The 57,671-nt window shown below is 59.9% G+C and carries 49 protein-coding genes (1 of these 49 only partly in view); 18 read left to right on the top strand and 31 right to left on the bottom strand.

The window, feature by feature from the left end; all coding sequences use genetic code 11:
* Nucleotides 1–635, bottom strand: the 5' portion of a protein-coding gene (locus DWV32_RS00605) for a type III pantothenate kinase (RefSeq protein WP_117756879.1). It extends 217 nt beyond the left edge of the window; 635 of the gene's 852 nt are visible here — the first part of the coding sequence; its start codon is at nt 633–635; its stop codon lies off the left edge, out of view.
* A 192-nt stretch (nt 636–827) separates the two neighbouring features.
* Here DWV32_RS00605 and DWV32_RS00600 point away from each other — a divergent pair, with 192 nt between their 5' ends.
* A complete protein-coding gene (locus tag DWV32_RS00600) occupies nt 828–2,531 on the top strand; it encodes an OPT/YSL family transporter (RefSeq protein ID WP_117756878.1) in 1,704 nt (567 codons plus the stop codon).
* A 215-nt stretch (nt 2,532–2,746) separates the two neighbouring features.
* The gene (locus tag DWV32_RS00595) at nt 2,747–3,886 is read left to right on the top strand and encodes a DUF389 domain-containing protein (RefSeq protein ID WP_117756877.1); all 1,140 of its coding nucleotides are present in this window, start codon (nt 2,747–2,749) and stop codon (nt 3,884–3,886) included.
* 125 nt (nt 3,887–4,011) lie between these two features.
* Here DWV32_RS00595 and DWV32_RS00590 read toward each other — a convergent pair whose 3' ends face one another.
* The 11 genes from DWV32_RS00590 to DWV32_RS00540 all read right to left on the bottom strand — a co-directional run bounded on the left by DWV32_RS00590 (nt 4,012) and on the right by DWV32_RS00540 (nt 18,566).
* Nucleotides 4,012–4,461: a hypothetical protein gene (locus DWV32_RS00590; RefSeq protein ID WP_117637650.1), complete on the bottom strand. Its 450-nt coding sequence runs from the start codon at nt 4,459–4,461 to the stop codon at nt 4,012–4,014.
* 270 nt (nt 4,462–4,731) lie between these two features.
* The gene (locus tag DWV32_RS00585; RefSeq protein ID WP_117756876.1) at nt 4,732–5,691 is read right to left on the bottom strand and encodes a 3-hydroxyacyl-CoA dehydrogenase; all 960 of its coding nucleotides are present in this window, start codon (nt 5,689–5,691) and stop codon (nt 4,732–4,734) included.
* A gap of 415 nt (nt 5,692–6,106) precedes the next feature.
* On the bottom strand, nt 6,107–10,888 hold the full coding sequence (locus DWV32_RS00580) for a 2-hydroxyacyl-CoA dehydratase (protein ID WP_117756875.1): 4,782 nt from the start codon (nt 10,886–10,888) through the stop codon (nt 6,107–6,109).
* Between the two features lie 11 nt (nt 10,889–10,899).
* Nucleotides 10,900–11,610 carry a TetR/AcrR family transcriptional regulator gene (locus DWV32_RS00575; protein WP_117756874.1) on the bottom strand — a complete coding sequence of 237 codons (711 nt, stop codon included), beginning with the start codon at nt 11,608–11,610 and terminating at the stop codon, nt 10,900–10,902.
* A gap of 121 nt (nt 11,611–11,731) precedes the next feature.
* On the bottom strand, nt 11,732–12,589 hold the full coding sequence (locus tag DWV32_RS00570; RefSeq protein WP_117756920.1) for an HAD-IIB family hydrolase: 858 nt from the start codon (nt 12,587–12,589) through the stop codon (nt 11,732–11,734).
* Nucleotides 12,590–12,704: 115 nt separating this feature from the next.
* Entirely contained in the window at nt 12,705–13,967 is a 1,263-nt protein-coding gene (locus DWV32_RS00565; protein ID WP_117756873.1) for an MFS transporter, read from the bottom strand.
* A 100-nt stretch (nt 13,968–14,067) separates the two neighbouring features.
* The gene (locus DWV32_RS00560; protein ID WP_158549320.1) at nt 14,068–14,730 is read right to left on the bottom strand and encodes a TetR/AcrR family transcriptional regulator; all 663 of its coding nucleotides are present in this window, start codon (nt 14,728–14,730) and stop codon (nt 14,068–14,070) included.
* A gap of 74 nt (nt 14,731–14,804) precedes the next feature.
* On the bottom strand, nt 14,805–15,143 hold the full coding sequence (locus tag DWV32_RS00555; protein ID WP_117629936.1) for a P-II family nitrogen regulator: 339 nt from the start codon (nt 15,141–15,143) through the stop codon (nt 14,805–14,807).
* Between the two features lie 156 nt (nt 15,144–15,299).
* The gene (locus DWV32_RS00550; protein ID WP_117756871.1) at nt 15,300–16,577 is read right to left on the bottom strand and encodes an ammonium transporter; all 1,278 of its coding nucleotides are present in this window, start codon (nt 16,575–16,577) and stop codon (nt 15,300–15,302) included.
* Between the two features lie 429 nt (nt 16,578–17,006).
* The gene (locus DWV32_RS00545; RefSeq protein ID WP_233540367.1) at nt 17,007–18,026 is read right to left on the bottom strand and encodes a putative ABC transporter permease; all 1,020 of its coding nucleotides are present in this window, start codon (nt 18,024–18,026) and stop codon (nt 17,007–17,009) included.
* 3 nt (nt 18,027–18,029) lie between these two features.
* Nucleotides 18,030–18,566 carry an HD domain-containing protein gene (locus DWV32_RS00540; protein WP_117756870.1) on the bottom strand — a complete coding sequence of 179 codons (537 nt, stop codon included), beginning with the start codon at nt 18,564–18,566 and terminating at the stop codon, nt 18,030–18,032.
* 228 nt (nt 18,567–18,794) lie between these two features.
* Here DWV32_RS00540 and DWV32_RS00535 point away from each other — a divergent pair, with 228 nt between their 5' ends.
* The 6 genes from DWV32_RS00535 to DWV32_RS00510 all read left to right on the top strand — a co-directional run bounded on the left by DWV32_RS00535 (nt 18,795) and on the right by DWV32_RS00510 (nt 25,318).
* Nucleotides 18,795–20,576 carry a 1-deoxy-D-xylulose-5-phosphate synthase gene (locus DWV32_RS00535; protein ID WP_117756869.1) on the top strand — a complete coding sequence of 594 codons (1,782 nt, stop codon included), beginning with the start codon at nt 18,795–18,797 and terminating at the stop codon, nt 20,574–20,576.
* A 455-nt stretch (nt 20,577–21,031) separates the two neighbouring features.
* A complete protein-coding gene (locus tag DWV32_RS00530) occupies nt 21,032–22,027 on the top strand; it encodes a glutamate ABC transporter substrate-binding protein (protein ID WP_117637642.1) in 996 nt (331 codons plus the stop codon).
* Nucleotides 22,028–22,165: 138 nt separating this feature from the next.
* Complete coding sequence (locus DWV32_RS00525) at nt 22,166–22,825, top strand: amino acid ABC transporter permease (RefSeq protein ID WP_022094657.1); 660 nt, start codon at nt 22,166–22,168, stop codon at nt 22,823–22,825.
* Nucleotides 22,822–23,655, top strand: a complete 834-nt coding sequence (locus DWV32_RS00520) for an amino acid ABC transporter permease (protein WP_117629933.1) — start codon at nt 22,822–22,824, stop codon at nt 23,653–23,655. Before DWV32_RS00525 ends, DWV32_RS00520 begins: the two co-directional genes overlap by 4 nt.
* 36 nt (nt 23,656–23,691) lie before the next feature.
* Nucleotides 23,692–24,456: an amino acid ABC transporter ATP-binding protein gene (locus DWV32_RS00515; RefSeq protein ID WP_117736130.1), complete on the top strand. Its 765-nt coding sequence runs from the start codon at nt 23,692–23,694 to the stop codon at nt 24,454–24,456.
* A gap of 52 nt (nt 24,457–24,508) precedes the next feature.
* Nucleotides 24,509–25,318 (top strand): gamma-glutamyl-gamma-aminobutyrate hydrolase family protein, encoded by an 810-nt coding sequence (locus DWV32_RS00510; RefSeq protein WP_117637640.1) that lies wholly within the window; start codon nt 24,509–24,511, stop codon nt 25,316–25,318.
* A 111-nt stretch (nt 25,319–25,429) separates the two neighbouring features.
* Here the strand turns inward: DWV32_RS00510 and DWV32_RS00505 are convergent, their stop codons facing one another.
* From DWV32_RS00505 to DWV32_RS00470, 8 genes are all read right to left on the bottom strand, one after another.
* Nucleotides 25,430–26,248: a hypothetical protein gene (locus DWV32_RS00505; protein ID WP_117637639.1), complete on the bottom strand. Its 819-nt coding sequence runs from the start codon at nt 26,246–26,248 to the stop codon at nt 25,430–25,432.
* A complete protein-coding gene (locus DWV32_RS00500) occupies nt 26,232–27,056 on the bottom strand; it encodes a hypothetical protein (protein WP_117584142.1) in 825 nt (274 codons plus the stop codon). The genes DWV32_RS00505 and DWV32_RS00500 overlap by 17 nt, the downstream gene beginning before the upstream one ends.
* Nucleotides 27,053–27,814: an ABC transporter ATP-binding protein gene (locus DWV32_RS00495; RefSeq protein WP_117756868.1), complete on the bottom strand. Its 762-nt coding sequence runs from the start codon at nt 27,812–27,814 to the stop codon at nt 27,053–27,055. Before DWV32_RS00495 ends, DWV32_RS00500 begins: the two co-directional genes overlap by 4 nt.
* Nucleotides 27,815–27,958: 144 nt before the next feature.
* On the bottom strand, nt 27,959–28,288 hold the full coding sequence (locus tag DWV32_RS00490) for a helix-turn-helix transcriptional regulator (RefSeq protein ID WP_089572320.1): 330 nt from the start codon (nt 28,286–28,288) through the stop codon (nt 27,959–27,961).
* A gap of 8 nt (nt 28,289–28,296) precedes the next feature.
* Nucleotides 28,297–28,836, bottom strand: coding sequence for a hypothetical protein (locus tag DWV32_RS00485; RefSeq protein WP_147327752.1), 540 nt, complete (start codon nt 28,834–28,836; stop codon nt 28,297–28,299).
* A 251-nt stretch (nt 28,837–29,087) separates the two neighbouring features.
* Nucleotides 29,088–29,444, bottom strand: a complete 357-nt coding sequence (locus DWV32_RS00480) for an Hpt domain-containing protein (RefSeq protein ID WP_117584145.1) — start codon at nt 29,442–29,444, stop codon at nt 29,088–29,090.
* A gap of 24 nt (nt 29,445–29,468) precedes the next feature.
* Nucleotides 29,469–31,349, bottom strand: a complete 1,881-nt coding sequence (locus DWV32_RS00475) for a diguanylate cyclase (RefSeq protein WP_158565197.1) — start codon at nt 31,347–31,349, stop codon at nt 29,469–29,471.
* A gap of 211 nt (nt 31,350–31,560) precedes the next feature.
* Nucleotides 31,561–32,358 carry an alpha/beta fold hydrolase gene (locus DWV32_RS00470; protein ID WP_117637637.1) on the bottom strand — a complete coding sequence of 266 codons (798 nt, stop codon included), beginning with the start codon at nt 32,356–32,358 and terminating at the stop codon, nt 31,561–31,563.
* 225 nt (nt 32,359–32,583) lie between these two features.
* Between DWV32_RS00470 and DWV32_RS00465 the strand changes: the two genes are divergently transcribed.
* The 3 genes from DWV32_RS00465 (at nt 32,584) to DWV32_RS00455 (ending at nt 35,406) form a co-directional block, all read left to right on the top strand.
* The gene (locus tag DWV32_RS00465) at nt 32,584–33,360 is read left to right on the top strand and encodes a radical SAM protein (protein ID WP_117637636.1); all 777 of its coding nucleotides are present in this window, start codon (nt 32,584–32,586) and stop codon (nt 33,358–33,360) included.
* Nucleotides 33,361–33,452: 92 nt separating this feature from the next.
* Nucleotides 33,453–34,340: a type I methionyl aminopeptidase gene (gene map, locus DWV32_RS00460; protein ID WP_055286839.1), complete on the top strand. Its 888-nt coding sequence runs from the start codon at nt 33,453–33,455 to the stop codon at nt 34,338–34,340.
* 130 nt (nt 34,341–34,470) lie between these two features.
* Nucleotides 34,471–35,406: a D-2-hydroxyacid dehydrogenase gene (locus DWV32_RS00455; RefSeq protein WP_117756866.1), complete on the top strand. Its 936-nt coding sequence runs from the start codon at nt 34,471–34,473 to the stop codon at nt 35,404–35,406.
* A 179-nt stretch (nt 35,407–35,585) separates the two neighbouring features.
* Here DWV32_RS00455 and DWV32_RS00450 read toward each other — a convergent pair whose 3' ends face one another.
* From DWV32_RS00450 to DWV32_RS00435, 3 genes are all read right to left on the bottom strand, one after another.
* Nucleotides 35,586–36,077 carry a PIN domain-containing protein gene (locus tag DWV32_RS00450; protein ID WP_117648267.1) on the bottom strand — a complete coding sequence of 164 codons (492 nt, stop codon included), beginning with the start codon at nt 36,075–36,077 and terminating at the stop codon, nt 35,586–35,588.
* Nucleotides 36,070–36,450, bottom strand: a complete 381-nt coding sequence (locus DWV32_RS10180; RefSeq protein WP_158566021.1) for a hypothetical protein — start codon at nt 36,448–36,450, stop codon at nt 36,070–36,072. The genes DWV32_RS00450 and DWV32_RS10180 overlap by 8 nt, the downstream gene beginning before the upstream one ends.
* Nucleotides 36,451–36,664: 214 nt before the next feature.
* Complete coding sequence (locus tag DWV32_RS00435) at nt 36,665–38,050, bottom strand: M18 family aminopeptidase (protein ID WP_187361795.1); 1,386 nt, start codon at nt 38,048–38,050, stop codon at nt 36,665–36,667.
* A 161-nt stretch (nt 38,051–38,211) separates the two neighbouring features.
* Here DWV32_RS00435 and DWV32_RS00430 point away from each other — a divergent pair, with 161 nt between their 5' ends.
* From DWV32_RS00430 to DWV32_RS00420, 3 genes are all read left to right on the top strand, one after another.
* Nucleotides 38,212–39,297 (top strand): carcinine hydrolase/isopenicillin-N N-acyltransferase family protein, encoded by a 1,086-nt coding sequence (locus DWV32_RS00430; protein ID WP_117648268.1) that lies wholly within the window; start codon nt 38,212–38,214, stop codon nt 39,295–39,297.
* Nucleotides 39,298–39,436: 139 nt separating this feature from the next.
* Nucleotides 39,437–40,516 carry a 6-phosphofructokinase gene (locus tag DWV32_RS00425; RefSeq protein WP_117584154.1) on the top strand — a complete coding sequence of 360 codons (1,080 nt, stop codon included), beginning with the start codon at nt 39,437–39,439 and terminating at the stop codon, nt 40,514–40,516.
* A gap of 392 nt (nt 40,517–40,908) precedes the next feature.
* The gene (locus DWV32_RS00420) at nt 40,909–41,829 is read left to right on the top strand and encodes a helix-turn-helix domain-containing protein (RefSeq protein WP_117756865.1); all 921 of its coding nucleotides are present in this window, start codon (nt 40,909–40,911) and stop codon (nt 41,827–41,829) included.
* Nucleotides 41,830–42,313: 484 nt separating this feature from the next.
* Here DWV32_RS00420 and DWV32_RS00415 read toward each other — a convergent pair whose 3' ends face one another.
* Both DWV32_RS00415 and DWV32_RS00410 read right to left on the bottom strand, forming a co-directional pair.
* Nucleotides 42,314–45,079: an FtsX-like permease family protein gene (locus tag DWV32_RS00415; protein ID WP_233540366.1), complete on the bottom strand. Its 2,766-nt coding sequence runs from the start codon at nt 45,077–45,079 to the stop codon at nt 42,314–42,316.
* A 5-nt stretch (nt 45,080–45,084) separates the two neighbouring features.
* Nucleotides 45,085–45,786 carry an ABC transporter ATP-binding protein gene (locus DWV32_RS00410; RefSeq protein WP_117629924.1) on the bottom strand — a complete coding sequence of 234 codons (702 nt, stop codon included), beginning with the start codon at nt 45,784–45,786 and terminating at the stop codon, nt 45,085–45,087.
* A 271-nt stretch (nt 45,787–46,057) separates the two neighbouring features.
* On the opposite strand from DWV32_RS00410, the gene DWV32_RS00405 reads away from it, so the two are divergent.
* Together DWV32_RS00405 and DWV32_RS00400 are read left to right on the top strand one after the other, a co-directional pair.
* Complete coding sequence (locus tag DWV32_RS00405; RefSeq protein ID WP_117756864.1) at nt 46,058–46,696, top strand: GyrI-like domain-containing protein; 639 nt, start codon at nt 46,058–46,060, stop codon at nt 46,694–46,696.
* Between the two features lie 185 nt (nt 46,697–46,881).
* Nucleotides 46,882–48,126 carry a chloride channel protein gene (locus DWV32_RS00400; RefSeq protein ID WP_117756863.1) on the top strand — a complete coding sequence of 415 codons (1,245 nt, stop codon included), beginning with the start codon at nt 46,882–46,884 and terminating at the stop codon, nt 48,124–48,126.
* A 69-nt stretch (nt 48,127–48,195) separates the two neighbouring features.
* On the opposite strand, the gene DWV32_RS00395 is transcribed toward DWV32_RS00400, so the two are convergent.
* The 6 genes from DWV32_RS00395 to DWV32_RS00370 form a co-directional block, all read right to left on the bottom strand.
* Nucleotides 48,196–48,870: a TIGR00266 family protein gene (locus tag DWV32_RS00395; RefSeq protein WP_089572342.1), complete on the bottom strand. Its 675-nt coding sequence runs from the start codon at nt 48,868–48,870 to the stop codon at nt 48,196–48,198.
* Between the two features lie 166 nt (nt 48,871–49,036).
* Nucleotides 49,037–50,398, bottom strand: a complete 1,362-nt coding sequence (locus DWV32_RS00390) for a sensor histidine kinase KdpD (protein WP_117756862.1) — start codon at nt 50,396–50,398, stop codon at nt 49,037–49,039.
* 2 nt (nt 50,399–50,400) lie between these two features.
* Nucleotides 50,401–51,084, bottom strand: a complete 684-nt coding sequence (locus tag DWV32_RS00385) for a response regulator transcription factor (RefSeq protein ID WP_117756861.1) — start codon at nt 51,082–51,084, stop codon at nt 50,401–50,403.
* Between the two features lie 228 nt (nt 51,085–51,312).
* On the bottom strand, nt 51,313–51,891 hold the full coding sequence (locus DWV32_RS00380; RefSeq protein ID WP_233514485.1) for a methylated-DNA--[protein]-cysteine S-methyltransferase: 579 nt from the start codon (nt 51,889–51,891) through the stop codon (nt 51,313–51,315).
* 456 nt (nt 51,892–52,347) lie between these two features.
* Entirely contained in the window at nt 52,348–53,373 is a 1,026-nt protein-coding gene (locus DWV32_RS00375) for an aspartate-semialdehyde dehydrogenase (protein ID WP_117756859.1), read from the bottom strand.
* A gap of 173 nt (nt 53,374–53,546) precedes the next feature.
* Complete coding sequence (locus tag DWV32_RS00370; RefSeq protein WP_099432166.1) at nt 53,547–54,935, bottom strand: aspartate kinase; 1,389 nt, start codon at nt 54,933–54,935, stop codon at nt 53,547–53,549.
* Between the two features lie 104 nt (nt 54,936–55,039).
* Here DWV32_RS00370 and thrC point away from each other — a divergent pair, with 104 nt between their 5' ends.
* Nucleotides 55,040–56,557, top strand: coding sequence for a threonine synthase (thrC, locus tag DWV32_RS00365; RefSeq protein WP_117756858.1), 1,518 nt, complete (start codon nt 55,040–55,042; stop codon nt 56,555–56,557).
* Between the two features lie 201 nt (nt 56,558–56,758).
* A complete protein-coding gene (gene thrB, locus DWV32_RS00360; protein WP_117756857.1) occupies nt 56,759–57,640 on the top strand; it encodes a homoserine kinase in 882 nt (293 codons plus the stop codon).
* Nucleotides 57,641–57,671 lie beyond the last annotated feature (31 nt).

Genomic DNA, 57,671 nt, shown 5'->3' with positions numbered 1-57,671 from the left:
CCCAAAACCACACCCGAGCGCATGGCCTCGCGCGTGTTGCGTCCGATGACGTGCGTTGGCGCCGAGGGCTCAACCTGGGGTAGGCGCGCTGCTGCCGCCGAAAGCGAACGGGCGCCGAGGGCCAGGCCTGGCGCGATAACGCCGCCCACAAAGGTACCGTGCGCGTCGATGACCTCGATATTGGTCGTCGTGCCCAGGTCAATCACGATGCACGGCGAGCCGTAGACGGCGCGGGCCGCCACGGCATCGGCGATGCGGTCGGGACCGATCTCGGCCGGATCGTCGTAGTGCACGGGTATGCCGGTCTTAAGTCCCGGCCCCACGGTGAGCACGCGCCCCGTGCAGGTGCGGGAAAGTGCCGCCTTCCACGGGCGCTCGAGCGCCGGGACTACACAGCTCAGCACGGCCGCGGCGGGTGCAAGCACCCCGGGCACACCTGCATCGGCGGCGAGCGCGCCCATGACCTGTACAAGTCGCATGCGTGCCTCGTCGGCCGTAATGCTCGACGGCGTCGTGATCTCGCATGTCGCAAGCGGACATTCCTGCGCCGCGGCCGAATCCTCTGCAAACAGGCCAAAGCGAATGAACGTGTTGCCCACGTCGACCGTCAATATATATGCGCACCCATTAAGCATCGTCGGCGCTCCTTTCGTCTGCCCAGCAGTATATCGCCTACCTAAACCAGTCATCCCAAAATGACTAGCTTGCGGCTATACTGGTGCGCGGTCGTTTGCGAGCTCACGCGGCGGCCCTTGGTAACCCGACTTCCCGCGCCGTATCCGTAACGGCGCTCCCGGGGGAAGCGGATATACGCAAAGGAGTTCTATATGAGCAATCCCTCGAACCGCGCTTCGATGCGCGGGCAACTCACGCTGCGCGGCGTCGTCATAGGCGTCCTTGGCTGCGTGATCATCACGGCAAGCTCGGCCTACACGGCCCTCAAGATGGGTGCACTCCCCTGGCCGATCGTCTTCGCTGCCGTCATCTCGCTGTTCTTCCTGAAGCTCATGGGCAACGCCAGCCTCAACGAGGCAAACGTCACCCATACCATCATGTCCGCAGGCGCCATGGTCGCCGGCGGCCTGGCGTTTACCATCCCGGGCGCCTGGATGCTGGGCTATGCCGACCAGATCAGCTGGCTCGACATGTTTATCGTGGCACTCGTCGGCACCATCTTGGGCCTGCTGGCAACGGCGCTCATCCACCGCCACTTTATCGTGGACGCCGCGCTGGAGTTTCCCACCGGCAATGCCGCAGCTCAGACACTGCGCGCCACCGAGGCCGGCGGCAAGACCGGCAAGCAGCTCTTTGGCTCCATGGCCATCGCAGGCATCTACAGCGTGCTTCGCGACGCTCTGGGCGTGGTGCCCAGCATGCTGTGCACGCTCAATATCCCCGGCGTGACCTTTGCCATCTATAACTCGCCCATGCTGCTCTCCATCGGCTTTTTGGTTGGCTTCGCCCCGGTTGCCTTCTGGTTTGCCGGCGCGCTGCTAGGTAACTTTGGCATCATCGTGGGCGGCACCGCTGCCGGTCTATTCGACGTTGTGACTGCGCAAGGCATCGTCAAATCGCTCGGCATGGGCCTCATGATGGGCTTTGGCGTCGCCGTCGTCCTCAAGGACATCCTGCCGCAGGTCGCCGGCATCGTCCGCGGTCTTGCCGCCGACAGCTCCACCGACACCGACGAGCAGTCGCTCATCTCGGGCTCCCTTAAGCTCGACGCCGGCATCATCGGCCTGGGCGCTGCCGCCATCGCCGTGATCGTCGCCATCGCGCTCGACCTTGGTCCCGTCCCGGCCGTCATCGTGACGCTGTTCACCTTTGTCACTACCATTATGAGCGCACAGAGCTGCGGCCAGACGGGCATCGACCCCATGGAGATCTTTGGCCTCATCGTCATGCTCATCGTGGCTGCCTTCGCACAGATCGCTCAGGTCAAGCTGTTCTTTATCGCCGGCATCGTAGCCGTGGCGTGCGGCCTTGCGGGCGACGTCATGAACGACTTTAAAGCCGGCGCCGTGCTGGGCACCAACCCGCGTGCACAGTGGATCGGCCAGGCCATCGGCGGCATCGTGGGCGCCCTGGTCGCCGCAGCCGTCATGGTCGCGCTCGTCACCGCCTATGGCCCGGACGCCTTTGGCCCCGACAAGAGCTTTGTTGCCGCGCAGGCAAGCGTTGTCGCCACCATGGTCTCGGGCATCCCAAGCGTGCCGTGGTTCGTTGGCGGCTTTATCGCCGGCATCGTCATGTACTGGCTCGGCATTCCGGCCATGATGATCGGCCTGGGCGTGTACCTGCCGTTCTACATGTCACTCACGGCATTCCTGGGCTCCTGCGTCAAGCTCGCCTACGACAAGTGGGCCGCACGCCGCGACGCCACTGCCGGTCTTTCGGACGAGGAGAAGGCTGCCAAGGACGCCGCCTTCCAGGAGCAGGGCCTGGTTGTCGCCAGCGGCCTGCTGGGCGGCGAGTCCATCGTCGGCGTTATCCTGGCGTTTGTCTCCGTGGGCTTAAGCCTGCTGGGGTAGGCCGAACAACAACGCGCCAGCGCAGAGCGCGGGGTCGGAATCAAACCGGCCCCGCGCTTTTTTGTCTATTTGACTCTTATGATCCTCACGGCGTTTTAGCCATGTCGATTGTCCTGACTTCCAGGTCAACAAACCTTGTCTGACACCTCGCCTAACGCGGTGTAGAGTAAAGACGACAGACGCAAGAAGCGGCTCAGAAGCTAAACGAGGTAAGCATGGAACTCGACAAACAACAGATCAAGCGGCTGCGCGAGCGTCATCATCGTCGTCACGGTATACGCCCTGCACACAGCGAGGCCATGGAGAATGCCACCCGTTTCCTTAAGCAGGCGTTCAACATACGCGAGGGACGCGCGCCCTATCACGTGATTCGCAAGCGCTTTGTAAACGGGGCGCGCCTGACTGGCTCGCACTTATGCATCCTGATCATTGCCATGTTGATCGCGAGCATCGGCCTCGATATCGACTCGGACATTGCCATCGTGGGCGCCATGCTCATCTGTCCGCTCATGGGCTCGGTCCTTGCCATGGCATACGGCATCGCCACGCTCGACCGCGAGATTGCCGTCGAGGCAATTGCCGGCCTCGCGCTGCAGATGGTCTTTTGTCTAATCACGTCCACGCTGTACTTTAAGCTCTCGCCCCTTGGCACCACCACGGCCGCCATCATCGACAACTCGACACCGACTGTGTGGGACCTTGCCGTCGCGCTCGCGGGCGGCTTTGCGGGCGGACTGGGCAACTCGCGCGACCAGGAACCCGCCACGCTCATCGCCGGCGTGGCCGTGGCGACCGCGCTCATGCCGCCCCTGTGCGCGGCGGGCTATGGCATCGCCATCGCGAGCGGGTCGCTGTTTCTCTCGGCCCTCTACGAGTTTGGCATCAACGTCGTCTTTATCGCGCTGGCGGCCGAAGCCGTACTACTTCTTTTGCGCGTGCCGCTCAAGCGCGACCTCAACGGCGACGGCATTGTGACCGCCGAGGAAAATGCCGAGGTCGATGAGCTGTCACACAAGGTGCGCCGCCGCATCATCGTGGGTACGGTGATCTTTGCCATCCCCTGCATCGTCATGACCGCGGGGTCCATTGGCTCGGCACAGGCCGGCGTGCAGGACGGCTACGGCGTCACCGAAACCACGCGCGAGCTTGCCGCGGTGCTGCCGGGCTTTAAGGATTACACCGTTGCCGTCGAGACCTCGGCCACCGAAGGCGAGGAGGAGGGCCTTGTCGAGCGCGAGGTTGTCGCCCACGTGACGACAAGCGAGGCGCTTGGGGCACACGACCGCCGTGTAGCCCGCAAGCTCATCGACCTCAATGTGCCCGAGCTCGATCGCGTGGAGTTTGATGTGCAGTAATACGCGACGTGGGATGGATGCGCGCAGCCGCGAGTCACGACATGGCGCAGACGTGACGCGGGCCACGAGCAAATAGCGGGGCGCGGTCCATGGCCGCGCTCCGCTCGCTGATTTATTGCCGTGAATCATCTGTCCGCATCGACATCGCCAGACTCCACTGTAAACGCCGGACCGGTACTCACCAGATAAAAACGGGTCACCCTGGTATCTCTAAATAGGTAGAGCAAGCCCTGATCGCGTCGGCGCGAAATATACGCCACGTGGACCGCACCGAATTCTTCGCCGTTTTCCTTCTTTAATATCAGGATGTTGGGGTCATCCGTACGCTTAAACTGCCCGTCTGTGCAGATTCCGTCTTGGTCGACCAGCTGCCATCGACAGTTGTCCTCCTCAAGAAAAGCCAGGGTTTCCCGACTTGTTTCGTCATCCCGATAGTAACCATCAATGGCAAAGCCTTCGGAAACGCATTCCTGCATATAGGATGTTTCTCGATTTATAGCAAACTGCCCTGCAGCGCCCAGGAGCACAGCCAGGCAGACCACTGCGAGGGCTATCGAGATAGTACGGCGGTTCATGTCAACCAGCCCGATACTTGTTTAACGGAGTGCAAAACATACTTGGTACCTCCGGTATCATGACGAACGTCACCTACGGCCTGCCGGCAATCATATGTTTACAACATCAAACCATATGGCAACCACTCGCGAGAGGAGTATCGGCGAACGGTGCATTTTTGCGTTCTATTGGCCAAACGTCAACGCGCGCTACGGCTCTTGCTCGACCTATTCAGATCTTGTCGCATACTACCGTAGATCCCCAACGCTTCCGCCCCCAAGAGATCATTTTTAGTACGTAAAGAAGCCCTCGCCCGAGCTTTCGCCCAGCTTACCTTCGTCGAGCATCTTCTTGAGGACGGACGCCATAGCCTTAAAGTTGTAGGGCATCATCATCTTCTTGAGCAGCGGGCTCACCAAGCCCGGCACCTTCTGATACTGCATGACGATGTTGTAGGCCGTCTGGATACCCACCGTGTCGAATACGCGGAACGGGCCCTTGGGAGCGCCGGTGCCACGCGTCCATGCGAGGTCAATGCTCTTGGGGTCGCTCACGCCCGAAACGTACAGGTCAAGACCCGAAAGCAACCACGGTACCAGCATGGAGTTGAGCAGGTAGCCGTTCTTTTCCTTGTTGACGGGCAGGGCAAGCATGCGGATGTCGTTGGCGAAGTCGACGAGCTCGTCGAAGTAGCGCTTGTCGGTTTGGTCCTGTGCCATGACCTCGGTCATGTTGTTCTTCCAGATAGAGTTGGCAAAGTGCAGCGACAGGTACTTCTCGGGACGGCCGGTGTACTTGGCAAAGGTGCTCGGCAGCAGCGTGGATGAGTTGGTCACGATGACGGTCTTTTGCGGCAGAACCGGGGCGAGCTTCTTGTAGAAGTCGATCTTTGCCTGGGTGTCCTCGGCCATAGACTCGATGACCAGGTCGGCGTCGGCCACGGCCTTGGCAAGATCGAGCTCCAGCTTGAGTGTGGAGTAGGCACGCTCGACGGCGGCGAGCGCCGCTTCCTTGTCGAAGGGCTGGGTGCCATCGGCGATACCGGCGCACCACTCGCCCGTACCGTCCGCCATGCCCTCGATTGCCGCGATGTACTCCTTGCGCACGCGATCGATCTTGGGCTGGGTGCGGCCGATGCTGCCCTCGCTGCGCAGCCAAATCGTTACATCAAAGCCGCAGTAGGCAGCCTGAAAGGCAATCTGGCTTCCCAACACGCCGCCGCCGGCAACACAAACGGTCTTGTAGCTCATGGAACGGTCCTCTCTTACGTAATTCCATAGATGTGTATTTATTCAACCGTAAGGATGACGCACGCTGGGGGTGGGTTCTATAAACGGGCGGTATTTCGCGGCAAACGGCTACATATGTTCATTATCTCAGGGTTCCGAGGACAGTTTTTGGTGCCACCGAGACGTCGTTTTTGGAAGTATGCGGCAAATTCCGGAACTCTTGAGCACATCCTGGTTTTTCGCCAATAAAACCGCAGGTACAGAGCTTGGACATATCCGGTGTGCTCGGCCTATTCAGATTTTGCCGCATACTTCCGAAATCTAAGTTCGCAAAGGGTGATAGTTGGGGCATTTACGCAACATATGTCCAGCAAAAACGGGTGGTAGTCGATACGCTACCGCCCGTTTGTCTCATATCTAGCCCATAGCAGGCCAGTTACTTCTTAATGCCGCGTCCCAGACGCTCGGCGACCGACGCAACGGCTTCCTCGCTGGCCGGTCCGCAGCTCGCGCAGCCGTCGTGGGCACGCATCTGGCCAGTGACCTCGTCCATCGCGAGCGGCGCCACCTTCTCGAGCTTAAAGCCCTTACCGGCGCGCATGTTCTCCTTGGCCACGCTGATCATGAGTTTAATGCGGTTGAGCTGGTTGACCTCGGACGCACCGGGATCGTAGTCCACAGCGACGATGTTGCTCTCGGGATGCTGGCGGCGCAGCTCCTTGATCACGGCCTTGCCCACCACGTGGTTGGGCAGGCACGCAAAGGGCTGCGTGCAGATGATGTTGGGCGCACCATGGTCGATCAGGTCGAGCATCTCGGCCGTGAGCAACCAGCCCTCGCCCATGTTGTTGCACACCGAAAGCACCGTGCGGGCCTTGTCGGCCATGGCACCGATGCGCTCGGGCGCCTCAAAGCGACGGGACTTCTCGAGCATCTCTTCCACCGGCGTACGCATCCAGTCCACGAGCTTGATGAGCGCTTGCATGCCCGCACGCGTCGTGGCGGAGCTGCCCAGCTCGTCCTTCTGCAGTTCGGCGTTACTCATGGAGTAGAGGAAGAAGTCGAGCAGGCCCGGCACCACAGCCTCGCAACCCTCGCGCTCGATGACGTCGACCACGTGGTTGTTGGCCGTGGGATGGAACTTGACCAAGATCTCGCCGACCACGCCCACGCGCGGCTTGGTGCCCTCGCCCACAAGCGGCATGGTATCGAACGCGCGGATGGCCTCGCGGCACAGCTTGGTGTAGTTATGCCTGTTGAACTTGGGCGCCAGCTTGCGGGCGCGCGCCATGTACTCCTCGTAGAGTGCGTTCGCCGCACCGGGCGTTGCCTCGTACGGGCGGCAACGATAGAGCATCTGCATCATCACGTCGCCAAAGAGCACCGCGTAGACTGCCTGCTTAAGCAGCGCCGGCGTAATCTTAAAGCCGGGGTTGTCCTCGCCCAGCGCCACGGCCGAAAGCGAGATCACCGGAATCTCGGGGTGGCCGCTCTCGCGCAGGGCCTTGCGGATAAGCGCGATGTAGTTGGTGGCACGGCAGCCACCGCCGGTCTGGCTGATGACCACGGCTGTCTTGGACAGGTCGTACCGACCGCTCTCGATGGCCTCCATGATCTGACCCGTCACCAGGATCGACGGATAGCAGATGTCGTTGTTCACATAGCGCAGACCGGCCTCGACGGCATCGTGGTCAGTCGAGGGCAGCAGCTCCAGGTTGTAGCCGGCACCGCGGAACACCTCTTTGACCAGGTCAAAGTGGATCGGCGCCATCTGCGGGCACAGGATGGTGTAACCCTCCTCGCGCATCTGCTCGGTAAAGGGCACCTTGGGCCATGCGGTCGAGGCGCTCTCACGCTGCGCCTCGAACGTGTACTTGCGGCTCGCGAATGCGGGAGCATCCATGGAGGGTGCCACCGGCGCGGCGTCGCCCTGCTCGTAGGCCTCGCCCGCTGCCGTAGCCTCGGCCAAGCGCTCGGCCTCCTGGTCCTTGAGCGCCGCCATGAGCGAGCGGATGCGGATGCGCGCAGCGCCCAGGTTGGACACCTCGTCGATCTTGAGCACGGTGTAGATCTTGCCGCTGGCCTCAAGGATTTCCTGCACCTGGTCGGTGGTCAGAGCGTCCAGGCCACAGCCGAAGGAATTGAGCTGGATCAGATCCAGGTCGTTGCGCATCGTCACAAAACGGGCGACGGCATACAGGCGGCTGTGGTACATCCACTGGTCGACGACGCGAATCGGACGCTCAGGCTTTACCAGGTGCGCGAGCGAATCCTCGGTAAAGACCGCAAAGCCAAAGCTCGAGATAAGCTCGGGCAGGGCATGGTTGATCTCGGGGTCGTTATGGTAGGGGCGGCCGGCGAGCACAATGCCGTGGCCACCGTGGTCCTCGACCCACTTAAGAGCCTCCTCGCCCATGGTCTGGATGTCCTCATGGAAACGCGCATCGGCCTCAAAGGCAGCGTTGACAGCGGCATCGACCTCGGAGCGCGTGATCTTGGGCCCACGCACGCGACCGCGACCGGCTTGCGCATCGGCCACACGGTCGACGGCGAGCACCTGGTACAGACGGCGCTTGAGCTCGGTCTTGTCGTGATACGGCACAAACGGATACAGGAACTCGATGTTCTGCTCGCGGATCTCGTCGATGTTGAGTGCCAACGCCGTGGGGTAGCTCATGACGATGGGGCAGTTATAGCAGTTGCCAGCCGTCGGATCCTCCTTGCGCTCCCAGCGCACGCACGGCATCCAGATGAAGTCGACATCGCGGTCGATAAGGTTCATCACATGGCCGTGGCTCATCTTTGCCGGATAGCACACGCTCTCGGACGGCATGGACTCGATGCCCGCCTGGTAGGTCTTCTTGCTCGACTGGTCGGACAGCTGCACGCTAAAGCCCAGGCGCGTAAAGAACGCATGCCAGAAGGGGTAGTTCTCGTACATGTTGAGTGCGCGCGGGATACCCACGGTGCCGCGCGGGGCCTCGTCGGGGCTCAGCACCTCGCGGTTAAAGAGCAGCTCGTTTTTCTTTTTAAAGAGGTTAGGAGCCTCGGTTTTTTGCTTTTTGTGGCCGGCACCCTTCTCGCAGCGGTTACCGGTAATGAAACGCCTGCCGCCGCCAAAATCGTTGACGGTGAGCTGGCAGTTGTTGGAGCAACGGCCGCAGCGGACGTGTTTTTGCGTCACGGTGAGGTGCGCGATGTCCTCGGCAGAAAGGATGGTCGAGGTGCCGTCGGCGCCGGCGCGGTCGCGGGCGAGCAGGGCCGCACCGTAAGCACCCATGCAGCCGGCGATGTCGGGACGCACGGCGTGCACGCCGGTGAGCTGCTCATATGCGCGCAGCGTGGCATCGGACATAAAGGTGCCACCCTGAACGATCACCTGGCTGCCGATCTCCTTGGGGTCGCGCAGCTTAATGACCTTGAACAGGGCATTCTTGATGACGGAATAGGACAGGCCGGCCGCGATGTCGCCCACCGTGGCACCTTCCTTTTGCGCCTGCTTGACGCGCGAGTTCATAAAGACCGTGCAGCGGCTGCCCAAATCGACCGGGGCCTTGGCATGGATGGCGGCATCGGCGAACGCGCGCACGTCCATGTTCATGGACACGGCGAAGCTCTCGATAAAGCTGCCGCAGCCCGATGAGCAGGCCTCGTTGAGCATAATGTGCTCGATGACGCCGTCCTTCACGCGCAGGCACTTCATGTCCTGGCCGCCGATGTCCAGGATAAACTCGACACCGGGCAGGAATGCCTTGGCGCCGCGCAGGTGCGCGACGGTCTCGATCTCGCCGGAATCGGCCTTGAGGGCCTCGATGAGCAGCGCCTCGCCGTAGCCCGTGGTGGTCACGTGGCCGATGGTGCAGCCGGCAGGGATGTGATTGTAGAAATCGGCCATGATGACCTTGGCCGTGCCCAGGATGTCGCCGTTGTTGTTGCCGTACCAGGTGTGCAACAGCTGGCCGTCCTCGCCCACGAGCGCGGCCTTCATGGTGGTGGAGCCGGCGTCGATGCCGATGAACACGCGGCCGGTGTAGCCGTCGAGCTTACCCTTGGGGACGACTTCCTGGTCGTGGCGGTTCTTGAACTCGGCAAAGTCCTCGTCGGTGGCAAAGAGCGGATCCAGGCGCTCGACCTCGGCACCCTGCGTGTCACCCAGGCTGTCGATGGCCTCGATAAGCTGCGGGAACGTGCTGAGCTTGTTGGACTCGTGCGCCATGGCAGCGCCGCTCGCCACAAACAGGTGGGCGTTTTGGGGCACAATGCGGTGCTCCTCGTCCAGGTTGAGCGTGAGGTAGAAGCGGTGGCGCAACTCGGAGAGATACTGCAGCGGGCCGCCCAGGAAGGCGACGTTACCGCGAATGGGACGGCCGCACGCCAGGCCCGAGATGGTCTGGGTCACGACGGCCTGGAAGATGGAAGCGGCGACGTCCTCGGGGCGGGCGCCCTCGTTGAGGAGCGGCTGCACGTCGGTCTTGGCAAAGACGCCGCAACGGCTGGCGATGGGATAGATGGTGGTGGCGTTGGCCGCGAGCTCGTTGAGGCCGCTCGCGTCGGTGTGCAGCAGAGTGGCCATCTGATCGATGAACGCGCCCGTGCCGCCGGCGCAGGTGCCGTTCATGCGCTGCTCGATGCCGTTGTCAAAGTAGATGATCTTGGCGTCCTCACCGCCCAGCTCGATGGCGACATCGGTGGCCGGGATAAGGGTCTCGACGGCGCGTTTGCTGGCGATGACCTCCTGGACAAACTCCAAGTCGAGCCACTGGGACAGCAGCAGACCGCCCGAGCCGGTGATGGCGCAGGTCATCTGGGCCGTCGGCAGCACAGTCGCGGCGCCCTCGAACAGATCGCGGGCGCAGGCACGGACGTCGGTGTGGTGGCGCTGGTACTTGGCGTAGACGATCTGGTTGTCATCGTTGAGCACGGCAAGCTTGACGGTGGTGGAGCCCACGTCGATGCCCAGGTGCAGGTTGCCGCGGGCGGCCTCGGAGTTGAAAATCGCGCCTTCGGGGGCGTGGGCGGCGGCCACGGGCTCAGCGGCGGTGGCGAGCTCGCTAGCGATGGACGTCTCCCCTGCCGCGTTCTTGGCATCGGCAACTGCCTCGGCAACTTTCTCGGCAGCCGCGGTCGCGGCCTTCTGCGCGGCGTCCACCACGGCGGGCGCGGCCTCGCGTGCGGCAGCGACCATACGATCCTTGATGCCCTCGACGAGTTTGCTCATTGTCTCTCCTCTTAGTTGTTGGACTCGACGGTTGCGGCGGTGTCGGCCGCGTCCTCGAGCTGCAAGTTCAATAGCTTCATGCCGTATTCCGGCACGTTGATATCGATGGGTTGGCCATACAGGTCACCAGGACGAACAAAAGCGAGCACCGTCATAATGCACGCCATGGCCTCGGGCGATTCGGTGAGCCCACGCTCAAACCAGCGCTGAATCATGCCAACCTCGGCGCTCACGACGTAGGTGACGTAGTAGTCAAAGAACGTGCCCAGCGCCAGGCCCAAAATGCCCGTCTGCGCACGCGGCACCACAGCCTCACGCGCGGTGTCGATGATCCTTTTAATGAAGGCCTGGTCGCCGCCCGGACCCAGCAGCGCACCGATTAAGTCGCGGTTGGCCGCAAGATAACGCAGCAGCTCAACCGAACCGGGCGCCGGCTCGAGCTCGTCGATATTGTGATAGAGATCGGGCAGCTGAGCTGCGGTGATGAGCTCAATGCGCTCACGGATCTCGGCCAGCAAGCCGTCCTCGATTTGATTGATAAAGTCGGGGATATCGCGGTAGTGCGAATAGAACGTGCGGCGCGTAAGGCCAGCGCGCTCGGTGAGCGACGCGACATTAATGCGCGAAAGGTCGCCGCTTTCGGCAAGCTCGCTGGCAAGTGCCTGGCGAAGGGCACGCTGCGAGCGAAGGGACCGGCGATCGCATTTCTCGAGCTGGGACAAGCGTCCTCCTTGTTACTCAGCCTGTGCGCTATTGCACAGTGCGAGTATTATTGCACACCGTGTGTACCAACACGTAAAGGCAATATTTGGAATGTGACGAGGGGGCAGTCCCTTTGTCACATTATTCGATGATGGTGCGGGAGCTCTGCTTATGCATGGTGGCGAGCATGTGTTTGGGGACGGCGTGGACCATGCAGCTGCCGATAGTTGCGCTCGCGGCGACCTTGGCTGCATCGCTAGCGTTTTTGGTCGCGTAGCTGTGGCGGAAACGCTTGAGCATGGCGATGTCGTTTCCGCCGTCACCATAAACCGCGACCTCGTCCTCGGCAATGCCGTGGTAGCCCGCCAGCCAGGCCACACTCTCGCCCTTGTTACACGCCACGTCCGTGATCTCGAACATCACCGGATCGAACGGCGCGTTGACCACACGGTCCGAGCGCTCGGCAAGATACGCCTTAAGGTCGCGCTCCAGCTCGGGCGAGGTCACGCGACAATTGATCTTGCATACATCGTGGCGCAGGATGTCACCGATCGACTGGTCGAAATACTGCTCCTCGTGATACCCGCCGCGCGCACGCATGCCGCGCATCACAATACGCTTGATGGGGCTGTCCTTTTTAAAGCCCGCCTGATGCATCTCGAACGAACCGCTCGAAAACATGCCATCGGGCGTGGAGCAATCAAAGCAAATGTCCGGGAACGCCTTGAGCAGTTCCTCAGTGACCTGCGGGTCGATGGTCCAAGTCTTGAGCACCTCGCCATGGCTGTCGCGCACGATGGATCCATTGGAGCAGCAGGCGTCAAGCGCCAAGCCCGTAAAGCCATGCTCGCCGATCGGCAACGTCGAGCGTCCAGTCGCGGGAACCACGTGCAGGCCAGCCTCAGTCAGCTCGCGAATGGCGCGGCGGATGGTCCCATCCGCCTCGTGCAGGGCGTTCAGCAGCGTTCCGTCTAAGTCACTCGCGAACATCTTGATCATGGACATGCCTCTCCTTCGTCTGCCCGATATTGTAGACGAAGGAGAGGCATGTCCAAACAATGCCGTCCCGGCGCGGCGTACCACCGCCTTCACAAATTCACGGTGCCCCAGCGCGTTAAGACAATCGCCGCAATCGATTTTTCAGCCGATAAAACAGAGCCGTCGTCAACGTCAGCACCGCCAACATGGCTGCGAATACAATCGCCGGTGTCCATCGATCATATGCAACCCCGTACGTCAATTGGCCGATAGGCGTTGCGCAGGAAAGGACCATGTAAACGACCGAAAGCACTTTTCCGCAGAGCTCAGTCGGCGCTACCCGCTGAACAAACGCGGTGATTTCAACCGACGTAATGCTCGCCCACACCATGACCCATGCCGAACCAACCGCAAACACGGTGAACACGCATACATCTACGCCGAACAGCAGCGTAACAATAATCGGCGCGACTCCAAAACAGATCATCGCAACATATCGGCATATGCCATTGAAAGAAAAACGATGCGGCCAAATGCCGACCAAGCCACTGCCGGTAAGACCACCCAGGCCCAGAGCAACCTCAACTATCCCAACGCAGGACGATTGCATACCGAGATGCTTTGTAACAATAATGGGAGCGCCAATCGTTAGCCCAACCAACGCAAGGTTCAAAACTGCCGCAAGCAAAATCACAGCGACCAATAATGCATTTTGCAACAGATACCGAATCGACTCCCGAAAATCGTTTCGGCATGTCGTGCGAGTCGCGCCGTCTCTCATCGTTTCAGATGAGGCGTTTTGCTTGAGTGCGACCCCAAACAAGAGAGCTGAAATCGCAAACGCCACCGACGCGGTTGTGCAAAGAGCATCGATGCCAAAGCACCCATAGACTGCCGTCCCGACCACAGGACCCAAGATATTGCTCACCATGGTCATCTGCGAAACCAATGCAGTGGCCCGCTCAACCTTCTCTTCACCCGCCATACGCACCGTCTCAATTTGGAGCATTGGCTTTAGCAGCGATTGAACACCATATTGAACACAAAGTATCGCTACTACGACGACCGCAAGAGGCAACGAGCGCTTCATGGGGATAGACAGCAGTGATGCAGTCATCAGAGCAATGCCGAGGGACACGAGGACCTCGCGGTGTCTTCCCCGATCCGCTAAGATCCCACCAGCCGGAGTTGCGAGTACGCCGGGTATGAACGCCGTCGCCACGACGGCGCCATATAACGTTGACGATCCACTGCAATCGAACAAGTAAAGTGGATACGCAAAGCACAGCGCCGACAGCATCGAATACGTGCACAGCTGCGCAACCAGAAGTTCCGCGAGCCTGATTGACCGCACTGTTTTTGATTTCAACGAGACGCCGACGTCTCTCAGCCCAGCCATAAGCCCACCCCCTATACATACCACTAGTATGTATTTAATGACTTGAAAAGGGCAGCCGTGGCTACCCTCACAAATCAATTACATACCGTTGGTATCTATATTACCACCCGGCGCGGTCCCATACGTCCCAAATCTGCGCCGTTGTCTGAAGCACTTCATTACCCAAATCGAGCCCCACCGCGGCAGCCATCTGCGCCAAACATTGTGCGCGAGCGAGCATTCGCTCCTTGGGCTCGAGCGGACGGAACAATGGCAGCAGCCAAAGATTCGCCAACAACGATACGGCCTCCGCCGCTTCGCGCGGGCATTCGCACGCAATGGAGCCGTCGGCGATGCCCTCCTCGATCACTGGCAAGAGACAGCCATCGGCCGACTCGTCAAATGAGCCCTGGTACTGCATCGCCAGTAGGCGCGAGCTTTTTACCGGATCTGCTGCAGGACGCATACGTGCCCATAGCTCAATTTGTGGAACAACGGACTCGGGAGCGTACAGTCGCTTGAGCTTTTGGGCTCCGGTCATATTACCGACGCCAAGCATCGAGCGGCGGTGCTCAACAATCGGAGTCATCGCCCGATCAAACGCGGCGTTGAAAATCTCTTCTTTGCTCTTGAAGTGATGATAGACAGCGCCCTTGGTCATGCCGTCGAGACGGTCAACGATATCTTGAATACTCGTCCCCTCATAACCCTGTGCGCAGAATAGCTCCAGTGCCGCGTCGAGAATCTTCGCGACCGTCTCCTCGGGATATTTATTGCGACCCATAATCCGCCCATCCGCAACGCAAGTCTTGTGCCTCATTGCAGCATTTTAACGTTGCGGATGGCAGGCGGTCGATCCTACACCGCGGCCGGGCCGTGTTCGCCGGTACGGATGCGGATGACTTCTTCGACCGGCTCGACCCAAATCTTGCCGTCGCCGACGGCACCGGTGCGAGCGGCGTTGCAGATAATGTCAACGATACCGTCGACATGCTCGTCGGCGCAGATGAGGGTGAACTGCACCTTGGGGATCGTGTTGACGAGCAGCTCGTTGCCGCGCACGTATTCCTTCCAGCCATGCTGTGCGCCGCAGCCCTGCACCTGGTTGATGGTCATGCCGCGAACATCAGCAGCAAACAGCGCGTCTTTAAGAACCTCAAGCTTCTCGGCACGAACAATCGCTGTAATCTTCTTCATAGTGAATTCCTCTCTTCAATAAAAGTAATTGATTTACCTTCACATGGCACGGGTTTTCCAGGTGCCCGAGATTGCCCCGAAAGAGGAGCGCCGCGTACTTCGGTACGCAAGCGACGGTTTGAGGGGCAAGGTCGGGTGCCTGGGAAAGCCGTGCCGCTAATCGAGTCCCGAGAAGGAGGGATACGCGCTCTCGCCGTGCTGACTCGCATCCAGGCCCAGCGCCTCGTCTGCCTCGTCCACACGCAGGCTGCCATGGAACAGCGCTTTGACCACCGTGGCGATCACCAGATCGAGCACCAGCACAATGACGACCGTCACCACAATGCCCAGGATTTGCGAGATGAGCAGCGACATGTCGCCCGTGTAGAACAGGCCGCCCTTACCGGTCCACGAAAGCTCCGGCACGCAGAACAGACCCGTGAGCACGCCGCCCAAAACGCCGCCGATGCCGTGGCAACCAAACGCGTCGAGCGCATCATCGTAGCCAAACTTGGCCTTGAGATGACTGATAGCCAGGTAGCAGACGGGCGACACGATCAAGCCCATGATCAGCGCTGCCCACGGCTCGACAAAGCCCGCGCCCGGCGTGACCACCACAAGGCCCGCAACCAGACCGGTGCTGGCACCCACCAGCGTGGGGCGACCGGTGTGCACGCGCTCGACGGCAAGCCACGAGACCATGCCCGCCGCGCTGGCCGTCACGGTGTTGAGGATGGCGAGCGCCGCCACGGCGTCGGCCTTAAACTCGCTGCCGCCGTTAAAGCCAAACCAGCCAAACCAAAGCAGGCCGGCGCCGAGCGCCACAAACGGCACGTTATGCGGACGGTAGCTCACCATGCCAAAGCCGCGACGACGGCCGAGCATCAGGCAGAGAATCAGGCCCGTGAGACCGGACGAAATGTGCACCACGTCGCCGCCGGCAAAGTCGAGCGCGCCGATGATGTCACCGATAAAGGAGCCCTCGCCGCCCCAGACCATGTGGGCGAGCGGCGCATAGACCACGAGCAGCCAAATGCCCAGGAAAGCCGTCATGGCGCCAAACTTAACGCGGCCGGCCAGGCTGCCCGTGACGATGGCGGCGGTGATCATGGCAAACGCCATCTGGAAGGCGATGTTGATGATCTGGGGGTAGACGGCGCCGTCCGCGGCGTTGCCCTCGGCCGCCTGCAGCACCTGGTTGAGCACCGGCAGGCACAGAAGCTGGTCAAGGCCTCCAGTAAACGGACTCGAGCCGTCGCCGCCGTAGGCCAGCGACCAGCTGGCAACAATCCACAGCACACCGACCAGGCCAATGGCGCCAAAGCACATGAGCATGGTGTTGATGACATTTTTGCGCCTGGACAGGCCGCCATAGAAAAACGCCAGACCCGGTGTCATTAAAAACACGAGCATGGTGCAGATGAGCATAAACGTTGTCGATCCCGTATCGTACATTCGCTCCCCTTTGGTCGCATGAACGTTGTCGGCGCCCATAATGCGGCCGAGAGGCAACTGGTGTAGACCAGATACGGCGTTGTTAAACGCTGCGTTGTCGAATGGAAACGGTGCCGCAATCTTGGAAACGGCGCGGCAACGGGCGCGAAACCAATGGGAAACGCGTAAATCGAGAGGCCATCTATGCCCGCATTTCAAATCAGCTATATGCAGAGGTAAGGCAGTCCCAAGGCAGACTCCGCATCAGATTCGTCCGTGATTTCCCTAGGGGAAACACGGTTAGGCGCTCTTTAGCGTGTTTTCCCTAAGGGAATCACGGTCGGCGGCGGCAGTAGCGTGTTTTCCCTAGGGAAATCACGATTGGGCAGAGCGATAAGGTGACTTCCCTAGGAAACACGCACTTGCAAGGCGCCTCTACGACTCCAGCTCTTAGCGCCGAAACAGCTCGCGGGCTCGGTCGCGGAGGTCGGTAGCTCGGATGACGCCCTCGTAGCGATTGATGCGCAGACGCGGGAAGGCGTTAAAGAAGCGTAGGTCGCGGCGGCTGAGCGACACACTCGGCACCGGACGGCTCATGCGCTTGCCGGCAAGGCGACGACTGAGCGACGGACGCGGCATGCTCGGCGCGGCATCGGCCACGCGACGGGCAGTGAGCGCCAGGCCGCGAGCACCATCCGAGATAAACGTCGGCATCGAAGCCTTCTCGCGCAGGGCATCGAGCGCGGCGTCACCCAGCTCGGCCAGCCACGCGTTAACGGCGCGACCGCGGATATGCGTCTGCGCCACCGAATCGATCGCCGAATCGGGAATACGTTCGAGCATAGAGTCGGAGGCATCGGCAAGCGACTCATTGATGCGGTCGGCAAGGTCGGCACGCACACGCTCCAGCTCATCGGACAGGCGGCGCCAGCTGGCCAACGAGCACACCGCATCGACCATCATCGCGACCGCGACGATAAAGGCGGACAGCCGCACAATCAGCACCGGCAGATGGCCAAGCAGCCCCAGCAATGCCGGCTCCACTAAACGGCAAATGCACAGCGCGCCCAAGCCAAACGCACAGGCCCAGTACAGGCAGATGCGTCCGTGCAGGTTAAACGGCAGGTGTGAGTAATCCCAAAAGCGCGCGCCTGTTGTTTTTTCCAATAGAAGGCCCACACTGTACTCGATTACGCTGCATACAAGCGCCGCGGCAACAAACTGGCTCGAGGCATCCGGAATCCCGCGCAGCAAAAGCCAGCAGGCTATGCCGCCCACACCATAGATAGGGCAACACGGCCCCAGCAAAAAGCCACTGTTGGCAAATCGTCCGTGATTGAGCATGGCGCAAACCGTCGACTCCCACGCCCAGCCGCAAAACCCGTAAAAGGCAAACGAGAGCACCAGTGCCGAGAGTGGACAGGCGGCAAGCGTCGCGCCGTCAAATGCCATGTCGATCGCGGTTCCCACCGTCTACCCTCTCCTCTTTTCGTTCGATTCGCTGCTCACGTCATCGTCCGCCTTGTCCTTGCGCCGCAGACGGCCGGCGACCGTCTCACGCAGAGCGCACCATTTATCTGCCAGGCATACAATCCAAGCCTCACGACACGTCGGCGGCACCGGCACCAGCGGAAACATATGGCGCGCGATGATATTCCGCTCGCGCGACGTCAGCTCAAAATCTTCCTCCGCACGCGCCAGGGCAAAAAACGGGTGACGAAAGCCATGCAGTCGATGGCTTGGGTCGGGATCGTGCCAGTCATAGAGAAAGTAATCGTGCAGCAGGGCCCCGCGCAGCAGCGAGGCGCGGTCGACCGAAATGCCCGCACGGCCCAAGCGCTCGGCAAATGACAGACTTGCCCGCGCCACCGAGGTCACATGCGTATACACCGTCACATCGCCATGCTGGATAAACTCGCGCGTCAGGTCCAGACGGCCCGCCTGTGCCAGTTGACGGGCAGCATGGTCTACTTCGCACGCGATTTTCTCGGCACGAACGGTATCGGACATGCGGCCTCCTTCCGGCGGCGCTCGGCGGCAAGCCACAGCCTGCACGCAATGAATAAAATCATCATGGAACTTATCAGTATGGCATCGGACAAAACGTTTTGCCCCACCAGTTGGCGAATTACCGCGCCGCCGTCACATATCAAACGCCAAAATGTGCGAGACTGTCTTGTGCAATTGTGCCGGCCGAGGGAGTGCCGGCGCACGATTCGCATGGAGTAACCCACAACGATGCTGCTTACGCAAACGACAACGCCCGAGGACGTCAAGGCTCTCGATCGCGCCGAGCTTCCGCTGCTCTGCGGCGAGATCCGCCACGCCATCCTCGAAAGCTCCGCCGCCGTCGGCGGACACGTTGCCCCCAACCTGGGCGTCGTTGAGCTTACGGTTGCGCTTCATCGCGTGTTTAACTCCCCCACCGACAAAATTGTCTTTGACGTGTCGCACCAGACCTATGCCCACAAGGCGCTGACTGGGCGCGCGTACACTTATATCGACCCGGCACGCTACGGCGAGGCCTCTGGCTTTGCCAATCCCGACGAGTCCGAACACGACCTGTTCGCCATGGGCCACACCTCCACATCGGTGAGCCTGGGCTGCGGCTTGGCGCACGCTCGTGACCTGGCGGGCGATGCGTACAACGTCATCACCATCATTGGCGACGGTTCGCTTTCGGGCGGTCTGGCGTTTGAGGGCTTTAACAATGCCGCCGAGCTCGACAGCAACCTGATCATCATCGTCAACGATAACGACCAGTCCATTGCCGAGAACCATGGCGGCCTGTATCGCAATCTGGCCGAGATGCGCGCCAGCAACGGCACCTGTGAGCGCAACGTTTTCCGCGCGATGGGGCTCGACTACTGCTATCTGGACACCGGCAACGATGTGTTGGCCCTGGTCGACACGCTGCAGGAGCTGCGCGATATCGATCATCCCATCGTGCTGCACGTCTCCACCGCAAAGGGCAAGGGCTTTGAGCCAGCCCAGAGCGACCCCGAGCGCTGGCATCATGTGGGTCCGTTTGACATGGCGACTGGGCGCAAGCTCTGCCCGGGCCATCCGAGCGAGCCTGCGCCGCGCACCTATGCCGACATTACGGGCGAGGCGCTCAGCGCCGCCATCGAGCACGATCCGCAGGTCGTGGGCATCACGGCCGCCACGCCCTACATCATGGGCTTTACACCCGAGCTTCGCGCCGCCGCCGGCAAACAGTTCGTCGATGTGGGCATTGCCGAGGAGCACGCCGTGACCTTTGCCACCGCGCTTGCGCGCTCGGGTGCCAAGCCAGTCTTTGGTGTGTACGGCACGTTTTTGCAGCGCGCCTACGACGAGCTGTGGCACGACCTGTGCCTCAACGATGTCCCCGCAACCATCCTGGTGTTTGGCGCATCGATCTTTGGCACCACATCCGAGACGCATCTTTCGTTCTTTGATATTTCTATGCTGGGCGCTCTCCCCAATATGCGTTACCTGGCGCCTTCCTGCATGGAGGAATACCTATCCATGCTGAGCTGGTCGCTCGACCACCGCGAGCATCCCGTGGCGATTCGCGTGCCGGGCATTGGCTTGGTAAGCCGCCCCGATCTTGCGCCTGCCGAGGACGCCGATTACGGCGCCGTTCGTTACAACGTGGTGTGCCAGGGTCGCGACGTGGCCGTGCTCGCGCTTGGCGATTTCTTTGAGCTGGGCGAGCGCGTGGCAAACCGTCTGACTGCCGAGTACGGTATCGAGGCGACGCTCGTCAACCCGCGCTTTGCAACCGAGCTTGACCGCGAGTTCCTCGACAGTCTTGCCGCTGAGCATCGCGTTGTCGTCACCCTCGAGGACGGCATCTTGGACGGTGGCTGGGGCGAGCGTGTGGCGTGTTACCTGGCCTGCACGCCCGTGCGCACGCGCACCTTTGGCATCGCCAAGGGCTTCCCCGACCGCTACGACCCCAACGAACTGCTCGCGCAGAACGGCATGACGGCCGAGAACATGGCCGCCGAAGCCGTTAGGCTACTTAACGAGTAAAAACCTCCGCAAGGGAAGCACCCCTGCGGAGGTTTTTATTTTCGCGGCGCGATTATCTCAATCTGTAACATCTATGGCCCGAATTCCCGTCTAACTGTTACAGATCTAGACAAACCGTCTTTGCCCCTGACCTTTGTCTCAATCTGTAACAGATAGAGACCTTTTGGCCGTCTAACTGTTACAGATCGAGACATTCGAATTCCCCTGAAGAGAAAATCTCAATCTGTAACAGTTACTCGGCAAAAATGGCTGCAGATGTTACAGATCGAGACATAACAGCAAGGCATGCCGCTGCATCTGCAAGAACCACCACAAAGGTGCCTGTCCCTTTATGGTAGGTAGAATAACCCATAAGGTAAGTATGTTTCTGAGTTATTTCGTGTTGACCCATTTGAGCGGGATAGGGTATAACTCTACTCAACCGCTAGGGATTTTATTGAGAAAGGTGTTCTACCATGAGCAAGAACCTCTCCCAGCAGGTCGTTCTCGACCGCCGCGGCTTCGTTGCCGCCACCTTCGCAACCGTTGCCGGCCTTGGTCTTGCCGGCTGCTCCGACACCAGCGCCGAGGCCGACAAGGGTTCCGCCGTCGGCTCCTCCAAGAGCTCCGAAGATACCGAGGCTTCCACCATACTCGATGCCAAGGCATTCGACAAACTCGTCGACAACGGCCCCAAGGCCGATGACGACGCCATCGCCGCCAGCACCTGGGCCACGGCCGTCAAGGACGCCGGTGTCTTTAAGATCGGTGGCGTTCAGACCTCCACACTTTTCTCCCTCCTCAACGAGAAAGACGGTCAGACCCGCGGCTTCGACGCCGGTATCGCACAGCTCCTGTCCAACTACATTCTGGGCGAGAACAAGGTCGAGATCACCCAGGTGACCTCGGACACGCGCGAGTCCGTCCTGCAGAACGGCCAGGTCGACGCTGTCTTTGCCACCTACACCATCACTGACGAGCGCAAGAAGCTCGTCTCCTTCGCCGGTCCCTACTACTACACCCAGCAGGCTATCCTGGTGCTCGCCGACAACGACGACATCAAGAGCGTCGACGACCTGGCCGACAAGAACGTCGCCGTCCAGTCCGGCTCCAACGGCCCCGCCATCCTGGAGGAGTTCTCCCCCAAGGCCAGCCAACAGGAGTTCAAGACCGACGAGGAGGCCCGCCAGGCACTTCAGCAGGGCCGCGTTGACGCCTACGTCATCGACAACAACATGCAGCAGAGCGCCCTGGTCCGCGAGCCCGGCAAGTACAAGATTGCCGGCAAGCCCTTCGGCAGCAAGGAGCCCTACGGCATCGGCCTGCCGCTCGATTCCGACGGTGTCGCCTTTGTCAACGACTTCCTTAAGAAGATCGAGGACGATGGCACCTGGACCGAGCTGTGGCAGATCTGCATTGGCGACCGTACGGGCGACACCAATGTTCCCGAGCTGCCCGAGATCGGCGCCTAGGCAGCGAGCCTAGTAACGGCCGCTACGAAACCATACGGAAACGCACGATGCGCTTTATTGCGCTAAACTGTTTCCTCACTGAGTTGTCGGGGCTTCCGTACACACGGGAGCCCCTTTCCTTACCGGCGGGAGGTCCGCATGAGTCTCTCCGAGCTCTGGTCGCTCTATGGCCAGAACTATATCGACGCGCTGCTAGCAACCTGGGGCATGACGCTTGAGTCGTTTGCCATCGCCATGGTGCTGGCCGTCGCCGTCACCGTGATGCGCGTGTCGCCGCTCAAGCCGCTGCGCGTCTTTGGCGACCTGTATGTCCAGGTCTTCCGTAACATCCCCGGCATCGCGCTGCTCATTATCGTCGTCTATGCGCTGCCCCCGCTCAAGGTCGTCCTGCCCTACCGCACCTGCGTCATCGTCGCCACAGTGCTCTTGGGTTCTGCCTTTGGCTCCGAGAACTTTATGAGCGGCATCAACACCGTCGGTGTCGGCCAGGTGGAAGCCGCCCGCTCGCTGGGCATGAGCTTCAGCCGTATCCTCGCCAAGATCGTGATTCCGCAGGCGCTGCGCTCGAGCGTGCTGCCCATGACCAACCTCTTTATCGCCGTCATGCTCACCACCGCGCTCGGCAGTCAGGTGCCGCTTAAACCGCAGGAGCTCACCGGCGTGGTGAGCTACATCAACACGCGCTCGCTCGGCGGCGTCGCCGCGTTCTTTATCTCGGCGCTCGGCTACCTGGGCACGGCCTTTGTGGTGAGCCACATTGGCAACTATATCGATAAGAAGGTGAGGATCCTCCGATGAGCAAGCACTCCACCTCCGCGCTCACCATGCGCGATGCGCTCTACGAGGCTCCCGGCCCCAAGATGCGCGCCAAGATTCGCGTCGGCACCGCCATCTCACTTGTTGCCGTGGCCGCGCTCATCGCTCTGGTACTGCAGCGCTTTTATGTGACCGGCCAGCTTTCGGTCCATTACTGGTACTTCTTTACGCACCTCACCACCTGGAAGTTCCTGCTTGCCGGTTTTGAGGGCACAGTAAAGGTCGCGCTCACCGCCGGCGCCATCGCGCTGGTACTGGGCTTAGCCCTCATGCTCGGCCGTACCAGCGACATCAAGCCGCTGCAGCTGGTCTGCCGCGTGCTCACCGATTTCTTCCGTGGCGTGCCGAGCCTGCTGTTCATCTACTTCTTCTTTTTGGTGCTGCCTCAGTACAAGATTTCACTGCCGTCGTTTTGGATGCTCACGCTTCCCGTCGCGCTCGCTGCAGCCGGCGTACTTGCCGAGATCTTCCGCGCCGGCGTCAACGCCGTGCCGCGTGGTCAGGTCGAGGCAGCCCAGGCGCTCGGTCTCTCCAAGGCCAAAATCACCTTTAAAATCGTATTGCCCCAGGCGATTCGGTTTATCATTCCGTCGTTGATTTCGCAGCTCGTGGTCGTAGTCAAAGACACCACCGTCGCCTATGTGGTGAGCTACCCCGACCTCATGCAAAATGCCCGCGTGCTCATCACCAACTACGACGCGCTCGTATCGGTCTATCTGGTGATCGCGGTCATCTACATCCTCATCAACGTCGCGATCAACAAGGCCGCTGTCTACGTTTCGCACAAGACCGGCGCGACCATCATCCGCTAACGCTTTACCATTTCCAGTCATAAGGAGCCGAGCACCATGGCACAGAGCACTTCTACTTCTGGCAACCAGCCGCTTATCGAGCTCAAGCACGTCGATAAGCACTATGGCGATCTGCACGTCCTCAACGACATCAATCTCTCGGTCGACCGCGGCGAAGTCGTCGTCGTGATCGGCCCCTCGGGCTCGGGCAAGTCGACCATGTGCCGAACCATCAACCGCCTGGAAACCATCGACTCGGGCGAGATCCTCATCGAGGGCGAGCCTCTGCCGCAGGAAGGCAAGGATCTTGCCCGCATGCGCGCCGAGCTGGGCATGGTGTTTCAGCAGTTCAACCTGTTCGCGCATATGACGGTGCTGCAGAACGTCATGCTGGGGCCGGTCGACGTGCTGGGCGTGTCCAAGGAGGAAGCTCGTGAGCGCGCCATGGACCTGCTGAGCCGCGTGGGCGTTGCCGAACAGGCCGACAAGGTGCCCGCTCAGCTCTCGGGCGGCCAGCAGCAGCGCGTGGCCATTGCCCGCTCGCTCGCCATGCAGCCCAAGGCCATGCTCTTCGACGAGCCCACGAGTGCCCTTGACCCCGAGATGATCAACGAGGTGCTCGAGGTCATGGTCCGCCTGGCCCAGCAGGGCATGACGATGATCGTCATTACGCACGAGATGAACTTCGCCCGCCGCGTTGCCGACCGCGTCGTGTTCATGGCCGACGGCCAGATCGTGGAAACCGGCGCGCCCGACGAGTTCTTCGACCATCCCCAGACCAAGCGCGCCCAAGACTTCCTCAACTCCATCAAGGGCCACTAGCCCAATTGCCATATCCGCTCGCCATGACCATCCAAACTCGAAAGCAACACCTATGATCGGAACTCGCACTTCATCGTCATACACCCCGCACGTCAACGTCGACCCCGCCGACCGTCCGCTCATCCTGGTGGCGCCGCGCTGGGAAGAGGCAAAGCCGTTTTTAAGCGAGACACTCTCCCCCAACGAGGAAATCGCAAGTGTCTTTGTCGATGCCATTCTTGCTGCCGGCGGCCTGCCGCTGCAGATGTCCATCACCGAGGACATTGAGGTCATCCGTCATTACGTCGACATCGCCGACGGCATCGCCATCCCCGGCGGCCCCGATGTCAATCCCAAACGTTGGGGCGATGATCGACCCTACGACCCCACCCTCTGCTGCGAAATCCGCGATAGTTTTGAGTTTAAGCTGGTCGACGAGGTACTCCGCGCCAAAAAGCCGCTCTTTACCACCTGCCGCGGCACGCAGCTGCTCAACGTCGCCACCGGCGGCACCCTGTGCATGGACGTGCCGAGCCTGGGCGCGCGCGAGGGCCGCACGCAGTGGCGCCATACCCACGTGCTCAACGACCCTGTGCATCCTGTCGAGGTCGTGCCGGGCTCGCTGCTGGAGCGCGCGGTTGGCGGGCACAGGCTGATCCAGACCAACTCCGCACACCACTGCTGCGTCGATCGTCTGGGTAAAAGCACGCGCTTGGTCGCCAAGGCAACCGACGGCGTGCCCGAGTGCATCGAAGTCGAAGGCCAGCCGTTCTGCCTGGGCGTGCAATGGCACCCTGAGTACACGTGGAAGACGCTCGAGACCGACTTTGACCTGTGGAAGTCGTTTGTCGAGGCAGCGGCCAAGGTTAAGCGGGCTCGCTAGCTCGCGAATCACACAGGCTTAAACCTTCCATGCCAGGGGGGGCGGACACCAGCTACGGTGCCCGCCCCCCCTGTATTTGATATGCTCGGTATGATTATCCCTCACAAACAATCAGAGAAATCTCGACCGCAATCGGTCGACAGTAAAGCAAATGGCAACAACGCTTGCTACGTTTATGAGACAGTCAATTAAAATCGAAATGCATTGACCATTCCCCAACGGGGTCACGCCGCAAATCCACATGAGCATCGAGGCTGGAAGCGGAAGCATGGAATTGGCCCCGATCTGTATGTAGATCGCTACGACGTTGACAAGCAGCAGCATGCCAATCGGACCGAAGCCGGCCCCAAAATAGGAAACAGCGATCACGCAAGAGACCACATATGCAAGACAGACGGCACTCGCCAGAAGAAGTCGATAGCAAAATACATGCAGGTTGAAATACTGCTGAGCATCCGAAACGATTGCGCAGTTAAGACAGTACAAAACGACACTCGACAGGACAAACGCGCCCAAAAGGGCAAAAGAAGATAGCACCACTCGCGCAACGATAGCGCACACACGCTTCCCTCCCCGAGCCTCCGACAACCCCCACGGTTCCTCGACAAAGCCCGAACTGACAAAGCGCGGCACAATGCAAGCCGCGATGAACGGAAAGAACAATGCATGGGCCAACGGGGCTACGTTGAACAGCAGACCGCGAAAAACCTCTGCATTGCCAAATAGAAGGACATCCTCCGCCGATAGCCGAAGCGTCGGGTCTGGGAAAAAACCCAAGAAACTGTTCTCACGGAGGCTACAGAACCACATCGGGAAAGAATTAAGCTGCAATATCACCATGTACGCATAAATTACCAGGATTAAGGCGTACGCCCATTTGCTCACATGCTTCAATTCTGACTGGAGAAGTCTTTTAATCTGACGAGCCATTGAGCACACCCCCAGCGCGAAAGCTCAAGAGAGCGTAAATCAATACCGATAGACAGCTGGCTGCCACGCCATATCCCAGAAGCGTCAGCTGCCCCATATCGCTATACCCAAGGGCACATCCGACTCCAAGGTACGGCCCCGGAAGGAAGAAGATCCATCGCAAGGATGGTATAGGTGCCTGAAGGAAGGCTCCGTAGAGCGTCAAGCTCATGACAAATCCGACTATCACCACGGCCCCACTCAATACAGCGCTGCCCGTTATCCGATAGATGGTCACCGTCTCCAGCGCAACCGATATCACCAATACGGCGTTGACTATCATTGCAGGCAAAAATACAGTTAGTATGTTGTGCGAGTAGTTATGCCCTCCACGTATTATGGCTATTGCAAAAAGAAGAAGGCAAAGCGCGCTATACGCTGCGCCAATTATTAAAGCAGACGAAAATGCATGGGCTAGAGCCCCATAAAAGCGGTTGAGACCTCTTGCCGAAGAAATTCGGTGCCCCTCTTTATAGCCATGCTCCTGTAAAAGCACCAAACAAACGATGAGTGGAACGAACAGGGATGTACCGGCAAAAGCGCTGCGCGCAAGGGACTCATCAGGCGCAGAAGGATCGATTGCATTCCAGAGGAAACCAATATCCTCCCCACAAACGCCATAGCCAAAGGCGAGCAACGTTGTTCCGTTTTTTAGAAAGATGCCGAAGAGAAGGCCGAACGCCAGCATAAGCGCAAGACCAAACTTCGCCGGAAATATCCTGTGCAAACGCATCATATCTGCCTTTATGGGATGGATCGCCCGCTTCATAGCGAGACCGCCTTCATCAAGCGCCTGTAATACTCTTTTAGGGATGGCGCCTCATCCCTTATGACGTCCATCGATTCCTTTTTTAGCAGTTCACCGTCATGAAGAAACAGGCAGCTTGTTGCAACCGATGCCAGCTCATCCAAGTCGTGGCTAGAGATAAGCATGGTTTTGCCCTGCTCCCGATTCAATCGACCGATAAGGGCCCATATACTCTCGATGCCCAACGGATCCAATCCATTTGCCGGCTCATCGAAAATTAGTACGTCGGTGTCGCCCAATAAAGCCGTAGCTATATCCAGTCGCCGTTTCATTCCCAGAGAAAAACTGCTCACGCTCTTTTTCTCATCGACGTCCAGCCCGACTAGGCCCAAGACGCGAGGAACCTCACGTTTCTCATCGAGTCCCCATTCCGCACATCGGATCCGAAGATTCTCAGCCGCACTGAGGGATTGGTATGCTCCGCAGGAATCTGGCACATAGCCGACACGCGTCCGCATCAAGCTCAGCTCTTTTTTCGACTTGCCTCCAAAGAGCTCCACGCTCCCCGACGATGGCTCACAGAGGCCCAGCACTATTTTAATAAGCGTGCTTTTGCCCGCCCCGTTTACACCAACAAGGGCGCAAAGCTCAGACTGATCCACCTCGAAGGAAACGTCATGCAAAACGCGGCGCCTCCCATAGCGCTTTGACACCCTTGATAGCCTTATCGTCGATGCGTTCATTGGCCTCCCGTTCCGCTTGATAGCAAAACCGCTCATATCGTTCCTTCTTTACTTTATCGTTTTCCATAGTTGTTATTGTTTTTCGATAACTCATATTTGCCAAGATAGTCTAAAAGAAAGAACCCGTGTTAGACACGGGTCCCTTCACGCTGATATTTCGTTTTAGTTGTTCGCCTTAAGCTACTCGTCGCTCAAATCGACAGCAAAGACTGATGTCGGAAGCGACGCCTCATTGCCTCCGCCGTCCCGCATCTGCCTCACAACGTTTTTTGCACGCTCAACAATAAGCTCCTCAAGCTCTTTCTCACTCACGCGCTGAATAATATCTCCCGGTTGACAATCAAGCTCATCACAGATATCGAGGAGCGTCTTTAGGCGAATAGCTTTTATCTTTCCGTTTCTAAGCTTTGAAATATTAGCCGGAGTATGCCCCGTCGCCCGAATCAGATCAGCACTGGTCTTTCCGGTCTTAAGCAGCTGCGTCTCAAGCTCGATGATGAGATAGCTCATGTTTCCTCCTACACAAGCTCGTCAGACTGCTCTTGGAGCAGCGAGGCATAACTCCAGATCGCCGAGATAAATAAACAGACAACTGCGCCGATAAACGACCCCGCATCAAAGGTAGCGCCTTGGCAAATCTCAATAACGAAGGAATGAGGCACGATGTAAAGCTCCAGTCCGCCAATGGTGAGATTGACCGATCCATAGGCACCAACAAGCGAAACCGCGGCGTTAACAGCAAAGGCAAGCGCGAGAACACGGATAAGCCGCACATGCGTCTTGGTAAAGGGCGAGACGCCTCGCGAGATGTTACGGCTGATCCCGCACAGAACGACAAGCGAAATACCCATAACAAGCGCCATGCACAGTCCGCTTGGGATAACGATGCACCCGCCATCGAGAAGCGTCACGACACCGAAAGAATCGACAGAAGCAACGTTTGCAACCGCATACCAGATCACGTAAACAACCAACGCGGCAAAAGCGACGAGCATCCCTGCAAAAACGGCTGCCATGCAAAAACCGAGCTTCCTGATATTTTCGCCCGCCTTGGCCATACGCTGAACGCTGTTGGACATACACTCACCCTCATCGACTCTATCGTTATTCGAACGGTTTATCGAACAACGATATGGATTGCATGCGGAAAGCCCCGACAGTGTGCATAGGCAATTCACTAATCAGAAGAGGTGAGCGTGGATTTTTGGACACGTATCGAACGAGCGTGGATAATCTCCCACTTTGAGGCCGCCACCGGGCCTAAAACGGGAGATTATCCACGCTCATAGTCATCAAGGCTCACAGCCTCTTACTCGGCCGCCTCGCGCAGAGCCGACATCGTAGCCGCATATTGCTGCTGCAACGCATGCATCCCCTCGCGGGCGCCGTCAACGGCATCAGCGCCGCGCAGCGCTTCGGTTACCACGACCGCCGGCTCGTACAGATTATCGAATCCCAGGTTCTGGCTCACGCCCTTGAGCGTGTGCGCTGCCATAAACGCACTCTCGGCGTCTCCTGCCGCCATGGCAGCCTCCAGCTTGTCCATGCTCTCGTCATCCAAAAACTTGAGGGCAAAGCGGGCAAGCATTTCCCCGCCCATCAGCCGAGCGCACGCGTCGTCATAATTAGCGCCGATCTTCTCATACGCCTCACGCATGGAAATCATGGATTAAAAACTCCTTTGGTCAAACTAAATCGTGGGAAACGCGACGACGTCGGCGGGGCGTGCCAACGTCTCGGCAATTTGGTCTTGCACCTCGAGCAGGCAATCGAGCAGCAGCGGGTTAAAGGTGCCGCACTTACCGTCCAGGATCATCTGGATCGCCTCCTCGTGCGGGATAGCGTCCTTGTACACGCGCACGCTCGTCAGTGCATCGTACACGTCAGCCACCGAAACCACCTGCGCGGCGATGGGAATTTCGTCGCCCTTAAGGCCATCGGGATAACCCTTGCCGTCCCAGCGCTCGTGATGCCAACGCGCAATCTGGTACGCATATTCCATAAGCGCATTGCCGGCGTGATGGCTGCCCAGCTCGAGCAGCATGTTGGCGCCAATCGTGGTATGCGTCTTCATAATCTCGAATTCCTCGGGCGTGAGGCGCCCGGGCTTGTTGAGGATCGCATCGTCAATCGACATCTTGCCGATATCGTGCAGCGCCGAAGCCAGGGCGATCGTGGAGCGTTCCTCATTGTCGAGGGAGATCGTGCCGCTACGCTGGACCAGATAGCCAAGCAGCAGCTCGGTCAGCTTTTCGATGTTCGTAACGTGCCTACCGCTCTCGCCGTTGCGAAGCTCCATGACGCCGGCCATGATGTCGATGAGCATGCGACTGTTCTTGACGCGCTCGTTGTACTGTTGGGACAGCAGGTTCGTCAGGCGGCGCTGTTTGGCGTACAGGCGGATGGTGTTGCTTACGCGGCGGCGCACGACACGGGAGTCAAACGGGCGGTTGATATAGTCCGAGGCGCCCAGCTCGTACGCGCGCAGAACCGCATCATCGGAATCTTCGCTCGAAATCATGATGACAGGCAGATTATCGATACCCGATCGGCGCGACAGATCGGCCAGCACCTCAAAGCCGCTTATGCCCGGCATCACAATGTCCAGCAGCACGAGCGACAACTCATCGCCATAGCGGTCGACCATGTCGAGCGCCGCACGACCGTTATCGGCCTCGAGGATGCAATGCTCGTCCTTGAGCATCTCGCTGAGAATGGCTCGGTTCATCTCGGAGTCATCGGCGATAAGCACCAAAGGCTTTTCGCTTTGGAAGGCCTCGATGGAATCGGCATCGGTCACGACCGTACCGGCTTTTGCCTTAGCGCGGCTCAGTAACTGAGCAGCGCGGCCAACGCCCTCATCGACCGTCTCGCCATGAATGCGAACGCCACCAACACATGCCGTCAAGCTCACGTACTCATGGCCCGGAATAATCGTGGAATGAACGGCATCGGACACCTGATGCAGGCGACGGGTGAAGTCATCGGAGGGAATATTGGGCATGACAACCACAAACTTGTCGCAGCCATAGCGCACAAGCTCGTCAGTCGAACGGATTCCGCTGCGTATGGCTGTCGCCACAGCACCGAGCGCAAGGTCGCCGGCATGACGGCCACACGTATCGTTGAAGACCCTAAAATCATCAAGGTCGATCACCGCAACGCCGGCATTCACGCGGGTGCTACGGAGCTTTTCCTCGTAATATCGGCGATTGCGCACATTCGTCAGCACGTCGGTGTAGACAAGGTCCTCTTCTGCGGCCTCTTGCTCATCGATCGGACGCACCATCAGCAAGACGTGAGGCTCGCCCTCGACCTTCAAAGGGCGTAGACGGGCGCGGTACTCAGTGCCATCATTGAGCAGTTGCTCCGACACCTCATCGGAGTCTGCCAAAGCCTCAAGACTTGACTGACGCAGACAAGGACACCGATCACCGGCGAGCAGGCAGTTAGGCTCACTCTTAATCTGATCGGCCGACAGCAAACGCACCACGGGGTAGGTCTTCGCGACACGGGCGACCTCGGCGGCAGCCTCCTCGTCGGTTAGATTGACCTCGTGATTATTGAGCATATGGGGCCCTTTCGATAGTTTCGCATGGTAGCGGTGGGTTCCAAATGTTACAAGGGTAACACCTTGCCGATGCAGGTAAGCACGTGAATGCTGCCACATTCTTATGAGTTGGCAGACGGCGCGATTGAAGCCGCAGACGCGAGGTTTTGAGCACGTTTGTTAATACGGCCGAAACGTTTGCGGATGAAGCCTGCTTTGGCTATTGCGGATGCTAGAGCCCCAGGATGCCACGGACAGCCCGGGCAGCCGCTGCCGGGCGATCGCGCAGACCGTTATGCGCGCCCGGGATCGTCACGAGAGGGCAATCGAGATATTCGGCAGCCGCTCGCGTGCCAGCCTCGCGGGGCGTGCCAATCGAGAGCTCGCCTAGGAGCACGGCGGCCACCGTTTTCGACGCGCGAACGCTATCCCAATCGGGAACGCAGGTCATAGTAATCCCGTATTCGTTTGCCATGAAACTGCGGCCGTTGCGCAGGGCATGCTTGGCTTCTGCCTCGGTCGTTCCAGGAGCCTCGGGGTCCAAGTCGCCGAGGGCTCCCAAGAAAAGCCGGAGCGCCCTTGAAACCTTTCCAGCCGCAATCATATCGAGCAAAACCGGAGCTGCGCCCATGCCGACGCCTTCGGCCGACACAGCCGGCTCATGCAGAATCGCACGGGCGACGAGATGGGGTTCAGTGCGAAGAAGCTCCAGCGCCACCAACGTACCGGCGCTGTGCGCAAGCACATTTGTCGGAGCGCCAACGTGTTCGATCACGGCCTGCAGGTCGGCGGCCTGAGCGGCAAGATCATAGCTGCCGTCTGCCGCTTCGCTGCTGCCACCACAGCCGCGGCGGTCGTAGGCAATGACGCGGTAGTCACAGGCGAGCTCGCGGGCGATACCGTCAAAAAAGACGCCGTCAACACAAGCGCCGTGCACGCACACCAAGGCAGGAGTATCAGGCGACACATCCGGGCCGGCATATTCGCGACAGGCAATCGTGGTGCCCGCATTCTCGACCGTAAAATCCATGTTGTGCCCCCATCATCAATGCTCATCCAGTTGCACGTCAGCACGGTTGGATGGACCCGCATTGCTTTACGCCTTGTTAACAGATTAACTGTACCCGACCCGAGGCTTTTCATGGCACGGCATCATGAGCGACGTGAAAAAACGAAACTTGTAAAGCAAGAGCCCACACCTTGCTTTGGAGCCGATGCTATGCTTAGGCACAATTGTCTTGAGGAGCATATGCCTATGTCTACGTTTTTGAATGCCAGCCCCATCTTTGGGCCCGTTCGCAGCCGTCGCCTTGGTCTCTCGCTCGGCGTCAACATGATGCCGGCCAGCGGCAAAATCTGCACGTTCGACTGCATCTACTGCGAGAACGGCCTCAACGCCGAGCGCCCCTGCCATGAGCCGTATAACACGGCTGCCGTGGTACTCGAAGCGCTCGAGGCAAAGCTGCGCGAGATGGCAGCCGAGGGCGAGCCCCCCGATGTAATCACCTTCGCAGGCAACGGCGAGCCCACCGCCGCACCGGAGTTTCCACAGGCCATCGCCGGCGCCGTCGCGCTGCGCGATCAGCTAGCCCCCAACACCAAGATTGCCGTGCTTTCCAACGGCACGCGCGCCGACCAGCCCGCTGTGCACGATGCGCTCATGATGGTCGACGACAACATTCTTAAGCTCGATACCGTCGACCCGGCGTTTATCCAGCTGCTCGACCAGCCCGTTGGCCCCTATGACGTCGAGCACCAGATCGAGACGTTCGCAGGCTTTAACGGTCATGTCATTATCCAGACGATGTTTTTGAGCGGTGAGTACCGGGGCAAGTCTCTCGATAACACCGGCGAGGAGTACGTCGGCCCTTGGCTCGCGGCGCTCGAGCGCATTCGTCCGCAGGAGGCGACCATCTACACGGTCGCGCGCGAGACACCAGTCGCCGGCCTTGCCAAAGCAGCGCCCGAGGTGCTCGACGCCATTGCCGCGCGCGTGCGCGCCCTCGGTATTCCCTGCCAGGTGAGCTACTAGCGCGGCCGCCCGCCAGCAGCTAAATTAGCCCCATCCCAAATGAGCTGGTCTGCGGGTGGGCTATACTAGCTGCGGATGAAAGGAAGTTAGCCATGTATGACAAAGGACCCGTGCCCGGCCGCAACGACGCTTGCTGGTGCGGCAGCGGCAAGAAATACAAGAAATGCCATAGCGCCTTTGATGAGCGCCTCGAGCGCTTGTGGGAAGAAGGCTGGGAGGTTCTGCCTCGCACGCTCTACAAGACTCCCGCCGATATCGAGGGCATCAAGCGCTCGGCAGCCATCAACGTGGGCGTGCTCGATTATGTGGGCGAGCATATCGCCGCAGGCATGACCACCAACCAGATCGACCAGATGATCTACGACTACACCGTCGAGCACGGTGGCACGCCGGCCGACCTCAACTACGAGGGCTACCCCAAGAGCGTGTGCACCTCGATCAATGATGTGGTCTGCCACGGCATTCCCTGCGATACGGACGTGCTGCACGAGGGCGACATCATCAACGTGGACTGTTCCACGATCCTAGACGGCTACTTTAGCGACTCGAGCCGCATGTTCTGCATCGGCGAGGTCTCGGCCGAGCGCCAGCGCCTGGTCGATGTCACCCGCGCCAGCGTGGAAGCGGGTCTGGCGGCCGTCAAGCCATGGCTACCGCTGTCCGTGATGGCCGAGGCCGTGCAAAAGACGGTCGAGGACGCCGGTTTTAGCGTGGTGCGCGAGTACGGCGGACACGGCATTGGCAAGGAGTTCCACGAGGACCCGTTTGTAGGCTTTACCACCGAGGCGCCCGATGTGGACACCATCATGGCTCCGGGCATGGTCTTTACCATCGAGCCCATGGTCAATGCCGGAGCGCCCGACATCAAGATTAGCAAGGGCGACGGCTGGTGTGTGCGCACCAAGGACGGCAGCGATTCGGCCCAGTGCGAGGTACAGCTCGTAGTGACCGAGGACGGCTACGAGCTGCTGAGCTGGTAGCCGTGGATGCGCCGGATGCTGACGGGCACGCTCGTCTAGCATCCGGCGTTTTTGTTTGAACGTTTTGCCTGATAAAACCCGCCAAAATAAACCTGTCCCTTTTTGGCGGGTCAAGCGGAAAGGACTACTTGTGAACATCTTGGTTTTGCTGCCCGTCAACGACCACCATCGCGCAATTCTTGAGTCGAGCGCTCCGGGCGAGGACTTTATCTACACGAGCGCCGACGCTATCACGCGCGAACAAGTCGCCAACGCCGACGTGATCTTGGGCAACATCGACCCTGACATGCTCACGGCATGCGAGCATCTCCAGCTGTTGCAATTGCAGACCGCCGGCTATGACGACTACCTTGCCGCCGGCACCGTGCCGGCCGACGCCAAACTGTCTTGCTCGGTGGGTGCCTATGGCCAGGCCGTAAGCGAGCACATGTTTGCCATGACCCTTTCCATGATGAAGCGCCTGCCCGGCTATCACGACTTGCAGCGCGAGCATCGCTGGGAGGATTTGGGGCCGGTTACCTCGCTCAAAAATGCCAACGTGCTGGTGCTGGGCGCGGGCGATATCGGCGGCCACTTTGCCACGCTCTGCCGCAGCATGGGCGCACACGTCCGCGGCATCAAGCGTCATCCGCTCGTCTACCCCATTGTGTTTGAGGACATGGACGGCATGGATGCCCTGCCCGAGCGCCTGGCCGAGGCAGACGTCGTCGCATCCTTTATGCCCAGCACACCCGAGACCCGCGGCCTGGCGAACGCCGAGTTCTTCGCCGCGATGAAGCCGGGCGCCTTCTTTGCCAACGGCGGCCGCGGCGATCTTGTGGTTGCCGACGACCTAGTTGCCGCCCTGGAATCAGGACATCTCGCCGGCGCCGCGGTCGACGTCACCGACCCCGAGCCGCTGCCCGAGACAAGCCCGTTGTGGGATGCGCCCAACATGCTCATCACGCCGCACATCTCCGGCTGGTTCCACTTGGCCGCCACGCTCAACAACGTGGTCGACATCGCCGCGGAGAATCTGCGTCACCTGCAGGCCGGCGAGACCCTGCGCTGCTGGATCGAACACTAATTGTTCCGGCGTTTTGCCAAACGCCGGAACCCCTCGACGCTGCGAGCCCGCCAGAGCGGCAATCTGACGTTCAATCGTCGGGCATGGCCAAAAGGCCTATGCCCTCCTCTTTCACGTCACCTTGCTCACTCTGGCGGGCTCTCGCTGACGTTTGCTCAACCTGCAGGGTCTTCAAATTGCTAGAGCGTTGCTAAATAATTTTTTGCGTCTTCTACACTCATTGCTGCGACGGGTGCGTGTGAACAGAGTTTGACATCGTTGGTGACCAGTAGATCTGCTTGAGCGCGTATCGCTGCCGCAATGATTAAATCGTCTTCGTAATCGCTATGGAGCTCACGCTGCCTGCTCGACATCCAGATGTCGCTCAGGTCACAGGGCACTGGCGTGGCAAGCTGCGACAGCACGCTAAGACAATCCCATGCAAGCGATGTCGCTGCCGCAGCGGCATCTTGGGAAAGCGAACCATGCTCGCGCCGATACCATGCCTTATGTTCGCTTGAAATCAAATAAAACAGGTCTTTGGACGATGTCGCCGCATACAGCAAATCAACCTGCGCCGTGCATGCATCGCGTAAAAACTCAATCGCCACCGAACGACCACGTCGTGAGGGAATGAAGTAATCGAGCCACACGTTGGTGTCAACCAAGATGCGCTTTGGAGTCTCACTCATAGAGCCAGCTCATCTCCTCGCCATAGCGATCCGCATAGGCATTCCGTTTGAGCTCTTCGTCGTCCGATGGCTGAGCCTTGACCATATCGATTCTCGATTCACAGCAAGCGGCAGCGAACAGCTTCGACCCCTGATCCATAAGCTCGAGCTTACGTTTGACAGCCTTTTCGCGCTCGCGCTGTTCCGCCCGGGCACGACTGGGCAGCAGGATATCCTCGAGCGCACCGGGGCGATCGGCCAGCGACGCTGCAAGCTGCCAGAGCGCTCGCACCGCTTGGCTCGGCGTCATACCGGCCTTGGAGAGAGCGGCGTCCCCACTCCTTTTAAGATCGGCATCGAGACGTACGTTGATCTGAGCGGCTGTTGTGGTCATGACCCCTCCTTAATACTTCAAAACTATCATAAAACTCTATGGTAGATACGTAAAGCATGTATAGCATTTACAAGCATCAGCCGTACTCTGTACACAAAAAGCCGCCGAGGCACACTGCACCTCGGCGGCTACGCATCACCAATCCAGTTCGGTTTCACCTTTTGCATTCGCCCAGATAAAACCTGCCGAAATTAACATCCCTTTTTGGCAGGTTTTAGAGCTCCACGCTTTCGGCTCCGTTGATGGTCAGGTCACGCTCGTAGAAGGCGGTAAGGGCGCGGATGGCGTACATCACGTCGCGCACGCCGCCGGTCTCGTAGCTCGAGTGCATGGCCAGCTGCGGCAGGCCCACGTCCACGGCATGCATGCTCGCCTGCATATTGGACAGATTGCCGAGCGTGGAGCCGCCGGCCATATCGCTCTTGTTGGCGAAGGCCTGCGTGGGCACGTCGGCGTCATCGCAGATAGCCTGGAACACCGCGTGGCTAAAAGCATCGGTGCAGTAGTGCTGGTTGGCGGCTTCCTTGATGACGATGCCGCCGTTAAGCACAACCCGGTTGCGGGCATCGCACTTCTCGGCGTGGTTGGGGTGCACGGCATGCGCGTTGTCGCAGCTCACGAGCATCGAAGCGGCAAGTGCGCGGTGGTACGACTCGCCATCGAAGCCCAGCGACCCGTTGATGCGGCGCAGCGCGTCGGCCAAGAACGTCGACATGGCGCCCTGCTTGGTCTCGGAGCCAACCTCCTCGTTATCGAAGCAGCAGAAGACCGAAACGTCGTGCGCATTCTCGGCACCCAAAAATGCCTGCAGCGAGGTGTAGGCGCAGGCCAGGTCGTCGAGCTTGGGCGTCGAGATAAACTCGTCGGCCCAGCCCCAAATGCGCGCATCCTGACGATTGACCAGGAACAGATCGCGGCCCAGAATCTGCTCGGGCTCAACGTCCAGCTCTTCGGCGATCAGGGCATCGAAGTCACCCTGCTTAAGCTCGCCGGCGCTGATGAGCGGGCACAGGTCGACGGCTCGGTTGGGAGCAAAGCCCTCGTTAACGCCGCGGTTCATGTGGATGGCAAGGCTCGGGATGATGGCGACTTCGCGCTCGGTGGCAAGCAGGCGGCTCTCAATGCGGTCACCCTCGCGCACCAGCACGCGGCCCGCGAGCGCCAGCGGGCGATCGAACCAGGTGTAGTCGATCATGCCGCCGTAAGCCTCGGTGTTCAGGCGCAACGTCTCGCCTGCGCCATCGAGCTCGGGCACGGCCTTGACCTTAAACGTCGGCGAATCGCTGTGCGACGCCGTGAGCTGAAAATGATAGTCACCGGCAACGCCGTCCTCGCCCCACGTCGCAGCCAAGTCCTCGCCCACCTTAAAGGCGATAACGCTCGAAGTATTGCGCTGCGTGTAGTAACGACCGCCCGGTTCGATATCCCATGCCGCGTTCTCGGGCAGATAGGTAAAGCCTGCCTCGTCGAGCTCGGCCATAATGGTCGCCGCCGTATGGAACATGCTGGGGCATGCCTCGATAAAGTCGATAAGGTCGTTGGCGGCCTCGATATCGTCGGCCGTCACGTGCGTGCGCTCGGGCGTTTCCTGATCCGTCATGCTCTCCCCTTTCGCTGGGTTGATGGTCCCTTCCAGCATACCCCGCCGCGCCAGCGCCGCACTCTTCATTCCGTGCTTAATTCCGCGCCGCTCACCAAGTTGAGTCATCATGCCCGCACTCCTTTTGCGACAATTACGCTAACAGGACGAGAGGAGTCGTCATGAAGCCACGTAACATTGCCATCGCCTACGGTGTCGCGGGAGCCGCCGTCGGCCTTGCCGCTGTCACCGGTATCGTTTATCACAAGCAAATCAAGTCCGCCGCGTCGCTCAAACGCTTGACCGACTATGCGGATGGCTATGACCTGTACGCAATCGACATCGCCTACGACTACGATCTTGATCGCATCATCGCTGCTGGCGTGCGCGACGACCAGGCCTACATCGATGCCGTGGTGGCGCAGGTGCTGCCCGGTGTGCCGACACATGTCCAGGCACCCCAGTTTGCCTGCAGCGCTTTTGTCGCCGTAGATGCCGAAGGCCGCGTGCGCACCGGTCGCAATTACGACTTTAAGGACGACACCTCGGCGCTGCTGGTGCGCAATCACCCGCGTGACGGCTATGCCTCCATCGGCTTTGCGGCCCTCAATAACCTGGGCGATAACACTCCGCTTGACTCCGTCGCCGGACGCGTCGCCGCACTCATGGGCCCGTTTGCCCAGCTCGACGGTGTTAACGAATGCGGCGTGTCCGTTGCCGTACTCACCCTGGATTCCAAGCCCTGTGACCAGGACACGCAACGCCCCGTCATCAATACCTCGCTCGCCATCCGTCTGGTGCTCGACCGTGCCGCCACCACGCAAGAAGCTGTCGACCTGCTTTCCGCCTACGACATGCACGCCATGGCAGGACGCGATTACCACTTCTTTATCAACGACGCCGCCGGTGACGCGCGCGTAGTAGAGTGGGACCCGCGCGATCCGGACCGCGCTTTCAAAGCGACTCCTGTACGCCAGGTTACGAATTTCTACGCCTGCTATGGCGACGAAGTGCTCCCCAACCAAAAGAACGGCGAGCTGGGCCATGGCAAGGAACGCGCCATCGCCATCGCCGATGTCCTCGACGCCCATGTCGGTGCCCAAGACGAAACGATTGCCTGGGAAGCCCTGCGAGCCGCAGCGCAAGAGCCCAATCCGGAAGACATCACCAGCAATACGCAATGGTCGGTCGTCTTCGACAATACCGAGCCCGCTGCCGCCATCACGCTGCGCCGCCACTGGGGCAACGTCGATGCCTTCGCACTGTAAGGAGCCAGGCCCGTCGACCTTACGTTCCCTGACGTTGCTTACATTTCCATACGCTTGAGCTAACACGTTTTACCCCCGTATCAACAGTGTGCGGGGGTAAACTTATGCGCATGTTATAACTTGCCCGGAAGGATTCATAATGCTCAGGATCGGTCTTCTTACCAGTGGCGGCGACTGCCAGGCGCTCAACGCCACCATGCGCGGCATTGTCAAAACGCTTATGACCAATAGCGAAGAGCCTATCGAGATCTATGGTTTTGAGGACGGCTACCAGGGCCTTATCTACAGCAGGTTCCGCGTCATGACGCCCGCCGATTTTAGCGGCATCCTCACCCGCGGCGGCACCATCCTGGGCACGAGCCGCACGCCGTTCAAGCGCCTGGACATTCCCGAGGCCGACGGCGTCGAGAAGGTGCCCGCAATGGTCCACACCTATCATAAGCTGCAGCTCGACTGCCTGTTTATGCTGGGCGGCAACGGCTCCACCAAGACCGCCAACCGCCTGCGCGAAGAGGGCCTCAACGTTATCGCCCTGCCCAAGACCATCGATAACGACACCTGGGGCACCGAGTTGACGTTTGGCTTTACGAGCGCCATCGACGTCGCCACCAAGTGCATCGACGACATCCACACTACCGCCTCGAGCCACGGCCGCGTGTTTGTCATCGAGATTATGGGCCACAAGGTCGGCTGGATTCCGCTGTATGCCGGCGTCGCGGGCGGCGCGGACGTCATCCTGATTCCCGAGATCCCCTACGACATGGACAACGTCATCAAGACCATCGAGCATCGCATGGAGACCGGCAGCCGCTTTACCATCGTGGCCGTCGCCGAGGGCGCTATCTCCAAGGAGGACGCGGCACTGTCCAAGAAGGAGTACAAGAAGAAGCTCGCCGAGCGAACGAGCCCGTCGATTGTCTACGACATCGCCAAGGAGATCGAGGCCAAGACCGGTCGCGAGACCCGCGTCGCCATCCCCGGCCACACACAGCGCGGCGGCCAGCCCGACGCCCAGGACCGCATCTTTGCGACCCAGTGCGGCGTCGAGGCAGCGCTCGGCTGCCTGCGCGGCGAGTTTGGCTACATGATTGCCCTGCGTGACGGCAAGATGTGCCACATGCCGCTCGAGGAGGTCGCCGGCAAGCTCAAGTTTGTCGACCCCCAGAGCGACCTGGTGCGCGAGGCCAAGGCGTTGGGCATCAGCTTCGGCGACGAATAGCCTCGGCTGGAACTGCTCTCATCGGAGGCCCCAGGGCTTTCCTCCCAAATCGTCCTCGGACATGTCAGGACCCCGCTGCGCGCTTCGCGCGGCGGGGTCCTTCCGTCCTGCGGAAAGATTTGGGAGGAAAGCCCTGGGGCCTCCTGCGGTAACTAGGGAGGCCGAGGCTATTCGCCTTCTCGCTGCGGGTGCCTGGGCTGAGATTTTGGGATGTTGCAGGCTCTTAGCTGAGAGTAGCACTGACATTTGTCCTAAAATGGCTGGTCGCTAGGGGTTGCTACCGGTAGTTGCGGTAGGGTTGGGGCAGATTCTAACTAGAAATGGTGGTCGCTACCGGTTGTTCTCGGCATACTCGGCTCATTCGATTCGACCATCAAACGAAAGGAACCACCATGGATCTTGCGATGGCGCAGCGCCTCGTCGATCGCCGTAAAGCTGCCGGCCTTTCTCAGGAGGCGCTCGCTGCCCAGCTGGGCGTAAGCCGCCAGGCTGTTAGTAAATGGGAGCGCAGCGAGTCCTCGCCCGATACCGATAACCTTATTGCGCTCGCCGCGCTGTATGGCGTGTCGCTGGATGAGCTGCTGTATGGGGAGGCGGCCAACGATGCCGACGACCTGGAGGACGGTAGCGCCGACACCGAGACGGCGGATGTGGCTGACGAGGCTGAGGATTCTGCCGAGCACGCCGATTGCGGCGACAAACCACTTGTCGACATTTCCCTCGCGCGCGGTATCCACGTCATTGATCCCAATAAGGGCGAGGAAGTCCATGTTGGTTGGAGCGGCATCCATGTGACCAACGAGCGCAAGGGCGAAGAGGTGCATGTGGGGCCGGGCGGCGTGCATATCGATACGCTTGAGGACGATGGACATAGCGTGCGCACCAATGACGACGGCACCGTCACCATCGACGGCGAGACGTTTTCCAGCTGGAAGGAAGCACACGACAAGCTCGACCATCATGGCAAGCATTTCCACACCAAGGTCGGACGTGCATGGAACAAATTCCCCTTCCCCGCACTTGTCACTCTCGCCTATCTGGTGCTCGGCATTGTCTACGGCACATGGGGCATGGGGCTTTTCCTCGTCTTTCTGGTTCCCGTCTACTACGCGATTGGTGACTTCATCGATCGGCGCCACCTGTCTAAGCTGATCGAGGCCATCTACCCGGCAGTCGCCATCGCTTGGTTCCTCTACATGTGGCTCTGTTTGGGACAGCCCCATCCTGCATGGATCATCCTCATCACGATTCCCGTCATAAAGGCGCTCATGCGCTGGTGCCGCAAACAATGGAAGCGCCGCAAACAGGCCTAACACGCTCCGACCCACCAGCACCCAACCGCCCCCGCCCTTCTCCTAAGTTGCGGTGAGATAGGGGCTGTTTTGAAGCTCCAAAGCGCCAAACAGTCCGTATATCACCGCAACTTACAAACAACTGGGTCAGTTCCGGCACGGAGATTAGCATTGAGCTGACCGCGCGCCAAGAAAAGGGCCTATTTACTACGTTTAACTCGAGAGGGCCGACCATACCCGCCTTTTCCGAAAACTGGCAAGCCATCTACCTGCGGTTTTAATTTCATAATCTTTGTCACGGTCGAGGGTGTGGTAGCAAACGTAGTAGATAGGCCCATTTTGTGGCATACGACCCATACAAGCCCAATCTCGAAGGCCAAAGAGAGCCTCTCATCCACGCCTGCGAGCAGAAGATAGCAAAGCAACAAACGCCGGGCCACCTAATGGTTGTCCGGCGTTTGCCCAGATAAAACCTGCCAAAATAAACCTGTCCCTTTTTGGCAGGTTACTCGGCACTCTTGAGGGCACCGACCATGTCAATCTTGTTGAGGGTACGGTTGGTGGCGAGGTTGACGATAAACGTAAAGCCGAAGGAAAGCACCACGGCAAGCACGTAGCTCAGCGGCTCGACTTCGACGTCAAAGTACAATGACGGCATCTGCAAGATGTACGTAAAGCTCTCGGCCAGCGCACCACCCAGCGGTACGCCCAGCGCGGCACCAATCGCCGTGAGGATCAACGTCTCCTTGTTGACGTAGTGGTGCACCTCGCCACGGCGGAAGCCCAGCACCTTAATGGTCGCCAGCTCGCGCTCGCGCTCGGAGATATTCGTATTGGACAGCGTAAACACCACCACAAACGACAGGCACGCCGCCATAAAGGTCACGAGCACCACGACCGAATTGATAATCGTAAAGTTCGCCTCATAGTTTTCCCAATGCTCGGCCGTACTCGAAATCGTAAGCCAACCGTCACTCTTAAGATTCTTGCTAAACGCAATCTGGTCGGCCGACGAACCCTTAAGCAGCACAAAGACGCCGTTAAGGCGTGCACTTCGACCGAACGCGCGCTCATAGGTGCCCTGCGTCATGTAAAGCGTGTTGCCCAGATAGTTGAGCGAGATGTCGCTGACTTTGACCTTGGCAACATTGAGCGACGAATCCTGGACGTGTGCCGTATCGCCCGGCTTGATCCCCAGCACCAGCTGAGAGCTCTTGCTCAAATACACATCCCCGTCACGCAGGGCGAGCGGTTCTTTGGACTCGTCCTCTAGGCGCACGTAGTCATCCAGGTCGTTCGTGCGGTCATCGGGCACCACGATCAGCTGCACGGTCTCGCTCTTTCCGCCGAATGTAAAGGTAACGTTGTCGGTCATAATCGGCAGCGTCGAAGTCACGGTCACGTTGGAATCCTTGGCTGCACTGCGCTCATCCAACGCCGCGCACGTCTGCGAAAAATCATCGGGATTGGCGACCGCCAGCAAATCGTAGCGTGTGATGTGCCCGTACTGCTTGGGCGACAGCGCGACCGACGTATCACGGATGCCCATACCGCAAATCACAAGCGCCGTGCAGCCCGCAATGCCAAAGATGGTCATAAAGGCGCGCTTTTTGTAGCGGAACAGGTTGCGTGCAGCGACCTTGTTCAAAAAGCCCATGCGGTGCCAGATAAAGCCAATGCGCTCGAGCAGAATGCGCGAGCCGGCGCGCGGAGCCTTGGGGCGCATGAGCGAGGCAGGGGTCTCGGCCATCTCGTGGCGGCAGGCGATAATCGTGGCTCCCACCACGCCCACGGCAAACAGCGCCACCGAAACGATCGAGGACACGATGTCGTACGAAAGCAGCATCTGGGGCAGCGAGTACATGTCGTCGAACACCGTAAACAAGAACAGCGGCAGACCCACAAATCCGATGATATTGCCGAGCACGCCACCGATCAGACACGCCCACAGCGAGTAGTCCACATATTTGGACAGGATGCGCCCGCGTGAATAGCCGAGCGCCTTGTACAGGCCAATAAGCGTGCGCTCCTCCTCGACCATGCGGGTGGCGGTGGTGAGACTGATAAGCACGGCGACGATAAAGAAGATGAACGGGAACACCGTGGCGATGGCCTCGATCGAAGAACTATCGCTCTCGACGCTCGAGTAGCTTGCGATATTGCCGCGGTCCTGGATGTACCAGGTGCATTCGCCCAGGTCAGAGAGCTCGGCGCGGGCATCGGCAAACTGCTGGTCGGCGGCGGCACGGCGCTGGTCCAGGTCGGCTTGCGCCTGCGCACGCTCGTCGCTGCCCTCGGCCATGCGATTGATGTTGTCCTGCTCGATCCCAAAGACCATATTCGCCTGACGCTCAGCTGCGTCCAAGCTCGCCGGTGTGTCGACCGTCAGCTCCTGGGCGCGCGCCTTCTCACGCTCCTCGCGGATCTTCTCGATATTGCCCTTGACCTCATTGATCTTTGCCGAGTAGGCATCCGAATAGGAGTTGAGGCTCTTGGCTCCCTCGACGACCACGTGGACAGCGGAGTAGGAAGAAGATGTCGCGGCATCCTCGCTCACGTAGAACTTGTAGTCCGCAGTCGAAGCAGCGCGAAAGGCGTTGACTGTCGAGTCGGAGCTCACGTCGGTAGGATCGAGAACCTCGGCCGTGATGGTGTAGTCCCCATCGGCAAACTGGTCCTTGGCGCTTTGGTTCGACGAGCTCGCATCGTTGGCGGCAAAGCTCACCGTATCGCCGATTTTCTTGCCCGAAGCCTTCAAAAAACGTGAGGTCACTGCCACTTCGCCCGAAGTCTCGGGCAGCTCGCCGCGCACTAGCACCGGTTGGTCAATATTCTCTTTGGAGAGGCTCTGTACGACGACACGCTCGCGCGTCGTACCCACGGCGGTATAGGCGGTCTCGGTATAGATGCCCTCGGCCGTCTCGACGCCATCGACCTCTTGGATCGCGGCAATATCGTCATCGGTCAGACCATAGGTCGACTGCACGTTGATGTCATAGACATTCTGCTGGTCAAAATAGGCGTCGACCGAATCACACAGGTCCTCGCAGCCCGCCTTAAGGCCGCACATCACGCTCACGCCAAGCGCGGTGATCACAACGATAGACAAGAAGCGTTTGAGGCTGCCGCGAATCGTGCGGTAGATGCCACGGCGAAAAACCGTCGGCACCATATCGTTTGAGCTTTGGGCGGTACGGTAGGTCGTAAAATCCTGCTCGCGCTCCGTGTTCTGCGCGTCGCGGCGTTGACTGTTTTGGCGGTCCTGATTCATGGGCGCTACCACTCGATCGTCTCGATAGGCACAGGATTTTGCTGGATCGTCTCGCTCTCCACGCGGCCGCTCTTAAAGCGGATCAGGCGATCGGCCATGGGCGCCAGCGCAGAGTTGTGGGTGATGATGATGACCGTAATGCCTTGCTTGCGGCAAGTGTCCTGTAGCAGCTGCAAGATCTGCTTGCCGGTTTTGTAGTCGAGTGCACCCGTAGGCTCGTCGCACAAAAGCAGCTTGGGGTTCTTAGCCAGCGCGCGGGCGATGGATACGCGCTGCTGCTCGCCGCCCGAAAGCTGCGCCGGAAAGTTAGCGAGGCGGTCGCCCAGGCCAACCTGGCGAAGCGTTTGCTCGGCATCGAGCGAATCGGGGCAGATCTGCGCCGCGAGTTCGACGTTCTCAAGCGCCGTCAGGTTAGGGACCAGATTGTAGAACTGAAAGACAAAGCCAACATCGGCGCGACGGTATTCCACAAGCTGAGCCTCGTTGGCAGAGCTCACGTCACGCCCGTCCACCGTCACGGTGCCAGAAGTTGCCGTGTCCATGCCGCCCAGAATGTTGAGGGCCGTGGTCTTGCCGGCACCCGAAGCACCCAAAATGATGGCGAGCTCGCCGCGCTCGACCGTAAAGCTCGCGCCGTCGAGCGCGTGGATGCGGGCATCGCCCTCGCCGTATGCCTTGATGACGTCTTTGAATTCGATATAGGCCATCGATTAATTCCCATCTGGTCGGATAACTCTTTAGTATTACCCATTTCCCACCTACCAAAAAGGGACAGGTTTATTTTGGCAGGTTTTATATGGGGAAACGGCAGCTATAGATAGGGCGCCGGGGAGGCCGAGAAATCATCAACGGGGTCAGGCCGACCGCCAAACACAACGCACGCATCTCAATCTGTCAGCCAAATCATTCGAACAGCTGTTCGTTTCTATGATATGATTCAACTATCTAAGCAGGCCAATACGCAGAAAGGCGGCCAACATGGCGTTCGACTTTAAGAAGGAATGCAAGGAGCTCTACAAACCTGCAAGCAAGCCGAGCATCGTAACAGTCCCGCCTATGAGCTACGTTGCCGTTCGCGGAAAGGGCGACCCAAATACCGAAGGTGGCGAGTATCAAAACGCCCTGCCGCTACTTTACGGCATCGCCTATACCGTCAAGATGTCGAAGAAAGGCTCAAGGAGTATCGAGGGCTATTTCGACTTTGTGGTACCGCCGCTCGAGGGTTTCTGGTGGCAAGAGTCCCCGAGCGGCGACATCGATTATGTACACAAGGACAATTTCAACTTTATCTCGTGCATCCGCCTGCCTGATTTCGTCACCCGAGATGACTTTGACTGGGCAGTCGCGGAAGCCACGACCAAAAAGAAACTGGACTTTTCCGCCGTCGAACTGCTTAAAGTTGACGAGGGTCTCTGCGTTCAATGCATGCACACCGGGCCCTACGACAACGAACCGGCGACCGTAGACGCTATGCATGAATACACGACCGAGCTGGGCTATGTTCCCGACTTCTCAGACACCCGTTTACATCACGAAATCTATCTCTCCGATCCACGCAAATGCGCACCGGAGAAACTTAAGACCGTGGTTCGTCATCCTATCAAGCGCGCTGAATAGCGTGGGGCGTCATTTCACGCGCTAGGTTTTAAGCCAGCCAACCAGCCGCCTCCTAGGCCGTCCGGTAATTATCTTGACGCGGCCCGTCGCATCTTATAAGTTTGTTTTGCTAAAGCTGGAAAGCCTCTCAACGATGCGCAACTCCAGCTCTTTTTCTATCAAGAGAGCAAGTGTCGGAAAGCAAAATGTCAGAAAGCAGCGCTTCGAGCAGAATCAAACGCCTGGTCAACACCTATAGCGGCCTCATGCTTATGGGTGCCGTCGGAATCCCTATCGGCGTTATCGTTGGCGCCATCTGTGCCCTTTTTGGTCGTGTGCTCCTGGCAATCGGCGCCTTCCGTGACGAGCACATCGTACTGCTCCTTCCCTTCCTCGCCCTCATGGGCTTGGCCATCGTATTTGCCTACCTCACCTGGGGCAAAGGCACCGATCGGGGCATGAGCTTAGTATTCGACGTAGGTCACGGACGCGAGGACGCCATCTCCCCGCGTCTGGTGCCGCTCATTATGCTGAGCACGTGGGCCACGCATCTCTTTGGCGGCAGCGCGGGACGCGAAGGCGTAGCCGTGCAGATCGGCGCAACCGTCTCGCATTGGATCGGCCGACGTCTACCTTTCCGAGAACCCGGCAACACGTTTTTGCTTATCGGCATGGCCGCCGGCTTTGCCGGACTCTTCCGAACGCCCCTCGCCGCCACGGTCTTTGCGATCGAAGTACTGGTCGCAGGACGCATGGAATACCGCGCGCTGTTTCCCGCGCTTACAGCCTCGCTCGCCGCAAGCATGACCTCCGGCGCTCTGGGGCTCGAGAAGTTTGAGGTCGCCGTTGTCGCCTCGTATGCGCTCGACCTCCCCGGTCTTGGACGGCTGGCGCTGTTGGGTATCGCGTTTGGTATGGTAGGTGGAGCTTTTGCCTGGTGCCTTGCCCATGCCAAGACCCTTGCAGCGCGGCTGCTCCCCAGCCCTTACATACGCGTTGCCGTTATGGGCCTTGCGCTGTCGGCGATTCTGTTCGCGCTGTGGCAGGGGCGATACTGCGGCCTTGGCACCAACCTGATATCCGCGGCACTGGGTGACAACGGCGAGGCGTCGATCATGCCTTGGGACTGGGCGCTCAAATTCGCACTCACCATTGCCACGCTTGCCGCAGGATATCAGGGTGGCGAGGTAACGCCGCTGTTCTCCATCGGCGCCAGCCTGGGTGTCGTACTCGCCGGGATTCTCGGCATGCCCGTCGAGCTCTGCGCCGCGCTGGGATACGCCGCCGTCTTTGGCAGCGCCACCAACACGCTGCTCGCGCCGATCCTCATTGGCTGCGAGGTCTTCGGTTTCGGTAATCTGCCGACGTTCTTTATTGTCTGCGTCGTGGCCTACCTGTTCAACATGGATAAGTCGATCTATGCGCTGCAGGAGCACAGCCGCACCCGATAAACAGGGCGTTTGCCACCAAAAAACGCGCACGACAGGCCGGGCCCGCCGCGCGCGTCATCCTATACACGATTAGTTATTGTTGTTGGTCATCGAAGCCACTGCTGCCGCAAGATTGGAAATGGGCATTGTCTGCAGCCAGATGCGCCCCGGACCGGTGAGCACAGTGTTGAACACGCCTTCACCGCCAAACATGATGTTTTTGACGCCCTTGACCATCTGCGCGTCGATGCTCACCGTCTCCTCAAAGCCGGCCACGTTGCCGGTATCTACAATCATTTGCTGGCCAGCAGCAAGCTCGTACTCAACTAGGTCGCCGTCGATCTCGGCAAAGGCAATACCCGAGCCCGTGAGCTTTTGCATGATAAAACCCTCGCCGCCAAAGACGCCGGTCTTTGCCTTCTTGTTAAAGTGGATGCTCAGCTCAACACCACTTTCCGCGGCAAGGAACGAACGCTTCTGCAAAATCCAGCTCTTACCAGGGCCAATCTCGATCGGTATAATGCGGCCGGGGAAGCAAGAGCCAAACGCAATCATGCCATCGCCGTGCGCGGTCCAAATGTTTTGGAACAACGCCTCACCCGAAAAAGCCTTAGAGAACATCTTGCCTATACCACCGCCCGAGGTGGACATCTCCATGTTGGGGGTCATCCAGACCATGGCACCGCTTTCGGTGATCATGGATTCGCCGTCGCTAAGGTTGCACGTAACAACCGGGAAAGCCCCTCCGCCGATCTCGTACTGCATGACCGTCTCCTTTCCTTCGGGAGCCGAACAACGATGTCCATATTTTAGCAGTTAGAGGTGCGTTTATTTGGGTCGGTGGCGTTCATGGCGCCGATCACCGCCAGCCTCCGCTGCCGTCTGCACAGATAAAACCTGCCAAAATAAACCTGTCCCTTTTTGGCAGGTCTTAGAGGCGGACGGTGAAGGTGATCTGATGATCGTGGCCGGATACGGTGGCTGATCCGCCATGGGCTTCGGCGATGGCGCGCACGACGGACAGCCCCACGCCCGAGCCACCTGTCTTGGAGCTGCGCGACACGTCCGCACGATAGAAGCGGTCGAACAGCCGGTCCAGGTCGCCCTCGGGCAGCTCATCAACAGCATTCGATACGACAAGCTCGGCCGAGCCTTTGCCCGCACCGCGCGAAACGGCACGCAGGCTCAGCTCGATCACGCTGTCCTCGCTTGCGTAGCGTGTGGCGTTGTCCAGCAGCAGCTCAACAACCTGCGCCACTGCCGCGGCATCGGCATGGGCCCGCACACCGCTCGCGATCGACGTCGACAGCCGCTTTCCGCGCGAAACCGCCACCGATTCAAATGGCGTCGCAGCCGTGTCCACGGCCTCCGAAAGATCAATCGTCGCCATAGTAAAGCCGGCCGAACCCTCGTCCATACGCGCCAGGAACACCAGACGCTCCGTGAGCGCCGTCAGCCGCGCGACCTGCTCGTGAATGCTCTGCGTCCACTCGCTCTCGCCGCTCTCGATCTCTTGGACCTCGTTGGCGGCGTCAATCACGGCCAGCGGCGTTTTGATCTCGTGGCTTGCATCGGTAATGAAGCGCTTCTGTTTGCTATAACTCTCGACCATCGGCCGAATCACCGCACCCGAGGCACCCGCCACAATTGCCAGCACCGCCAGCCAGCCAATGCAACTGATCGCCACGCTCGCGCTCAAAAACGAATGAAAGCTTGCAAGCTCGCGCGAGCAGTCCACGAACACATAGGTGATCTCGTCGTCCTGGACGTCGGTCGTATAACGATAATTGCCAGAGAAGCCCGAGGTCCAGCCCTTGGCATGCAGCCTTGCGGCAATACTGGCGGCGCGCTTGGCACCAACCGCGGCAATGCGGGCCGTATTGACATCGGCAACCTGTCCGGCGTCAATCGTCACCGTAAAGTAGCGCGTGTCGAAGGGAGACTCCGCCGTCATGCCTTCGAAGTGTCTGATGCGAACGCCCGCTTGGCTATCGCCGGCATCCTTGCCATTAGCGGGCTCGGCTTTAGGCTCGTCCCCCCAATCGATACCGTCCTTGCCCGCCAGAATATAGTCCAGGCGAGCGTCGGCCATCTTGCAGACATGCGAATAATTGACGATGTTGATGCCGGCGATGATAAGCGTGAGCACCACGGTCACGGCGCCCATGGCAACGAGGATAAACTTGCGACGCAGACGGCGGCCCAATGCGTCAACAGAATTAGCCCGCCCCGTACTACTCGAGGCGGCGTGAAACCACTCCGTCATGCGCTTGCACCACGCGCTCGCGCTCACGCTTATTCGCCTTCCTCGACAACCTCGAGCGAATAGCCCTGGTTACGCGACGCGCGAATGGCAACGTTGGCACCAAGCGCCATCAGCCTTTTGCGCAGGTACGAGATATAGACCCACACCACGTTGGCGCCTTCGGGCGCGTCCTCACCCCAAACCTCGAGCATCAGACGTTCAGTGGGCATGCGCGTGCCGGCGTTGCGCATAAAGAGTTCCATAAGCTGAAACTCGCGATTGGCCAGGTGCTCCTCGCCCAAGGGTCCCACAAGCGTGCAAGCCGCCGTGTCGAGGCGCACGTTACCCACGCTGAGCGTCGTGGCGTCAATTGCCGTCGCGGCGCGCGTCATGGCACGAATACGCGCAAGCAGTTCCTTGGCGGCAAACGGCTTGGTCAGGTAATCGTTGGCACCGGCATCCAGGCCCTCGACCTTATCGGACACCTCGCTTTTTGCCGTGAGCATGATGATGGGCAGTCGATTTCCGGCGGCGCGTGTACGCTTGAGCACCTCGATGCCGTCCATGCCGGGCATCATGATGTCCAGGATTGCGGCGTCGTAATCGTTGGTGAGTAGATTCTCGAGCGCCGTCAAGCCGTCGAGGGCGGTGTCGACCTCGTAGTCGCTATGTTGAAGAATCGCGGTGAGGGCGCGGGAGAGACCAGGTTCGTCCTCGGCAAGCATCAGCTTCATAGTTGCTCCTTTGGCGCATGGAAATACAGGTTTCGATACTGCCGATAATAGCGCACCGAAAGCTGCCTTAGCACAGCCCTAGCGGCTCAACCTGCGCGTTTTCAAATACGCAAGATATGGCTTAGCCAAACTTAAAGCGCAGATGCCAAGCGTCTGGACGCATGCCGGCCGTAGAAGGACGGAGGCTCGTCCTTTCGCGGCGTCCTAGTTATGCAAAGCGTTCGAGCGCTATTCCTCGTACGCGCCCTCAAGCCGAAGCAGCCACTCCTTGCGATCAAGGCCGCCAGCATATCCGTTGAGCGATCCGTCGACCGCGACCACGCGATGGCACGGCACGATAATCGAAATGGGATTACGCGCAACCGCAGCCCCCACCGCACGAGGAGACACGACGGGTGCCTCATTTCCCGGCACACGATGTCGAGCCGCAACACGCTGAGCGATCTCGCCATACGTAGCGACTTCGCCACGCGGAATTGAAAGCAGCTCAAACCAAACCTCGCGCTGGAACGCCGTGCCGATCATATGCAACGGCGGCGTAAACCGAGGCTCCTGCCCCGCAAAATAAGCATTCAGCCAAGCCCAAGAACGCTCAAGCACCGAAGAAGCCGCGCCATTTGCCGGACTCACCGGCAACATGCCACCGGTACCGGAAACCGCGTCGGCGCCTTCAACATGTTCGGAGTCTTCCCGGAGAAGCGTGGAACCAAAGTGCTCCTGCCCCTCAAACCAAAGCCCCGTCAGACCGCGGCCATCAGCGGCAAGCAAGATTTCGCCCAAAGGCGAAGCAAATGTCGTCGTGACCACCAGCGGCTCCTTTCAAAACTCCGCAACATAATACCGCGAATTGTGCAGACAACCCCAATCGACCCCAAAGTCACCCAAGGCAGCAGGCGCGACAGCGCCCCAGCTGCCGCACGACCCCAAAGTCCCCGCAGGCAGCAGGCGCAACGCGCCGCAGCTGCCGGCCGCGCTCCGCAGCCCCCCCCAAGGCGGCAGGCGCAAAGCGCCGAGGCCGCCGCCGGGACTAGGGCCCGCAACAACCACGTGCCCCCACATCAGCCCAGCGGCCCCAACCAGCAACGGCTCCATCGCAGGCCGCTCGCAGCCGAGTCGCCGCAGGCGGGGGCCGGGCTTAGTTTTCAGAACACTCCGCAGACCAGTGTGGCGCCTTGTCCGCAGCTCCGAAGGAGCAGGACAAGGCGCCACACATGGTCGAGGACGTTCTGAAAACTAAGCCCGGACCCCGCCGGACAGGTCGCACTACTCGCAGAGCAGCTTAGCGATCTGGACGGCGTTGGTTGCCGCGCCCTTACGGATTTGGTCGCCGCAGCACCAGAAGGTGATGCCGCGCGCGGCCTCGGGGTTCGAGATGTCGCGACGCACACGGCCGACCCAAATCAAATCCTGGTCGGAGGTGTCCATCGGCATGGGGAAGCGGTCGTGTGCATCCTCGGCGCTCATGTCGTCAACCAGTTTCACTCCCGGAGCGGCAGCCAGCGCAGCACGGGCCTCTTCCACCGTGATGTCGCGCTCAAACTCGAGCGTAACGCTCTCGGAGTGCGAGCGCAGCACGGGCACGCGCACGCAGGTGCAGTTCACGCGCAGCTCGGGCAGGTGCATGATCTTGCGGCCCTCGTTCTGCAGCTTCATCTCCTCGGAGGTAAAGCCCTCCTCCTTGACACCGCCGATCTGCGGAATCAGGTTGCTCGCCAGCTGGGCGGCAAACGCGCGCGGCTCGGGAATCTCCTCGCCACGGCCCAGGGCGGCAAGCTGAGCCTCGAGCTCGGCCATACCGGGAGCGCCAGCGCCCGAAGCTGCCTGATACGTGGACACGATCATACGCTTCACGCCAGCAAGCTGGTGCAGCGGCCACGTGGGAACCAGGCCGATGATGGTCGCGCAGTTGGGATTGGCGATAAGGCCGTGATGCCACTTGATGTCGTCGGCATTGATCTCGGGCACGACCAGCGGCACCTCGGGATCCATGCGGAAGGCGTGGCTGTTGTCGACCACGACGGCGCCGCGCTTGACGGCCTCGGGCAGTAGCTCCTTCGCAATATCGTCGCCGGCGGCGCCGAGCACGATGTCGCAGCCCTCAAAGGCCTCGGGGCAAGCCTCCTCAATCACAACCTGCTCGCCGCGGAACTCGACGGTCTTGCCCGCAGAGCGCGCGCTCGCTAGCAGCTTGAGCTTGCCGACCGGAAACTCCTGCTCGTTGAGGCACTCAAGCATCTGGGTGCCCACGGCTCCCGTCGCGCCCAAAATAGCAACCGTGTACTGTTTCATGCTTCCCCCTTTAAAGGCTGTGGCTTTTGCCCGCACGCCGAGCAGGCCGATTATTGTTGCCAGTGTATACAAGAACAGGGCGGGCACGAAACCCGCCCCGTCGAAACGAAACCGAAACGAAACGCCCCGCCGTAGTTTTTGAAGCAAGTCCCAAAAATCTACTGGGATAGCAGCTACTTGTGGAGCGCGGCCGGAGCGGGATCGACCGGCACGGGAGCCTCCAGGTCGGAGACCTTCACAATGCCGTTCTCGTCGGAGAAGGCGCGGTAAATGGTCCGAATCGCCAGGTCGAAGTCCTTCTCCTCTACGCCGATAATGATGTTGATCTCGTCGCAGCTCTGCGAAATCATACGTACGCTCACGCCGGCCTGACCAAGCATGCCAAACAGATGGCCCGAGATACCTGCGCGGCCGCGAAGGTTACGGCCGACGGTCGCGATGAGCGCCAAACCCTCGACAACCTCGATCTCGAGCGGCTCGACCTCCTGCTGAATGTCGCCCACGAGCGAGTACAGCGAGTCGTGCACATCCTGCTCCTGCACCACGGCGCCAAAGCGGTCGACGCCGGTGGGCATATGCTCGACGGAAACGTCATAGCGTTCGAACACCGAAAGTGCACGGCGCATAAAGCCGACACGGGGCTTGGTGCGGTCGCGGGCAACGTTGATGGCGACAAAGCCGCGCTTGCCGGTCACGCCGGTAATGATAGGCTCCGCCTCACCCTCGTCAGCCGTCTCGCTAATGATGGTGCCGGGGTCCTGCGGCGCATTGGTGTTCTTGATGACCAGCGGAATGCCTGCCTCGCGCACGGGGAACACGGCCTCCTCGTGCAGGACGCTTGCACCCATGTACGAAAGCTCGCGCAGCTCCTCGTAGGTAACGCGCGCAATGGGCTGAGCCTCGGGAACAATACGCGGATCGGCAGAATAGAAGCCCGAAACGTCGGTCCAGTTCTCGTACAGGTCGGCACCAAGGCACTTGGCCAGAATCGAGCCGGAAATATCGCCGCCGCCACGGTCGAGCAGCTTGATCTGCCCCTCACGCGTCGCGCCGTAGAAACCGGGCATAACAAAGCCGCCCTGCTGGCCGTACTCCTGCACCAGCTCGGCGGTGCGGTTCATGCTGAGCGTACCGTCATGATGGAACGCCACGACCGTCGCGGCATCCAGGAACGGCAGGCCCAGGTACTCGGCCATCAGGCGAGCGGTAAAGTACTCGCCGCGGCTTACGAGCTCCTCGGTGGAGTAGCCACCGGAGCGAGCACGCTCGGCAAAGGCCGCAAACTCTTCGCGGATGGGATAGGTGAGCCCCAGCTCGTCAGCGATATCAAAATAGCGCTGGCCGATGTCCTCGAGCAGCTCCTCGCACGACACGTGGTACTTGACGTGCGCGTTGACCAAGTAGAGCAGATCGGTCACCTTGGTGTCGCCCTTAAAACGGCGACCGCAGGCAGAAACCACCACAAAACGGCGGGCCGGATCGGCATCGACGATGGCCTTGATCTTCTTAAAGTGTTCGGCGTCGGCGACCGACGAGCCGCCAAACTTGGCAATCTTAATCATGGGCTGGAGGTTACCTTTCTAAAAAGCCTCTGCGAACCTATTTTGCGCGCTCTGATACCATGGTTTCACCGATTGGGACCAAGGCATCCGAGGAGCAGTGTTATATGGGAACTTATCATAGTACACGAGGACGCACTTTATCGTGCTCAAGTAAGGTGGCAATCCGTACCGGCATCGCTCCCGACGGGGGTTTGTTTGTCTCGGACGAGCTCGGCACCCAGCAGGTCGATATCAGCTCGCTTGCAGATAAATCGTACTTTGAAATCGCTCAAGATGTGTTGGGAATGTTACTGAATGATTACACGACCGAAGAAATTTCGGCCTGTGTGAATGAGGCATACCGCGGCACGTTCGCGAGCGAAGAGGTCACGCCGCTCGTCAAACTCGACGCCGCACCGGGCGCTGACGTCCCTCAGACCTATGTGATGGAGCTCTTTGGCGGCCCCACAAGCGCCTTCAAGGACGTCGCCCTGCAGATGCTCCCCCGTCTGATGGCCCGCACCTCCGCCAAGGACGGCGGCGCCGAGCGCATCATGATCGTCACCGCCACGTCGGGCGACACCGGCAAGGCCGCACTCGCCGGTTTTGCCGACGCTCCAGGTACGGGCATCACCGTCTTTTATCCCGAGGGCAAGGTCAGCCGCGTGCAGAACCTGCAGATGTCCACGCAGGAGGGCGACAACGTCGCCGTCTGCGGTATCCGCGGCAACTTTGACGACGCCCAGAGCGCCGTCAAGCGCATCTTTGCCGATAAGGAGCTTGCCGAGCGCCTGGAGGCCGCTGGCACGGTGCTTTCGAGCGCCAACTCCATCAATGTCGGCCGTCTGGTACCGCAGGTCGTCTACTACTTTGCCGCCTATGCGCAGCTGTTGCGCGCCGACGCTATCGAGGCTGGCGACGCCGTAGAGTTCTGTGTACCGACCGGTAACTTTGGCGATATCCTGGCCGGCTACTATGCCAAGCGCATGGGTCTGCCCGTCGCCAAGCTCATCGTCGCGAGCGACAAGAACAACGTGCTTGCCGACTTCCTGACCACCGGCGTCTACGACCGCAACCGTCCGTTCTTCACGACCATCTCGCCGTCGATGGACATCCTCATCAGCTCCAACCTGGAGCGCATGCTCTACTTCCTGTCCGACGGCGACTGCGAGCTTGTTGCCGACCTTATGGAGCAGCTGGCACAGACTGGTCGCTACGAAGTCCCCGCCAACCTGCTGGCAAAGATTCAGAGCGTCTTTGGCTGCGGCTGGGCCAGCGAGGACGAGGTCCGCGCTGCCATCAAGAGCTGCTGGGACGCAAACGGCTACGTGATCGACCCGCACACCGCCTGCGGCTATCACGTCTTTGAAAAAGTCACCCCCGCCGAGGGCGCCAAGGCCCGCGTGCTGCTTTCGACCGCCAGCCCCTACAAGTTCCCGCGCGCCTGCTGCGATGCCCTGGGCCTCGACGTGCCCGAGGACGACTTTGAGGCTATGCGTGTGCTCGAGCAGGCCACCAACACGGTCGCCCCGGCACAGCTCGCCGAGCTCGAGTCCAAGCCCGTCCGCTTCGAAGACGTCTGCGACGTCGATGAGATGGCCAGCTACGTCGAGTCCGCAGCAAAACGAATGAGCACCAACTAAACCCCTTATTAAGCGCCGGCGAAAGCCGGCGCACCTTCTTTTATCAGAAACCCACCGGGATGATGACGAGCTGACATGCGGGTCTGCCTGTTTAGTTCGTCGCGAGTTCCGCACGAGCCGGAAAGCACTTAATGTGCTTTCCGAGCGAGCCAGGACTGCCCGAGCAGCGAACTAAACAGGCAGACCGCCCAGGAGATTCCCATGATCAAGATCACCGTCCCAGCAACAAGCGCCAACTTGGGCATTGGCTACGACACCCTCGGCATGGCCGTCAGCCTCTACTCGCACTTCACCTTCGAGCGCGCCGACAAGCTCTCCATCACGGGCTGCCCCGAGGAATTCCAAAACGAGAACAACCTGGTCTACGTGAGCTTTGTCGATGCGCTTGCCGCATGGGGCGAGCCGGCTTTTCCCGTTGCCATCGACATTCAAACCGATGTGCCCGTCGCTCGCGGCCTGGGCTCCAGCTCCACCTGCGTTGTCGCCGGCATTATGGCCGCCGCCGCGCTGACGGGCCACACCGTCGACCGCGCCGAGCTCGTCCGCATTGCCACCGAGGTCGAGGGCCATCCCGATAACGTCGCCCCCGCTATCCTGGGCGGCGCCGTCTGCTCCTTTACGCCGACCGATTCGCTCCCCCAGTGCCTGCGCTACGAGGTGAGCGATCGCCTGCGTTTTATTACCGTGATTCCGCCCTACGAGGTACACACGAGTGAGGCGCGCAAGGTCGTGCCGCAGGAGATTCCAACCTCCACCGCCGTATGGCAAATGGGCCGCATCGCCGGCATGACGCGCGGCTTGGAGACTGGTGACCTGGACCTGATTGCCGCCGCCAACGACGACCGCATCCAGGAGCCCTATCGCCGCCGCCTGATTCCCGATTACAACGCTGTGCGCGACACCTGCCTTAACGGCGGCGCCAAGACCATCTGGATCAGTGGCTCCGGCTCGACCCTCATGGCCGTAACCGACGATACCATCGTGGCGAAGTTCCTGCAGGTCAAGCTGCGTGAGCAGTTCCCCAAGTGTGAGACGCATATTCTGACGTGCGACACCGAGGGCGCTCAAATCGAGTACCTGTAGCGCCCTGCCTCATTGCTCTCACCGGTCCCCT

The organism is Collinsella sp. AF04-24 (assembly GCF_003465685.1).
GTDB classification, from domain to species: Bacteria; Actinomycetota; Coriobacteriia; order Coriobacteriales; family Coriobacteriaceae; genus Collinsella; species Collinsella aerofaciens_AP.
The sequence above is the reverse complement of the archived record's forward strand: the minus strand, read 5'-3'. Positions and strand labels throughout refer to the sequence as shown.

Bases quoted from the DNA above. Each gene is read 5' to 3' on its own strand.
- DWV32_RS00600 (WP_117756878.1), top strand. From the start codon at position 828: ATGAGCAATCCCTCGAACCGCGCTTCGATGCGCGGGCAACTCACGCTG.
- DWV32_RS00595 (WP_117756877.1), top strand. From the start codon at position 2,747: ATGGAACTCGACAAACAACAGATCAAGCGGCTGCGCGAGCGTCATCAT.
- DWV32_RS00590 (WP_117637650.1), bottom strand. From the start codon at position 4,461: ATGAACCGCCGTACTATCTCGATAGCCCTCGCAGTGGTCTGCCTGGCT.
- DWV32_RS00585 (WP_117756876.1), bottom strand. From the start codon at position 5,691: ATGAGCTACAAGACCGTTTGTGTTGCCGGCGGCGGCGTGTTGGGAAGC.
- DWV32_RS00580 (WP_117756875.1), bottom strand. From the start codon at position 10,888: ATGAGCAAACTCGTCGAGGGCATCAAGGATCGTATGGTCGCTGCCGCA.
- DWV32_RS00570 (WP_117756920.1), bottom strand. From the start codon at position 12,589: ATGATCAAGATGTTCGCGAGTGACTTAGACGGAACGCTGCTGAACGCC.
- DWV32_RS00565 (WP_117756873.1), bottom strand. From the start codon at position 13,967: ATGGCTGGGCTGAGAGACGTCGGCGTCTCGTTGAAATCAAAAACAGTG.
- DWV32_RS00560 (WP_158549320.1), bottom strand. From the start codon at position 14,730: ATGGGTCGCAATAAATATCCCGAGGAGACGGTCGCGAAGATTCTCGAC.
- DWV32_RS00555 (WP_117629936.1), bottom strand. From the start codon at position 15,143: ATGAAGAAGATTACAGCGATTGTTCGTGCCGAGAAGCTTGAGGTTCTT.
- DWV32_RS00550 (WP_117756871.1), bottom strand. From the start codon at position 16,577: ATGTACGATACGGGATCGACAACGTTTATGCTCATCTGCACCATGCTC.
- DWV32_RS00540 (WP_117756870.1), bottom strand. From the start codon at position 18,566: ATGTCCGATACCGTTCGTGCCGAGAAAATCGCGTGCGAAGTAGACCAT.
- DWV32_RS00535 (WP_117756869.1), top strand. From the start codon at position 18,795: ATGCTGCTTACGCAAACGACAACGCCCGAGGACGTCAAGGCTCTCGAT.
- DWV32_RS00530 (WP_117637642.1), top strand. From the start codon at position 21,032: ATGAGCAAGAACCTCTCCCAGCAGGTCGTTCTCGACCGCCGCGGCTTC.
- DWV32_RS00525 (WP_022094657.1), top strand. From the start codon at position 22,166: ATGAGTCTCTCCGAGCTCTGGTCGCTCTATGGCCAGAACTATATCGAC.
- DWV32_RS00520 (WP_117629933.1), top strand. From the start codon at position 22,822: ATGAGCAAGCACTCCACCTCCGCGCTCACCATGCGCGATGCGCTCTAC.
- DWV32_RS00515 (WP_117736130.1), top strand. From the start codon at position 23,692: ATGGCACAGAGCACTTCTACTTCTGGCAACCAGCCGCTTATCGAGCTC.
- DWV32_RS00510 (WP_117637640.1), top strand. From the start codon at position 24,509: ATGATCGGAACTCGCACTTCATCGTCATACACCCCGCACGTCAACGTC.
- DWV32_RS00505 (WP_117637639.1), bottom strand. From the start codon at position 26,248: ATGGCTCGTCAGATTAAAAGACTTCTCCAGTCAGAATTGAAGCATGTG.
- DWV32_RS00500 (WP_117584142.1), bottom strand. From the start codon at position 27,056: ATGAAGCGGGCGATCCATCCCATAAAGGCAGATATGATGCGTTTGCAC.
- DWV32_RS00495 (WP_117756868.1), bottom strand. From the start codon at position 27,814: ATGAGCGGTTTTGCTATCAAGCGGAACGGGAGGCCAATGAACGCATCG.
- DWV32_RS00490 (WP_089572320.1), bottom strand. From the start codon at position 28,288: ATGAGCTATCTCATCATCGAGCTTGAGACGCAGCTGCTTAAGACCGGA.
- DWV32_RS00485 (WP_147327752.1), bottom strand. From the start codon at position 28,836: ATGGCCAAGGCGGGCGAAAATATCAGGAAGCTCGGTTTTTGCATGGCA.
- DWV32_RS00480 (WP_117584145.1), bottom strand. From the start codon at position 29,444: ATGATTTCCATGCGTGAGGCGTATGAGAAGATCGGCGCTAATTATGAC.
- DWV32_RS00475 (WP_158565197.1), bottom strand. From the start codon at position 31,349: ATGCTCAATAATCACGAGGTCAATCTAACCGACGAGGAGGCTGCCGCC.
- DWV32_RS00470 (WP_117637637.1), bottom strand. From the start codon at position 32,358: ATGGATTTTACGGTCGAGAATGCGGGCACCACGATTGCCTGTCGCGAA.
- DWV32_RS00465 (WP_117637636.1), top strand. From the start codon at position 32,584: ATGTCTACGTTTTTGAATGCCAGCCCCATCTTTGGGCCCGTTCGCAGC.
- map (WP_055286839.1), top strand. From the start codon at position 33,453: ATGTATGACAAAGGACCCGTGCCCGGCCGCAACGACGCTTGCTGGTGC.
- DWV32_RS00450 (WP_117648267.1), bottom strand. From the start codon at position 36,077: ATGAGTGAGACTCCAAAGCGCATCTTGGTTGACACCAACGTGTGGCTC.
- DWV32_RS10180 (WP_158566021.1), bottom strand. From the start codon at position 36,450: ATGACCACAACAGCCGCTCAGATCAACGTACGTCTCGATGCCGATCTT.
- DWV32_RS00435 (WP_187361795.1), bottom strand. From the start codon at position 38,050: ATGACGGATCAGGAAACGCCCGAGCGCACGCACGTGACGGCCGACGAT.
- DWV32_RS00430 (WP_117648268.1), top strand. From the start codon at position 38,212: ATGAAGCCACGTAACATTGCCATCGCCTACGGTGTCGCGGGAGCCGCC.
- DWV32_RS00425 (WP_117584154.1), top strand. From the start codon at position 39,437: ATGCTCAGGATCGGTCTTCTTACCAGTGGCGGCGACTGCCAGGCGCTC.
- DWV32_RS00420 (WP_117756865.1), top strand. From the start codon at position 40,909: ATGGATCTTGCGATGGCGCAGCGCCTCGTCGATCGCCGTAAAGCTGCC.
- DWV32_RS00415 (WP_233540366.1), bottom strand. From the start codon at position 45,079: ATGAATCAGGACCGCCAAAACAGTCAACGCCGCGACGCGCAGAACACG.
- DWV32_RS00410 (WP_117629924.1), bottom strand. From the start codon at position 45,786: ATGGCCTATATCGAATTCAAAGACGTCATCAAGGCATACGGCGAGGGC.
- DWV32_RS00405 (WP_117756864.1), top strand. From the start codon at position 46,058: ATGGCGTTCGACTTTAAGAAGGAATGCAAGGAGCTCTACAAACCTGCA.
- DWV32_RS00400 (WP_117756863.1), top strand. From the start codon at position 46,882: ATGTCAGAAAGCAGCGCTTCGAGCAGAATCAAACGCCTGGTCAACACC.
- DWV32_RS00395 (WP_089572342.1), bottom strand. From the start codon at position 48,870: ATGCAGTACGAGATCGGCGGAGGGGCTTTCCCGGTTGTTACGTGCAAC.
- DWV32_RS00385 (WP_117756861.1), bottom strand. From the start codon at position 51,084: ATGAAGCTGATGCTTGCCGAGGACGAACCTGGTCTCTCCCGCGCCCTC.
- DWV32_RS00375 (WP_117756859.1), bottom strand. From the start codon at position 53,373: ATGAAACAGTACACGGTTGCTATTTTGGGCGCGACGGGAGCCGTGGGC.
- DWV32_RS00370 (WP_099432166.1), bottom strand. From the start codon at position 54,935: ATGATTAAGATTGCCAAGTTTGGCGGCTCGTCGGTCGCCGACGCCGAA.
- thrC (WP_117756858.1), top strand. From the start codon at position 55,040: ATGGGAACTTATCATAGTACACGAGGACGCACTTTATCGTGCTCAAGT.
- thrB (WP_117756857.1), top strand. From the start codon at position 56,759: ATGATCAAGATCACCGTCCCAGCAACAAGCGCCAACTTGGGCATTGGC.